Raw genomic sequence first — 46,186 nt, forward strand, 5'->3', positions numbered from 1 at the left:
ACACGGTCACGGACGTACTGAGTGTCGACAGTGCTATGTTATTGATAGTAAAAACTTACTCGGTGACTTTTCAAAGTAGAAAGGGCTAAAAAATATCGTTATGGTTGAAAGTTGTCGCCTTGAGAAAGGAAAACCAATCGAACTTGAGTATCGTTATTACATTAGTTCTAAGGAGTTAAGTGCTGAGCAAGCAGCGATAGCTGTCCGAGAACATTGGGGCATAGAATCGATGCACTGGGTGCTTGATGTCAGTATGAGTGAGGATGCATGTCAAATATACAACGCACACGGGGCGGAAAATCTATCATGTCTGCGTCATATGAGCTTGAATATGTTACGAGCAGAGCCGACGAAGATAAGCATTGTTGGAAAGCAAAAGCGATGCATGATGAATCCATCGATGCTTGAAGCAGTATTAAAGGCTGGATTCAGTGGTTAGGTTAAAAATTAAACACTCATGCGGTAGCCCTGACACTTATACAACCTTTACTATTTATAGCGGCAAATTAAAGTCACCCATTATTCTCTCGCCAATCGTTAACTTTAGCCTTTGTTTTTTCAGTAAACCCACTTCTAACATTGTTTAAAATTATATTTTCGGACCCGTGTGATGAACGAAGCTCCCAGTATTGAGATGAGCGACACATAATCAATAGAATCTGGTCACTCTTAGCTTTTGGAATTAACACATTTCGTAGGTAATTCTGAGCAGCCCAAACACTAGGTATGCTGTTGGCTACAGACTGGATTAACATGTCAAGGTAATGAAGCTCAAGTTGAAAGGGCTTATCGATTGATCCGTAACGACACAATTTCTCCAGAAGTGATTTGAGCTTCTGGTTTTCAGCATACAGCAGAGCTTGCCCAGCCCTATGCTGAGATATTAACCATTGATGACACCACTTCGTTGAGTTACAAACATCAAGTAGCACAAGAGCTTGATAAACTGGGGACGACGACAGATAAATCACGTGGTTGGTGGGTTCATTCAACCCTGCTATTAGACAGCTTCACTACTCAGACAATCGGGCTCATTCATCAAGAATACTGGCTTCGTCCTAATATCCTTGAAGATGCTGACGAAAATGAAAGTGGTAAGTGGTCCGCAGCGTCCTATTTCTGCCATCAACGCTTGGGAGATATCATGTCACGAGTCATTTCAGTGTGTGACAGAGAAGCAAATATATTGAGCTATATTCAAGAAAAACAGAAGCATAATGAGCGTTTCGTTGTTCGAGCGAAACATTCTAGAGTGCTGATAGAGACTGACTCTACGTTATTTGAATATCTTGAGTCACAAGCCGAACTGGGTGAATACAACATAGATATCGCCCAGAAAGGGACAAAAAATAGTAAAGGGAAGCCTGTAAACCGAGTCGCAATAAAAGCCAAGCTAACCATTAAAGTGGCACAGGTTACGTTCAAAACAAAAGGTGAGACTAAGCCAGTAAACGTGGTATACGCTCAAGAAAAAACATTAAAAAACATGACCGAGCCGCTACGCTGGGTGTTATTAACAACAGAGCCAATCGATACGTTAACTCAAGCACTTCATATTATTGATATTTACACAGCAAGATGGCAATTGAGGATTTTCATAAAGCATGGAAAACGGGAGCGACAAAGAATGACAGAGCCTAATAGCTTAGAAAGAGCGGTTTCAATCTGAGCTTTTATCGGCGTCCGTTTACTGCAACTCAGAAAAGCCATCACCATCCCTTATTATTTACGTAAAAAAGGGCTGGTTGGGGAGGCCAAAGCAGTGGAGACTCAACGTTGTTACACGGTACTCGAAGAAAATGAATGGAAGGTGTTAATGCGATTTAATAAGCCTAGAGGACATAAAGATAAAGGAGTACCGATTCTGAAATGGGCTTATCAATCAATCGCAAAACTGGGCGGTTTTACCGATATCAAACGAGCAGATATCGCAAGCTGGAGGTGGTTTGGGAAGGTTGCAGTACATTACAGTCTCATGTTGTAGGCTACCGAGTCACTAAAGAAATGATTGCTGATGGCGAGAGCTTATAAGATCTGATCAAGAGACAGTTTGATCACCCGTAATACTAATAGCATTTTGTTCTAACAGAGATTCAATTGTCGGAAGAATACAATGAAATTCATTTAATATCCTTGTATAAGAAGATCGTTTGTAGTTTACTTAACAATATTACTAGTCTCAACAAAGCCTTACATTATAAATGTCTTATTTTAAATAAGGGAGTTATTTACGATGACAAACAAAAAAGTATCATTTAAAGAAGCTACAAAGGACATGAATCCAGAAGAAATTAACATTTACAGACAAGGGTTGTCTAATAAATCATTTGCTGATATAAAACCTAAAAATGATGCTTATGATTTACACGCAACATTATTTCCAGAAGAATATGACTTTATTTATGACAGTAATGTCGATGCTAAAGAGCGTAAAAAAGGCATCAACCCAATGAATCAGGAATATACAGATAGAATGAATCAAAAACGTATTGAACTCGGGATTTCTCCTTTAGGGAGTGGCGGCAAGGAAGAAGATTCTAGTTCGATTGAACTGTGTCATTCTATTGTGAATAACTTATCCGATAGTGACGCTGAGCAACTTATTAGTGTATTAACAAATAAAAATACCAATGAAATGGTCGCCATTATTAATAAACTGTTAAATCGTTAAACGAATAAAATAAGAGTATTTTTAACAAACTCGTTATAGATATTGAATTTATAGCGTATGAGGAATATCAAACAGAGCTCATTATTTACAACGAGGTATAAGTAAAATGTATCAATGTGACCAAGGAAATTATGATGTTATTGGGGATATCCATGGGCATGTAACAAAGTTAGAAAGTCTTTTAATAAAACTAGAATATACAAAATCAGATCAAGGTTATTATTCACACTTAAGTCGAAAAGTTATTTTTTTAGGTGACTTTATTGATGGCGGTTCAGAACACCAGCAAGTTATTGATATTGTGAAGCCTATGGTCGAAAATAAAGCAGCTTATGCCATTATGGGTAATCACGAATTTAACGCTATTTCCTTCCACACAAAACACCCAGACACAGGACTTCCTTTGAGGGAACGTTCTATAAAAAATATAGGGCAACATATCGAATTTTTGTCTGAATATAAAAAACATAACGATAAAATGTTCATCGCTATCGAATGGTTCAAAACCTTACCATTATTTTTAGAATTGTCAGAGATTAGGGCTGTACATGCTTGCTGGTCTGATTATGAAATTAATAAAATCAAACACTACTTAATGCCCGACAACACCGTTAAAGCAGAGTTATCTGACGCATTTTATGTGAATGCAAACACCAAAGGGACAAATGAGTTTGATGCCGTTGAGGTTCTATTAAAAGGTGTAGAAGTCACCTTGCCCAATGGTGAAAAATTTAAAGACAAAAGTGGAGCGGAAAGGCACGAAATAAGAGTTAAGTGGTGGTTGCAAGATGGCGAGACCTATAAAGACTATGCATTAGTGCCCGCTTCAGCAAAAGTACCATCAATTCCATTTCCTCAAGACAAAATTAAACACTATTTATACGGCCAAAATCAAAAGCCCGTTTTTATCGGACATTATTGGCTAATGGGAAAACCAGAAGTACAACATAGAAACGTAGCCTGTTTAGATTACAGCGTGGCTAAAAATGGCCATCAAGTCGCATACCAGTGGACTAAAGGAGATGGCTACTTATTCGATAGTCATTTCGTTACAAGCGAATAAATTTGTATTCAGTACAATTTAGCATTTACGAGAACTTGTAAATAATTTTGTGTAACTAACTTTTAAAATAAAAAACCTCTTCCCATAAATGTAAAAAGAGGTTTTGCTGCCTATACGGCAGATACTAAAGCATGATTAATTGGGAGAACTTCACTAACATCTTTAGCTGCCTATTCGGCAGGTCACGCAAGCATTGCAAAAGCAAGACGATACATCGAATCTTTAGCTGCCTATTCGGCAGGTCACAATGAACATACCAAAAATAACTACATAAAATCAATAATTAAAAATGAAACATCATCAAATACCATCAAAAAATACAAAAAATAATACATTTAAATTTCAATACGTTACAAACCCTACTTATTAATAAGGTTAAAGCTATCGATTAACGCAGATAAGTCAGGAACCGTGCCATTCAACTTCTGATTAGTTGCAAAACCATAACGATTAAACACTGCCTTAACTTGTTTATCTACGCTACATTTTTGAATATGAAGTATGTAATCTTGATTATTACTTTGGCTGCTTATTGCGATTCGATGAAAAGCATCAAATTCTCGAGGTTCGCTATTCTTTTTGGGTTCAAAAAGTTCCCCTCTTGCAAACGCCCTTTGTTCCAATCGTTTTAACCGCCGTCTAGCCTCACCAACAAACATTTTTGCAATGCCTTGGTTACGCTTAAATCTGATTTCACCGCAATCACTTGGAACGGTTTCAACGTCTCCAATCATAAAAAAGCCACATTCTTTCATATCGTTAAAATAAGACTGTTGCCTCAAAGTTTTTAAAACATCAGCATCCTTATGAACAAAAGCGATGACATTTCCAATCGATTCGTCAGACCAAGCAGGAAAGCTTACTCCAAGACCTTCAATTTCATACTTACAGATATAACCATGCATGATTGAAATGCAGCGTCCGGTTAATAAAGCCAGGTTTGCTTCTTTTGGTACAAAGCGCAACATAAAGTAATACCGTTCCATGCTATACCTTCTTCTTAGCTTCAGCTTTTTTCTGGAACATCCCGCCCTTTATCAAAACAGCAAATAAATAATAAATATCATCACTTATAGCGTTTTCGGTGCTGTGTATCTGCTTAGCAAGCTCACTCTGATAAAGTTCAGCATTAACGAATAAAGAATAAAAACTCCGTTTAGACTCAGGGGTTCGTCGCGCTATACCTACCTCATTGTCTGCACCGTATTCATGAACACGTAATCGCTTGTCGACATCATCGTCCCACCAATCATCAATCAATTGCAGTGCTGCACCGATTTTTACCGAATTAAAACTTACAGCTAATCGACCATCAATGCATTTAACCTTAGAAAATTGCTTAGATGCTTCCCCATTTGCAGCCTTTTCGCTAAGAACTTGACTTGGATAGACCTCCTGGCAAAAAGCAGTTTGAATTCTGGCTGTTATATCTGCATTCCAAAATATGGCGCTATCAGATAAAGCATGATAAATCTCTTCACTTAATTCATCTAAAACTTGCTGTGCATCAGAAGGCCAAGCGCTTTCCCATGCAAGCTGTCGAGTGTTTACTATTTGATAACATTTCCCCGAGCTCGTTTTAATTTCAATCTGAGTATCACCTGTATTTTGGTTACGCCATAACCAAGTACCCAATAACAAATTTTTGCAGTATCTCGTCGCAAGCTCTTTATAACCACCACACTCTTTGAATTTTTTGGCCAAATCCGTTAGCAAATTAAAGATCTCAGGTTCACTACACCCAGCAGGCTTTAGTGAATTAGCCTGAATTCTCAAAGAGAAACGGCAATAAAGATATTCAACATTCGGAGGAACATAGCAATCTTCTATTACCAAGGGATTAGAATAAGCCAAGTCCTGAGGTGCCAAGTTTTTAGGTTTAAATTGAGGTGTAAACGCTTCAGTAAAACCAGCCTTCTGACCACGAATCCGGCTTATTTCAGCCTCAAGGGGAATAAAATCATTATCGTTTGTTTTATAGAAAAAAACGGCCTTACCTGGGTATAAAGAACGGTCATATTTTAAAACATTGCATAACTCCATAAAACTCCCTTAAATCCGTTTCATCAGCATTGAGGTCTCTTTTATATCAAGCATCCAAAATGCCCGTCTAAAAAAATTATGCATTCCTTGCAACCTAATATCAATTGCCGTGGTGCAATCTACGACACCGATAGCTGATTCAGCATAGCAATGCTGTAACTCAATTGACCGCTTCCTGGCTTGCGGTGCTTCGAGCAAAAGATAGCCCATCATCACCGGACATAACGAGACATTTTGCTTCAATAGCACTAACAACTCATCGAGGCTATTTATTGAATGCCTTGTCGGCATAATCCACTTTCCTGATGCAGGTAATCTTCTCAGCTTAGAATACAGAAAAGCTTCAGAGCGATATAACGCGCACCAATCAATGGTCTTATCAATTTCAGGAGGATGCATCACCCCTCCAGCAAAATTAGCAGGGAAGCTTGCTTGAATTATACCGATAGAAGAATCAAGTTCAGTTAACTCTTCTTCATAGCCATCAATATGTATAACGAGATCGAACACTAAGTCGCAATAACGATTATCTAAAATACCAGCTCTTCTAAATTGATTTTCTTTCGGCCCTTGCATGCCATATTCGGGTAGTTTCTTGCCTGTAACAGATGAGCACTGACGGATAAACCATGAGAATGATGTCATTCGTAGCGTTGTGCCCAACCTTTCATTTAAACGTCGTTGATAGTTATGCATCATCCCCCAAACTGCCGTTAATGATGGAATACCAACGCAGTATGGGTTCGATAGAGCTTGAGCATCAAATACGCGTATGCCCTTCAAATATAAATAACGATGCTGAAGATCTTCATCAAGATCAACAGATAAAATATTAGACTCTTGAGATATATTAACTAACAGCCATTTTAAAGACTCTTTTAGTGGCTTCATCAACTTTTGATTAAAAGCATACTTACTTGTAACAACAGAATGAGATAACACTGAATTTAACAAGCTAAACAAAAGTGGTAATAACTCAAGTAACTGCTCATTTTCTGCTATTAGAAATCGGTACTCTAAAGAGCCTTTAATTTCTGACAATTCAGCTAGAGATACATTATTTTCGATAATAGTTAAGCGCAGTTCTAACAATGGGACTAACCAAGCTGATAAAGTAGATCGTATTTGTTTAATACTTGCCACCTTCTGCTGTCGACGTTGCTTTAGCGCTAAGGCTAATCCAACCGACGACAAACCAGCCAGAGCTCCAGTAAAGTCTTTTTGAAATAACACCTTATTATTCAATACTGACTCACCACGAAGCACTCTAACCAACCATGAAGTATTTTGTTCGGCCTCTGATTGAGAAATTCTTGGCGGGTAATTTAATACTTTAATATTGCCGCCAAGCGAGGCGGCTAAGTCGCCAACCGACGCTGGTCGGGTAAACCCGATGCTGGTATAGCGACATTGCTTTGCAATTGCCACTTTTTGTATCTCAGATTGCAAAACATGACTAACCACAGGTGTTATCGATAAATAACTATCTCGATAAGGCATACGGACTTGAATAGAGAACTTATCAACACTATCAGGGCTTTCTATTTTAGGAAGTAATCCCTTAATCCTGCCACACAAATTATTGAAATTTTTAACAGCTAAACCAAGCGCTTGAAAAGCAACTTTCCACTCTGCCGGAGCCACTGCTAATATGGTCGCGAGGCAACATAGTTGTCCCTGCCAAACAAACTGGCTACCAAATAGCTTTGCAAAATTCACTTTCGCACTATCATGAGACCACCCCAAAGTCTGCTCATAATTAGCACTACTCAATATTGCCGCATTTAAACTCGGTGATGGCAAAATCAATCTTTGCTTGCTGACTCTTATCTCTGGATATTTAAGATTATGAGTGTGCAACCATAAAACTTCATTTAAACATTGATCTAGGTGAAACTCACTTTGCAGGGTTTTCTTTGCTAAAACTTTATCAAGCAAGTCGTCTACTAATTTCCTCGAATAAGTCAGGTTAAGTAAAATAACAAGCGCAATACTTTCATATCCAGTGATATCTAATGGTTCTGTATAGGCTGTAAATCCACGTCGCAGAGCATTATCACGATCCTGAATATCGTCAATTTCCAGTAACTGTTTGAAATGAGTAATATCTACCATGCTGATAAGTACATTCCTTGTCTATCTGAGCCAAAACTACTTTTGTACTCAATAACTTGTCTTAAATAAAACACCCCAATATGAGGGGCAACACGCTGCTTTAATTTTTGCCGATAGCCCGAAGTCAAAACCCCATCTTGATAGAGTCGATACACTTGTTCGTGGGTGGTTGATAGTAGCACCGCCGTTTCAGCCACTGACACCAACATATCAGCCACATTAGGCTTTTTAGACTTAGGATGCGACTCAACTAACTTGCAAATGTATTTCATTAAGCCAATATAGATAAAATGTGGCTCTTTACCCTCAGGCAATAAACACTGGGAGTCTAAAATCAGATCACCAAAAATAAACTTAAATGCTGTGCGATTAAAAAGGTCAATTAGTCCCAACTCGGCACCTTTACTTATCTCATCTAATTCTTGATCAAATCCAATAGGCCAGTTTTCAAAATAACTTATAGACGCATGTGCTAGATCTTCAAAATAGACTTCATGACGCTTATAAAACCAAAGCAAAGCAGCAAATCGATGAGTCGCTGATGTGCCCATAAATAACAGAGGGTTGTTAGATAAAGCATCACCTTCAAATAAGCTACGTGACAATAAAACCGCCTGGTTATCAGCTTTCGCGCTAAGAGCAGTAGCAAACTCAAAGCCACAAGCACAGTGAGTAATGGACTCGTTCTCAATGTAATTGATAGGCAACTGACACTCAGGGCATTGATGAAGAAGTTCACACTCATGCTTGGCACATGCATTAATAGGTTTCAAATGCCAAATCTGGCGAATATAAGGATCTTCTTTAATGCATTGAGGACAAATCGGCACACTTTCAATACCCTCCTCATCTGCGTAACGAATAAAGCTCAACGGAATATCAACACCATTACGGTGCACTGCCGACATACCGCCAACGAACGTTCTATTCGAGCGTAGTAAGGCCAGTTTTTGTAGTTCGTGTGGAGGTAGATCAAGAAGGGTTTCTAGCAAGCTCAACGCTCGCATTCTAAAGTGGCTATTGTGTTTGGCGTGGTAAACATTAAGGCGTTTTAAATCGACAGGGAACGCACCATGGGCCTCAAAATCAAGCTCATGAAGTTCTTCACGTATTGCTAGACTGAGCTGCTCATAAGCATCAAAAAAGTTCTCTGCCACAACACGTAGCAAGTAACTTTCCAGCGATTCATCTTTAAACGCACGAGATTTAGGTGAAAATAGAAAAGCCATACCACACCAAAACTAAGGAATTCTTAGCTTAATTTATAGGCCTTTTTCTAAAATTACAAGAAACTCTTAAGATATGTTTATATCACTAAAGATAGTATGACTAATTCAACCGAAAACTTGACTTAAAACGATAACTTACTGCACATTAGCTGATAAGATAAAACCAAATTTTAAGGGCTCAAGCTAGATATATAGCAAAGCTCATGTACACATTACCGCTAAAAGCTTGATGTGTACTATTTAATACCCAAGAGAGATTAAATGTTAACAGGTAAAATACGTAATCAAATCGACCAAGTGTGGACTATGTTTTGGACCGGCGGCGTCGCCAATCCTATCTCGGTTATTGAGCAGATATCTTATCTGTTATTTATTCGCCGTTTAGACGAGCTACAACGTACCGCTGAGCGTCGTTCGCAAGCCACGGGTATTCCTATCGCCAATCCGACCTTTGGCCCTGATGAGCAAGCGCTGCGCTGGAATAGCTTTAAAGACAAAGACCCTGACGTGATGATGGATATAGTCCAAAATCAGGTGTTTCCTAAAATCAAAACCCTGCATAACGAAGGCAGCTTTGCCGAACACATGAAAGACGCCATCTTCATGATCCCGTCACCTAAGTTACTCGACCAAGTAGTGCAATTGCTTAGCGCCATCAATATGGACGACAAAGACACCAAAGGCGACTTGTACGAATACCTGCTCAGTAAATTGCAACAATCGGGTGTCAACGGCCAGTTCCGTACTCCGCGCAACATCATTCAAATGATGGTTGAGCTAATGCAGCCAAAACTGGGTGACACCATTTGTGATCCATCGTCAGGCACTTGCGGATTTTTAATGGCGGCGCTTGAATACGTTGAAAGCCACTATAAGCAAGACGTTAACAAGCCAGAAAACCGTAAACATGTGAATAATGCTATGTTTACGGGGTTCGACTTTGATAAAAGCATGCTGCGTATTGGCGCGATGAACATGCTGCTGCACGGCATTGAAAACCCAAGCGTACTGTATCGCGACAGCTTACAAGACCAAGGCGATGCCAATATCAGTGAAGCCTACAACCTTATATTGGCCAACCCGCCGTTTAAAGGCTCGGTTGATTTTGACATTGTCGCCCCTGATTTACTGCGCGCATTAGGTAAAAACCCTGCTGCCAAAAAAGCTGCGGCAAAATACAAAACCGAAATTGATGAAAACGGTAACGAGACTCAAGTCGAAGTCAAAGTCAAAGGCCCAACCGAAAAGTCTGAGTTACTGTTTTTAGCCCTAATTTTACGCATGCTAAAAGTCGGTGGCCGTGCAGCGGTGATCGTGCCAGACGGAGTTTTGTTTGGCTCAACTAAATCGCACAAAAGCATTCGTGAAAAAATCATCAACGAGCAAAAGCTTGAAGCGGTTATATCATTGCCATCAGGGGTGTTTAAGCCTTATGCCGGTGTTAGCACCGCGATTTTAATCTTCACCAAAACTAACTCAGGCGGCACCGACAAAGTGTGGTTTTACGACATGCTTGCTGATGGTTTCTCGCTGGATGACAAACGTACACCTCTGTTTAAGGATGGCGAAACGGCTACTCATGAGCAAAGCAACATTGCCGATATCATTGCTCGTTTTATCAGCCTGACCAATCCTGATGGTACGCCAAACCTTGCTAGCCCTGAGCACAGCCGCAAAACCACCGAGCAAAGCTTTATGGTGCCAGTGGCGAGCATTACTGCCAACGACTGCGATTTAAGTCTCAATCGATACAAAGAAGTCGTGTACGAAGAAGTGCAATATGACTCACCCAAAGTGATATTAGGGCGGATTAAAACCCTGCAAGCACAAATGGTGAACGGTGTAAGTGAGTTGGAGAAACTGTTGTGATGAATTTGGTTTCTTTAGATTCAATTTTGACTTTTTATCGAGGTATAACTTTTAAACCTGATGATAAAGTGGATGCTGGGACTGATGGGTCTGTTGTTTGTTTACGAACAAAAAACATTCAAAAAGAGCTTGATGAAAGGGACTTGCTAGCAGTACCTTCGAGTTTTGTTAAACGTGATGAATTATATGTGCAAAAGGGCGATATTTTAATATCATCTGCTAATAGTTGGGATTTAGTTGGTAAATGTGTACGAGTAAATAAAACTCGCTACAAATCAACAATCGGTGGTTTCATTTCAATGCTAAGACCTAAAGCTGATTTGGTCGATCCCGATTATCTTTTCCGTTTTTTATCTATGGATAAAACCCAAGATAGTATTAGGCATCTGGGAAAACAGACAACTAACATTTCTAACTTAGATAGAGTTAGATTTCTACAACTTCAAATCCCACTCCCACCACTTGAAACCCAAAAGCAAATTGCGGCGGTGTTAGAAAAATCCGACCAACTGCGTAAAGACTGCCAGCAAATGGAGCAAGAACTAAACCGCCTCACCCAGTCAGTGTTTATTGATATGTTTGGTGACCCGGTGACTAATCCGAAAGGATGGAAGAAACTACCTTTAAAAACAATCGTTAAAGATTTTTTTGGTGGAAAAAGTCTAGTTGCTGCAGATGATCAATTTAGTAAATACAGACATAAAGTATTGAAAATAAGTGCTGTAACTTCAGGCACCTTTAAGCCTGAAGAAGTAAAACCTTTACCAAATGATTATGAACCGCCAGAAGATCATTTCGTGAAAATTAACGACCTTTTATTCAGTCGGGCAAATACAACGGATTTAGTTGGTGCAACAACGATGGTTTTTGATAAGCACGATGGGTTAGTTTTACCAGATAAATTGTGGCGTTTTATCTGGAATGATAATAATGACATATCCCCGGTGTTCATTTGGCAACTTTTGAGCGAAAAAGGTATGCGTAAGGAAATCAGCAAGCTTTCATCGGGCTCAGGTGGTTCTATGAAAAATATATCAAAAGGTAAACTTAAAACATTACCGGTTATATTGCCGCCTCTAAATCTTCAACTGAAATTTGAACGGATCTATTTAAAATTAAGAGATGAAACTGAGCGTAATAAACAAATTAGTTTATTTACTCAAGACGCCTTCAACGCCCTAATGCAAAAAGCGTTCAACGGCGAACTAAACCTCGATAACGCTAAAACTCAATAAGATGTAAAAGGAACTTACATGTCAAATACTGCTAACGTTTCAACAGACGCTCAAGGCTGCCCAACAGACGAACAGGGTTTTGCTCATGGCGGCAGCACTTTTGGCGTTAGCAATTTCGACTTTATGGATGTGGCGATTGCAAGCGGGTCATCTAATGACTTGTATTCAGCAAATTGTGCTGAAATACAATTACGCGCTAAAAACGCTGAGGCTAACATCAAAAGTGACCCACGTATTGCAGGTTTTTATGCCCGTAATGCATTGGAGTTAATGGTTGAAACCGTATTTGACATCGACAACTGGCTAACACGCCCACGGCATGACGCGACGTTAATGTCGTTGATTCATGAGCAAGGCTTTAAGCAAAACCTCAGCAGTAATTTATTCCCTAAGCTGAAACTGATTATTAAAATCGGTAACGAAGCCGTACACGGCAGAAGTGCCCCGCCACAGCGTGATGCATTACAAACGGTAAAAGAGCTGCACCATGTATTGTACTGGCTGGTGCGCACCTACACCCCAGAGTTAGATAGACAAACATTTAGCGTAAAACCGTTTGATGAAGCGTTAATTCCGCAAAAACTCGCCATTGATGCCACGCTAGTAGCCAAAGCGATGAGTAGCATTAAGCGGGTACAAGAGCTAGAAAAACAGCTGGCTGAAACGGACAATGTTAAACGCCAAGAATACCAGCAACAGTTAAATGATAACGCCGCATTAAAAGCGGCTAATACTGCCTTACTTGAGCAAATTGCTAAGGCGAAGCAAAGCGCCGAGGTTCAGCTAGACCCCCATGATTACAATGAGACTGAAACCCGTGATTACCTTATCGATACCTTGTTGCATGAGGCTGGTTGGCCATTAAGCCATGAACGTGACCGAGAATATAAGGTCACCACCATGCCAGTATCGAGTGCTAACCCGAATGGTAATGGCTATGTTGATTATGTGCTGTGGGGCGATGATGGTACTGCGCTGGCAGTAGTAGAGGCTAAGCGCACTAGCCGCCGCCCAGAAGATGGCCAACAGCAAGCCAAACTGTATGCAGATTGCTTACAAAAACAATGTGGCGTGCGCCCTGTAATATTTTACAGCAACGGTTACGAAACCCGCCTGTGGGATGATTATTTTTATCCTCCACGTAAGGTACAAGGTTTTTATACCAAGGCAGAACTTGAGTTAATGATAAAGCGACGTAAAGATCGCAAAGCATTTTTTACCACGAGCAATGGCACTGACCATGTTGAAACAACAAACCTCGACATCGATAACAACATCACTAACCGCCATTATCAAAAAGCGGCTATAACCCATATTTTGCAAGATTTTGAATTAGAGCATCAGCGCAAAGCGCTGTTAGTGATGGCTACTGGCACAGGTAAAACCCGTACAGTAATTAGCTTGGTGGATTTACTGGTTAAAAACGATTGGATTAAAAACATCGTGTTTTTAGCCGACCGCAACGCCTTATTAACCCAAGCGAAAAAGAACTTTGTTAAACAGTTGCCGCGTGTAAGCTGCTCTATTTTAAGCTCAGGCCAGAGTAAAGACAGCATTGAAAGCCGCTTGTATTTTGCCACTTACCCCACAATGAAAAACCTACTCGACCGTGGTGCCGATGAGCGACCATTCGGTGTAGGGCATTTTGATTTAATTATTGTCGATGAGGCGCATCGCTCTGTGTATTCAAAGTATCGTCAAATTTTTGAATACTTCGATGGTTTATTAGTTGGCTTAACCGCTACCCCAAAAGATGAAGTTGAAAAAGACACTTATAGCATTTTTGACTTACAAAAAGGCATGCCGACTTACGCTTATGAAGATGTCAGCGCCTATGCCGAAAAGTACCTAGTACCACCGACTAAGATAACCGTTAAAACTAAATTCTTGCGCGATGGCATTAAATACAAAGAGTTGTCGAAAGATGAGCAATTAGAGTGGGAAAGCAAAACAGAGCTTGAGGATCGTGAAGAGGTTTTATCGTCAGAGTTAAATAAATTCTTGTTCAACGAAGATACCGCAGAAAAAATGTTCGCCCAGCTAATGAGTAAAGATTTACTTGGCGGCATTCATGTTGAAGGCGGCGATGTGATTGGTAAAACCATTATATTTGCGACTAACAACGACCATGCAGTATTTTTAGAAACCGTGTTTAACAAGAACTACCCCAAGTGGGCAGGTAAGCTGGCTCGGGTTATTACCTTTAAAGAAACCTATGCCCAAAGTTTAATTGATGAATTTGGCGGTGATGAAAACGATCGTAAAGACTTTGACCCGAAAAACCCGACTTGCCGCATTGCGATATCGGTAGACATGCTCGACACCGGTATTGACGTGCCAGAAGTGGTGAACCTGGTGTTTTTTAAGGTTATCCGCTCTAAGGTAAAATTTACCCAAATGATTGGCCGTGGTACTCGCTTATGCCCCGATTTATTTGGCCCGAATGACCATAAAACCACCTTTAAAGTATTCGATTATTGCCAGAACTTTGAATACTTTGACGCCAATCCCGAAGGTTTACCCGTAAGTGTTGCTCAACCGGTGACTCAACAAGTGTTCGAAAAGCGGGTAAAGCTGAGTACCTTGCTTAACCATCGCCTGCAAGATGAAAGTTACCAAGACAAATACCCAGAAGATTGTGATTTATTACGTGGGTTAAATACCTATCAGCTTGATATGTTGCATCATCAAGTGACCGGTATGAACCTAGATAACTTTATTGTTCGCCCCAAGCGCCAAGCGGTTGAACCGTTTTTAGAGCGCACTTATTGGAACAATATTGATGACACTAAGTTTACTGAGCTAGAAAGCCATGTATCTGTATTACCCACGGAGGCAGAAGCCTTTAATCAAGATGAGCAACCCAATAACTTATCTAACCGTTTTGATAATATTATTTTGACCATGCAACTGGCTTTGCTTGAAAAAGGTATGGTGCCTGAGCAATCTCGATTACGGGTGATGGAGTTTGCTCAGCAGCTTGAAGCCAAATCAACCATTCCAGCGATACAAGCTCAATTACAGCTTATTCAAGACATACAAACCCATGAGTTTTGGCAAGACATCCATCTAGTCACACTAGAAGACATTCGTAAGCGTTTACGCAATTTAATGTTCGCCTTAGACAAAGACAAAAAAGAAGTGGTTTACACCAATTTTATTGATGATGTGCAAGGCGTTGATGATGTGACCAGCGTTTATCAAAGCCCAACCATGGACTTAGCTCAGTATCGTAAAAAAATTGAGCTGTACATTAAAGATCATCAAGACCAGTTAACCATTCAAAAGCTCAAACGTAATATGCCCATTACTCAATCGGACTTAGACGTACTCGATGGTTTATTGCTTGAAGCCAGTGGAATGAGTGACATTGATGTTTATCATGCCCAAATACTGCAAGAGAAGCCCTTAGGCACGTTTATTCGTCAGTTAGTAGGACTTGACTTAAATGCAGCTAAAAAAGCCTTCAGCAGCTTTTTAGACGCTGGCGTATACAACGCGGAACAAATTAACTTTGTGAACCAAGTCATCGATTATCTTGCACACAACGGCATACTTGATATGGCACAAATATTTGAACCACCATTTACCGATTTTCACGGCGAAAGCGCCTACGGCTTTTTTGACGAAGGTAAAGTGGTCGAGCTGTTTGGGGTGATCAGGAAAGTGAATGCCAATGCAAGTGTTACTGATGAGCCGATGACGGCTTAGAACTTAATAAATTATTTAATTAAATCAATTAGACTAGTTTGGTTTGATTGTAGACAAGGAAGAGATCTCACTATATTTACTAGTAATATTTCAATGCAGTTTAATGCGATTAATTTAAAACAAGGAACGAATGGTGCATCGACATAATTTTGAATTGTTACAAAAAGAAGCTATTAGGCTTATCAATATTGAATCCAATTTTTTAGCTGAGCTGGATCATGTTCCAGGTTTGATAATGCCACAGCAAGCAGAGAAACAGACTTTTGATCAAACGTCTGTTAAGCATCGGGTTGAAGTATTACAAGGAGAAAAAATTAAGCTAGAAAATCAAGAATTAGTAATTGCGGTAGTGGGAACGATGAAAGCAGGTAAATCCACCACTATTAACGCAATCGTAGGTACAGAGATTTTGCCCAATCGAAATAGACCGATGACGGCACTACCAACATTAATTCGACATGTTGTTGGCCAGAAAGAGCCTATTTTACATCTTCAAAATAACCAGCCATTAAATGCATATTTACAGACACTTCAGTCAGGCTTGGGTAAGTCAAAATTTGGCATAGAAAATCAAGAAGATATGGAGCCCGTGATACGCCATATTGAAAGTGGAAAGCCTTTTGAAAAGGAATATATTGGTAAAGAAAATATTTATGAGTTTCTGAAAATGTTGAACGACTTAGTTCGTTTCAGTGTTGTATCGAATACCGATTTTCCCTTCGCACATTATAACAAAATTGATGAGCTACCTGTTATTGAGATTGAGTTCTCTCATTTAAGCAATTACACCGAGCAGGTTGGTAAATTAACATTGCTAGACACACCAGGTCCAAATGAGGCTGGTCAGGAACATTTAAAACCAATGTTACGTGACCAACTTAAAAAAGCTTCCGCGATCCTCGCGGTGTTGGACTATACCCAGTTAAAATCAGATGCTGATGGTGTTGTAAGGAAAGAACTTCAAGATATTGCTGAAACTTGTGGCGATCGCTTATTTGTTTTAGTTAACAAATTTGATCAGCGAGACCGCAATGCTGATTCTGCAGAACAAATTCAACACTATGTGGCTGAGAATTTAATGGCGGGAGCAGTCGCACACGAAGCTGTATATCCAGTATCAGCAAGTCGTGCTTATTTAGCATCACGAGCAAAGATGGAGGTTAAACTAAACCAGAGCTTAGATATCAAGCAATCTTGGGTAGAGGATTTTGGTAAAATCGCGTTTGGTGAAGATTGGCTAGACGATATAGTTGATAGCGATAGTGTACTAAAAAAGGCTGATGGGATATGGAAAAAAGCAGGCTTTGAATTGCCTTTACAACATGTGATTCAGAACTCCTACAAAAAAGCAGGAGTGCTGTCGTTAACAGCTGCAGCAAGTAAGCTTGATCATACTGCTCGAGATTTGGAAAACTTTTTAGAGCTTCGTAATACTGGTTTAAGAACAAGTACAGATGAGCTGAATGGGCTTATTAGTAACCTGAATCATGATATAGAACGTTTAACCTACTTAACAAAGCAGACAAATCAGAAGTTACAAAGCTCTGCCGACGATCTTGAACAGTCTTATATCGATGTATTTTCAAATATTGAAAAAAAGGTTATGAGCAATATTAGCTTTTACTTTAAAGAAGGAAAAGAAAAAGAAAAGACTCAGGCTGAAGCTAAAAAATCGAAAACTAAAGCTAAAAAAACTACAGGTATATTCCAGCATTTGTTTGTTCAGGCAGAAGGCAATACTGGAAATAAGGACTTTGATCCAAACAGCCCAAAGATACAGTTTGATAGTGCAGATGATGCTAAAGAATTACTTAACAAAATACGTAAAAGTTTGGATACGATTGCAAGTGATTCAACAGCAAACCAATTGCCGATCCTGAAAAACGCAATTAGTGCCTTTGAACTTTATCTGAACAATCAAGTTAAAAGTGACTGCGAAAAGTTACTTAATAGTATTCAACACAACCTAGAGAGTAATAACTTCAAGCTTGATATCCGCATGCCTGATATCCACATCCTTCGCTCAATAGATTTGCTTAGTAATGCAGATTTAAGTGATGTACAAGAAAAATCAAAAACGGTTACTAGACAGCGCCGACAAAGTGGTGGTTGGGGGACAGTATGTCGCTGGTTCAATACCGATGATTGGGGGTGGGAGAGCTATCAAAGAGAAGAAAAATACTTTGAAATCGATATTGAAAAAATTCGCAAAAATATTAGCAAGGTATTGAAAAAAAATCTAAAAGAAACGTCAGAAAATGTGGTTCAGGAGATTATTTCTCCCCTCAAGCTAGAAGTCAAAAAGCTATTCAGTGAATTAAGTCACATCATAGAGAGCATTCGTCAGGATTTACTGCAAAGTGTTGCCGATCATCAAAAATCAAAGAATGAACAGGAAGAGTTAATGTCTTGGCTAGACAAACATAGCAAGCAAGCTCACCTTATACATATAGATAGTGAAGGACTAGTTGAAGATGTGGGGGGATTACTTGTCCACTCCCAAAGCAAGGAAGGCAATGATGGAAGATAACATAAAACTGAATAGTGATGTTTGTCAGATATTATCTGCCGTACCAGAAAAGTTTGTGGTCGATTTTGCCAATAACATTACGGTGGCCCAGGATCATGAACGTATCCAGCGCACTCAAAAAAGCTTTTTTCAACGCTTATATAGTGGAGCAACAGGGCAAAACTGGCAACGCCAACATGAAGTGAACTCAAGTATCATCAAAATAGCTGAGTCTCAGTTAATCATGTTGACTGATTTAAACAATAGTGTGGCACTGGGCTTTAAAGCTATTAGCAAAGTTACTAATAGATTGAACGATCTGTCCACTAATGTTGCAGATATAGCTGATTTTGCAGTTAATACACGAACAACTCTGGAGCAATTAAACAGCCAGTTTTCAGAACGTTTTTTCCAATTAGAGCAACGGCTAGCTAGAGTAGAGTTAGAAGCATCCGCAGCACAACAGGTTAGCTATGTATTTAATCAATGGGCTGCAGGGCACTTCCAGCATCTACCTGTTGCAGGACGAGCTTATGCAGCTTTAGAAGAACTGAATTGGGGCGACTATGGCAGATTAATCCGAACAGCTGAACATCATCAGTTGGATAGAATGTTGGATGGTTTAAGTAATCGCCTGATGATTCAGATGCGTGAGGATACAGAGCTCTGCAAAAATACTCGGGTTGATTATCGGAGTTGGCTACGTCCAGAGAGTTTATTAACCCAAGATTATCAATATGCGATTGAATATTTAGCCGAGGATTACCAAAATACCTCAGCACCATTCATTAATAGTTTGTTTGTGGGGAGCCAAGAATTGCCTATGGCCGTTCCAAGGATCTGTACTGCAGAGCGACTTTCTGATGCTTTAGTGGATGAAGTATTTCGGGAGGCGTCATGAGCCCGATGAAAGTAGGTTTAGTTCTTTCTGGTGGGGGGGCAAAAGGAGCCTATCAGGTTGGTGTATTGAAGGCACTAAAAGAACTAAAAATAGAAGTACATGCTATTTCTAGTGCAAGCATTGGTGCATTAAATGGTGCGATTTTAGCTTCAGCCGATACTTTCGATGATGGAATAGCTAATTTGGAAGAAATTTGGCGATACCTCGCTGATAACTCACCAGTTGAGATGAAGTATTCGGTCTATCCTTATTTCCTGGCTTCTGCAGGAGTTCGTTTCAATCCAATGTTTGCAGGACTGCTTGCTGGATTGCCGAAAGCAACCAGATGCCTTTTCCCTGAGCAAGACTGCTGGCAGCCTTCAATATTAAGCAATGAACCGCTTAAAAAACTTTTAGATAAACACCTCTGTTTAGATAAATTAAGCACAGGTGTACCATTTTATGTGTCTGTATTCAAAAGTCGCGGCTTGCTAATGGACATTAGTGGTATTCTTGGCGCTGAGTTTGGAATTATTGAAAATCCTGACTCAGAGTATTTTCACCTTCAAAGTTTACCACTTGCGCAGCAGCACAAAATGTTAATGGCATCAGCGTCTATTCCTATTTTATTTAGTAAGCAAGGAATTGATGATGCTGTTTACACCGATGGAGGCCAGGGATCATGGAGCAAACAACATGGTAATACGCCTATTCAACCACTAATAGATGCCGGTTGTAATATGTTGATTGTAAATCACTTAAATGATGGCTCGTTGTGGAGTCGTCATGATTTCCCAGATACAACCATTTTGGAAATTCGCCCTCAAACTTCACTTGGCCGAGATAAAGGAACTACAGGGGCCGTGAAAGATATTCTTGGCTTTAACTGTGAGAAAATAAACTCATGGATGGAGCAAGGTTATGTTGATGCTAAAGCTTGTGTGACAAAAGTGTTGGAACTAAGCGAATCTAGGCATAATCTAAAGTCTTCGAAACAGTTGCTTATAGAAAGCGATAAAGCTAGTGAAGCTGTCGATAGACGACTCTCTGACTCAATGTCGGCTTTAAACACAATGAAAAGCAAATGTTGATAGAGAATTATCAAAGACCAATCTAATAGATATAAACAGCCATAGTTTCTTTATTTCTAAATCAATCTGTCTTAATTTTCTGTAATAATAAAGCCCTTTCTTCTTCACTCATCTTTTCAAGTAAGCACAGCAACTCAGCTGTGCTTTCTGATTCACAAAAAAAGTAAGCCACAGGTACACCTAGCTCATCGGCCATGGCCTTTAAGGTGGTGTAGTCAGGGGTGTGCTTGCCCTTTTCATAATGATTCATGCGCGCGCTTGCCGTACCGGGTTCCATACCCAATTGGATACCAAGTTGCTTTTGGCTAATACCCTTAGCCTTTCTTGCCTGCTTAAGCCTATGCGGCAATGGGTTAATCTGTTTTTCTGACACGAGTTCATTTTTATTATTAATTCCAGATAACTTAGATTGTCTTAGTTTTTTGCCTTGAGGTATACTAAGGAATCCTTAGCTTTTTGTATCTAATTGTCAAGTTTTTAGATTCAAACAAAAAGTTAAGCTATTGCCATGAAGAAGTAACAATGGAATGTCACAAAAAAACACCTTGGATGAACTCTTTACTTATTGAAATTATTATAAATTGGTAGTTAACGTGACAGTATCTGTTATCAGCATAAATGAAGTTATCCTTAACATTTTGATGGATAAAAAATTACAACAAATTAGTGCAGTTGAGCTAAAAAATTTGTTTCTGGATGCTTGTCCGGCCTCAAAAAACAAACAAGCTGCTCAATTAGTTCATAGAACACTCAATAAATTGTGTCGGTATCAGTTTTTCGAAAAAGTAGCTGTAGGTAAAAAAGTAATGTTTTCAAAAACAGCACAATTTGATGAAAGCCGCCTTAGTGACAGTAAATCTAAGTCTGAAGTTATTTATCCGAGCGAAGTAAAAACAAGCATGACAAATTCAAATGAACTAAAAGCAACACTTAATCAATACCAGATAGATCTACTTGGGCTGATTGGTGAAGCTGAAGAGTTTAAAAGGCTTATTAATGATTATCCGGAAGCTAAAACGACACTTTACCCTCGCTATATGCAGGCTAAAAACCAAAGTTCAACGATGTTTGGCAAGATCAATGCTATTGAAGTTTTTATAAACAGTTTAGAGGCCAGTTAACATGATAAAGCTCAGAGATTGGCAAACGCGATGTGTTAAACATGCTCTTAATATCTATCAATCACAAAGTCATTTTTTATGTTTAGCGACACCAGGTGCAGGCAAAACTGTGATGGCATCTGAGCTTGCGATGAGATTATATGAACAAAACAAAATTGATTTTATTTTGTGTTTTTCACCATCAACAGAAGTAAATGAAAGTATTCAGCAGACATTCTCAAATAGATTTAAACGTCAATTTAACGGGCTAATTGGCGCTATAGGCGGGGTATATACCTACCAATCAATGCCTTCCTTATCTGATGAGGTCTGGAAATTAATACGCAGTCATAATGTGTTTGTGATAATGGATGAGATACATCATCTTAAAGGCACTGAAGTTGGTAATGCCAATGCTTGGGGAGAAGAGGTATTGATCAATATTCAAAAGCAAGCTCGCTACACTCTTGCCCTTTCAGGTACGCCATGGCGCTCTGATAATGCCCCTATTGTATTATCGACATTTACTGAACCTGATAACACAATTCATTGTGATTTTATCTACGGCTTAAAGGAGGCAATTGCTGATGGAGTATGCAGAGAACCTAAAATAGTGCTGATTGATAACAATAAAATAAACTTGGAAAGTAACAATCTTCAAGAGTCATTTTCTTCAATTGAGCAATTACTGAGTAAGTCTAAGGTGAGCTTTCAAGGACTCATTACACACCCAAAGATAATGGAATATATGCTGGGTGAAGGTGTTAACAAACTAAATGAAATCCGCGAGCATAATCCAAAAGCAGGTGGATTAGTTATTGCTACATCGATTCAGCACGCAAAGCAGTTACATCACATTTTAGTCGATAAACTCAAGCAAACTGCGAGTATTGTTACTTCAAAAGTACAACGCCCATCCTTAATTATTGATAATTTTCGACGCAGTAAAGTACAGTGGATTGTTAGTGTGGGAATGGTAAGTGAAGGGACGGATATACCGAGACTACAAGTTTGTTGTCATTTGAGTAGGATAAAGACTGAAATGCATTATCGGCAAGTTTTAGGTCGAATACTAAGAGTGACTGACGATAAAGATCAGCAAGCTTGGTTGTTTACGTTAGCTGAAAAAAACCTTACCGAATTTGCATATCGCATTAATGAAGACTTACCAGAAAAAACAGTTGTGTTTGAAAAATCAATTTCTGATGAGTTAGATTTAACATCTGAAGCGTCATATGACGCAGAGCCAGAAACGACTTTTGACTTTAATATAGACTTGAATTTAACTCAGGATAAAAAGCCTGTAAATCCGCCACAGAATTTATCAGATCTTGATGAAGAAAACCTTTATAACTTGACGCTACTTGGTGGTTTCAAGGAAAAAATAGTGAAGATGTTTGATGCTCATTTTCTGAGTAACTGAGCTAAAGTTTTTGATTCTGAAAACTCACGAGAAACAAGCATATCCTCAGGGCTCATTGCATTCGAGTTATATCTAGAAGGTTTGATCACTTCAGATATTCCTATTTCGAGAACTGGCTGCTTAAAAGGATTTAGAGATTCTTTATCTTTAATGTCAATATTGAAGATCTGGCTATACGCTTCAGACAAGTGCTCACAATTTAAAGTGTCGGAATTGTTGCTAAGAGCTATTTTCAGCGCTTCTAAAAGTAAATGCTTTAGAATCCTATTTTCACCTCGGCTTGCCGCAAACAATGGTATAGAAATTTGTTGGCTCTCGAGTTTTGGTGGCTCACTGAATGGCATATGTTTGGCCAACCCACCCAAATATTCTAGAAAGTACTTCCTGTCATTTTTAAGGCTAAAATACTCTAGTTTTCTTCTTCTCACTAAGCGAGATGACCACTGTGGTTCTTCAGCAATTTGTTCGGCCCAAGGCATACCGACTAACACAATTGGGACTTTTGCTTCTTCACTTATATACTTCAACGCATTTGCAATTAATTGTCGCTCTTGAATTGTTTTGAACTCGATTAATTCTTGAAACTCATTAATGATAAGTAGCTCAACTTTGGCCTTAACCAAACTATCGACCAGTTTTTTCCTCATGTCAGTGGCATAGCCGCGCTTCTTTCTTTGATGGCTACCAAAAAGTTCAAGGTCCATCAACATCTGAGTTAATGTGGCATCCAACCCCTTACCACTAGATATACGACTCACTAGGACAGGCATAGATTCACGACCGTAACTCTGGCTAGCGAAGACACGTTTTATGTAGTGATTAATCAGATGGCTTTTGCCTACACCGGTATCACCCGTTAATAGCATGCATTGTTGATCAGATTGAAAATGACGATTTAACCTTAACTCATCAAAATCGTTAAAAATGATTTTAACTTGTGGATGAAGGACCATACAGTCACTAAATATTTGTAATTGCTCGATCTGAACAGAGCTTAAATTCTTCATTCAAAATCCTCTAAATCATCATCCCAGCTATCGAGAATATCTTTGATATTCTGTTCCGGTTCATTGGAGATTAAAGGCAACAATTCATTTTTTTCAAGCTTAATTGTACCTTGCCCAGTATTACTAATATCAGCCAGTTGAGCCTGTTTCTTAACAGCAGTAATTTTAGCTTTTGTTTTGAATGTAATAAATGATTCTTGCTCTTGCTTAACTCGCGCATGAATTGCCATTCGGGCTTTAGCTAGCCCCAAATTATCTTTACCTTCCCTAATCACCTCGCGATTAATTTGCTTAATCACTTTATGCTCGTGGAGGCTCAATCCCTTGGTATAACCACTATTATCTGTGCAGGGTACTTTGATGTAACCGCCTAACTCTTCAAGATACACGTGAATATTAGATAGATCATCAGGGTCTACTTTTATGATTTTTTTGATAGTCTCTTTGCTTTGTGGGTAATGTTTTCTGTAATCAGCCAAAGCAGTAGAGTCATACATTAGTTCTTCGTATTTAAAGCCATTTCTGGTTAAAGTACGCTCATCTGAAATACCCATCAACACAGTAAATCGTTGTTCGTCCTCTTTACTCATCTTTAATGGAGGGTAAATATCAAAACCACGCTGCCACTGTTTTACTGGAATACGTGTTTCACGTGAATTTGAATCTTGGTGATAAACATCAACAATCCAACGATGAAACTCTTCAACAAAAACAGAGAAGCGCATAATGGCGTCTTTTTCAGGTTTATAGTCTTCTTTTGCTAGAATATTAGAGAAAGTTTTACCTGGTAACTCAGTTAAAAAGCATTCATTTATCATCCCGAAAAAACGTTCTACAAATGGCTTTAACCAAGGTTTACGAACAGGATTATATTGGATGTTTATACCTGTTTCTTTGCAAGCATGCTCTAAGCTTTTAGACCAAAATTCTGCGCCATTATCCACAACTAGATTTTCAAATTTACCAAAACAAGGCCAATCATTCTGAAGCTTGATATCAAGCCCTTCAAATGATTTGGGTTTTATTGCATGTACGATTGCCTTGGCAGCTGAAACATATGAAGGTGACCGGTAACTTAAGTGAAACCCCAAAACACAACCACTAAAAACATCGACGATTAAAGTTAAATATGGCCTGCCTAGCGGGATAGATAACTCATCATCAAGCAGGATTAGATCAAGTGGTGTGTGATCGATTTCCACACGTTCTAATATTCGAGTCGGGGGTATATGTGATGAGCAATAAGCAAACCACTGATCAGCTTTAAATTTACCATGCCGCGCCACTGCAACAGGATAAGGAGGCAGTGACTTTATTCTTTGGTTAAAGCTTTTGTAAGAAATGATAGGAATTTGTCCATCAACAATGTTTTCATTCTCAATGGTTATGGCGTCTTTATAGTATTGATATGCTGTAGATACTCTGGGTCTTTTAGCATCTAAAAAACGAGTTAGGGCTTGCTCAAAAAAGGCTTCATCTCCCTGAGCTCGACTTGTTCTGTTGCCCATTCTATGTCGCTTAGCGACTAATGATGCAAGATCGCCGTTACTGTCAATGTAGCTTTTACGCCAACGAACTAATGTTCGCCAATTAGGGCGTTTTTCCATAGAAGTAGCAAAAATTGTATCAAGAATAGGATCTAGACTTTTTTGAGTCCATCCTGTTATATTTTTTCTCTCTATAAAAGCAATAAGTTGATATTTATCGAGAGCTTTATTTTTTAAATAATCAGAAAAGGTATCTAAATCTCGTTTCACTAAAGCTACATCGTCTAATTTCACATATTGAATAGGTGTATCGGGTTTCCTAACTAATTCAGAATCACTGAACTCATCCTCAAAGTCTATCATTCAATACACCATACTGAAGGGTTACAAGTAAGATCATCCTGGTTTAAGTTGGTCTTGATTAATCCTTTATGTATCAGAGAATAAAGATATGACCTAGCCTCACCTAATGATAATGACTGTTTTATTGCGACATCATTTACACTTATTTTTCCTGATCTTTTTATAAGCTTCAGCAATTCAATTTGAATAGTATTTAAGCCATATATTCCCGAATAACGGTGCAATATTTTAAGGTTGTTTAGAATAGGATTTACGCGGATTTGACGTTCTGTTACCAAAATAAGATCTGCTCCCAAGGACTGGACTGCCACTTTCTTAGCTACAAATTTAGCTCTAAAGATTGGATCGAATGTTTTACTATAAGGTTTGTATTCATGGAACTTAACTGTCCCATCGATAAAGTGAACTATCGCATCAGGTGTATAGGGCAGTTTTTTGCCCTCAAAATCGTAATAAAACCCTTCAGGCTGACTACCAAACACCTTTATAAAGTCATTGTATTCATGATGAAAACACGCATCAAACTCCAATGAACTTTCACACATTATTGTTTCACTAACTTTTGCGCTAGCGAATTTAAATACGTTTTTGTTCGGTGATGGTTTACGTAAGCTTCTTATATACATGAGTTAAATTCGCAAAAATACAGTACACTTAGTGTACTATCATACGAGAATTTGTCAACGTATGAGTTATTAACATCTCAAGATACTGATTTTAAAAATAATGGATTTTGTAATATAATTACAAAATCCATTTTTATGTCAAACTATGGGTTAATTATGTCAAGCTATGGGTGTATTATGTCAACGTATGGGTTCAGCGACAACATTGTTGTTAGTAATCAAAACCCAACTGAGCTTTAATCCCATCATTAAACGCGTGTTTTATCGGTTGCACTTCGCTGACGGTGTCGGCTAATTCAATGATGTCACGATGACAAGCGCGGCCAGTAATAATCACATGTTGCATCGCAGGGCGATTTTTTAATGCCGTTAATACCCGCTCAAGCTCGATATAGTGATAACTGACCATGTAAGTCAGCTCATCAAGTAATACCATGTTAATCGATTCATCTTTAAGCAATTTTTCTGCTTCTAGCCAAGCTTCCATTGCCGCTTGGGTGTCTTTTGCTTTGTCTTGGGTGTCCCAGGTGAAACCCGTGCCCATCACATGAAACGGCACCCCTGCGCCTGCTAATAAATTACGTTCGCCACAAGCCCAAGAACCTTTAATAAATTGCACTACCGCCGCTTTATGGCCATGGCCTACAGCACGAGCAACGGAGCCAAAACCTGATGTCGATTTACCTTTTCCGTTACCGGTTAGTACCAGCAAAATACCTTTTTCTTCTTGGGCTGCGGCAATTTTAGCGTCAACACCCACTTTGACTTTCTGTTGGCGGGCTTTATGACGTTCAGCTTTGCTTGCATCAATAGCGCTAGCTTGTTCGTTGTCGTGGTGATCAGTTGTCATGAGATTATTCCTTTCAATGTATTCATATCCAAATGCGCTTCTAATACATCGGCAAGACGATTTAGTTGCTGCTCGCGAATTTGGTTAATATCAATAGCATGGTGACTCGCTAAGCCTGCCCATTGCAAAATAAGTTGGCATGCAGCGGGATGATCGAATAATCCATGCACATAGGTCGCTAAAATTTGTTGGTCATTGCTCACCATGCCATCGAGCTTGGTGATCGGCATTGTCTGCTGTGCATCTTGTTCAATCGATAGCGGCTGCGTTACATCACTTTGAGTGAGTGAAGACTCACCACAATGGATCTCATACCCACTAAACTCTGCCTGCTGGTGTTGTAAGCGTAAGTGACCCCTTACTTGAGTTAAGGTTTTACTAACCGTTAATACGGTAGTAATAGGTAATAAGCCCAATCCTTTGCTGCAACCGGCAATGTCTTCAATGCCTAAAGGGTCATCAATTAGCTCACCGAGCATTTGATAACCGCCACAAATCCCGATGACTTTACCGCCGTAACGTAAATGGGTTTTGAGTTTAATATCCCAACCTTGTTGACGCATAAAAGCCAAATCTGCGCGGACATTTTTACTGCCTGGTAAAATAATGACATCGGCGTTAGGCCATACCGTCGAGCTTGCATCGCTTTGCATAGTCACATAATGAAAATCAATATGCGGGTGTAAACGCAGCGGATCAAAGTCGGTATGATTACTGATCCTTGGATACACTAACACCAATACTGACAAGCGCTGCGTAGTAGGCAATGTTGCCGATAACGGATTTTGGGGACTATCAATTAACGCATCTTCAGCGTCTAAATGTAGGTCGTGTAAATAAGGTAATACGCCTAATACGGGTTTTTGGGTATAGGCTTCAAGCCAATCAATACCCGGTTGCAATAAGCTGATGTCACCGCGAAAACGGTTAATCACAAAGCCTTTTACCCGTGCTTGTTCAGACGGACTTAACAGTGCCAACGTGCCCACCAAATGGGCAAATACGCCGCCTTTATCAATATCGGCAATAATAATCACTGGGCAGTCGGCCACTTCTGCAAAACCCATATTAGCAATATCGCCATCACGTAAATTGATTTCTGCGGGACTGCCCGCCCCTTCTATGACCACCAGCGAGTATTGTTGCTGTAAGCGTCGGTATGATTGCATCACGGCCGCTAAGGCCAAGGTTTTATAACCTCGACTCTCAGGGCCGAAAAAAGCCTTCGCTTCTAATGTGGTTAACGCTTTACCGTGAATAATCACTTGCGCGCCAGTATCAGAGCTGGGTTTTAACAGCACGGGATTAAAATCGGTATGAGGGGGTAATTGACATGCGATGGCTTGCAGTGCTTGAGCGCGACCTATTTCACCCCCATCAATGGTTACCGCACTGTTTAATGCCATATTTTGTGGCTTAAAAGGCGCAACATTGACTCCTTGGCGGGCAAATAAGCGACATAGCCCTGCAACAAGAGTGCTTTTACCGGCATCAGATGTGGTGCCTTGCACCATTAATGCCCCGGACAATAGGTCAGCGGTTGGCAGGGTAAAATGCGGCAATGACATTATGCTTTTAAGGTCAAAGGCAGGCCCGCAACCACCAAAGTGACTTGGTCTGATATTGCCGCTATCGATTGGTTAAGCCAACCGGCTTCATCAACAAAACGGCGATTTAACTCGCCCATGGGAACAATACCCGAGCCCACTTCATTGCTGACTAATACCACTTCACTTTGCAACGCGGGCAGACTGTCGATGAGTAATGATTTTTGAGAAGCCCACGAGGCACCATCATCTAACAATAAATGATTGGTTAATAATAACGTCAAACAATCAAGCAATATCACTTGCTGGGGTTTATCGATTGCCACCAAGGTTTGTGCAATATCGTAAGCTTGTTCATGCAGTGTCCAGCCATGGGCGCTAGACACTCTATATTGCTGATGTTGCTCAATACGCTGCGACATTTCATTGTCTAGCGCCGTTGCCGTGGCTAAATACACGCATTGGTAACCAATAGCAGCGTATTCGGCTACACATTGCTCTGCAAATTGACTCTTACCGCTGCGCGCACCGCCCAACACCAAATGGATCATCAGCTTAATCCCACCGCTAAAATGACAAGATAACAACACACTTCGCTAATTTGCTGTGCTGCGCCTAATGTGTCACCAGTATAGCCTCCAATCTGTTTACGGAAGAATCCGCCTAACAAAATACGCACCAGCCATAAGGTAATAAACAGTACAAATGCCACTAGGCCATTAAGCCATAACAACACAAAAATACCGCTAGCAATTAATATAAGCAAGTCATTGAGCTGCTGATTTTGTGCTACAGGCATTGACTTACTGGTCTGTTCATTTCGGACATATTGTTCACTGAAAATTAAGCTCGCCGACACGACTCGACTTAAGGTGTGACCCACGACAAGTGCGCTGACCGCCGCCAGTGGGCTGTATAAAGCTAACTCTACCAACAATTGCCATTTAAGTAGTAACACCAATCCCAGAGATAATGCCCCATAACTGCCCAAGCGCGAATCTTTCATAATCCGCAGCTTATCTTCAATCGTTCTACCACCACCAAACCCATCGGCGGTGTCGGCTAAACCGTCTTCATGAAATGCGCCAGTGACTAGCACACCCGCCACCATCGCCAGTAAAATAGCGATACTCGCGGGTAAAATGAGTTGTGCTAACCAAAACAACAGCGCACAAATTAAGCCAATCACTAAGCCGACCACACCAAAATATCGGCTGGCCTTGCTCTGCTTATCATTGTCGATAACCACCCAAGGCGGCACCGGGATCCGAGTAAAAAAACTCATTGCCACAAAAAATAGATTCAACTGCCGCAACCACTTTATCTCGCCAGACATCTTGTACCCTTAAACCGCATTATTAACACCAGCACCATAGAAACTGGCCATTTGATTGTAAAAATTCACCGTAGCTTGAATTAACGCCAATGCAGCGCCAGTACCCTCTCCAAGCCTTAATCCCAGCGACAACAATAGTGTAGCTTGTAGCTGTTGTAATAGAAGCTTATTTCCTTGCTCTTGCCACTGATGAGCAAAGACTCAATAATCTCTTGATGGTGGAAATAATGTTACCGCAACTCATGCTGCAGCAGTAGCGATAAAACCATCAATCATCACTCATATTTTTGTTCCCTAGCCACTAAAATCGCCCCAATCATTGACACGATTCTAACGCCAGCTAAAGGGCTAAAATGGCCCATGAACAGACTTACTCATGACGATGTAAGTCTAACGCTTGGTTAATTAATCGGGGGTTAGTGTCCTAGGTTGCATCATCAATTCCCGTGCATCGACCAATACACGGCTCAATACACTGCTCAACACATTACTCAATACATTGCTTAATACACTGCTCAACACATTACTCAATACATTGCTTAATACACTGCTCAACATATTGCTAATACACTGCTTAACACATTACTCAATACACTGCTTAACACATTACTCAATACACTGCTCAACACATTGCTCAATACACTGCTCAACATATTGTTCAACACACAGCACATTACGCAATAATGATATTCAGCATAGCTGACATTACCGCAGTTGCGGCACAAGTATTGCCTATAACCATTTTACCCAAAGCAATGACATTGCAACCAGCACCAACAAGACGTGCACCCGCTGACGAGTATGCTCTACGCCTTAGGCGACTTTTTCAAGCCCATTGCCGGCGCTAAATGTATCGCCTGAGCACCTGCGCCTAAACGTTGAACAATAACATTGGCTTAGCCCGTTAGCGGCTATAATATCGGGCAATCAATTATCTCAAGCTCAAAACCGACTTAACGACACTTGTCAGTCAATAAGATCTGTTAACGGCGTTGACGCAAAATAAACAAGAAAAATACACTGCCCAAAGCGGCAGTGATAATACCGACAGGCAATTCTTGGTTCGATAAAATACATCGCGCTATCACGTCAATCCACACCATAAATAATCCCCCCAACATCGCGGTTAAGATCAGCGGCTGACGTCCGGAAAACAATAGCCTAACCGTGTGCGGGATCATCAACCCCACAAAACCAATGCCCCCACACGTCGCCACCAACATCGCGGTGATCAGTGAACACAGTAACAACATACTTAAACGCAATTTAGCGACATTAATGCCTAAGGTGTGAGCGGTTTCATCACCCGCTTTTAGCGCCATAATTTGCCGTCTAAACGCCAACATAATTAACAAACTAATACCAACCGTCACACTGGGTAATAGTAAATTAGACCAACTGGCTTTGGCAAAACTGCCTAAGCTCCAAAATAACACTGATGCCGCAGCCTGTGGGCTAGAGAAATACAACAGCAAACTAGTTAGTGCGCCGAACAGAAACGAGGTCGCCACACCAGACAACAACATACGTTCAACTTGACTACTTTGACCAGAAGCCGACAATATAAACACAATCAATACCGATAAACTGGCGCCAATAAATGCCCCAATCGGGATGCTTAATGTCGACCAAGACCACCAAGGTTGTGCCGTAAAGCTTGGTTTTATCGACAATGCGCCTGAAAATATCTCCGCAAACAAGCCTGTTTGGCTGAATAATGACACCACCAACACAGCACCAAATGACGCCCCAGAGCTAATGCCAAATAAGTAAGGGTCGGCTAGCGGATTACGGGTCACGGTTTGCAATACGCTGCCCGCGATAGACAAGCCAGCACCAGCCACAAAGGCTAACAAAATCCGCGGCAAGCGTAATTCAAGCACAATACGTTGGCTCAACTCGATAGCATGCTCACTGCCATCAATAGAACTCGGTATGTCACCCCCCCATAAAGTATTGAAAATGATCAATACGTCATTAAGATCAATATTGGCTGCACCAAAACTGGCCGCAAAAATAGGGGTAAGTAGCGTGGCAAATACCAACAAACTGAAACACACATAATACCGACGTTGCGATGCATCAATCATGATCAGAGCATCCTTTCTTGCTTGCCTGGTAACCATAGAAATAACTGATGAGGGGGTTACCATGTTGTGGATGATCATTGACGTGGCAGCAAACGCCAAACACCTCACTAATTTGCCGCTCGGTGAGTACTTCTGTTGGGGTACCTTTAGCAATTAACCGCCCTTGGTCGAGTAGCAGTAATTTATCGCACATCGCACTGGCTAAATTCAGGTCATGTATAGAAGCAATGACACTGATCCCTAGTGATACGACGAGTTCAAGGATTTGAATTTGATAACGAATATCTAAATGATTGGTAGGTTCATCTAATATAAGAATATGTGGCTGTTGCACAATGGCTCGGGCAATTAGTGCACGTTGTTTTTCACCACCAGATAATAGCTCATACTGTTGCTGCGCTTTTTGCTGCAATCCCACTTTGGTTAATGCACTTAAAATACGTTCTCGGTCTTGCGCTGTGTTGGGGTCAAACAAGTTTTTATGCGGTGTTAGCCCCATTGTCACTAACTGCTCAGTAGTCATATCAAAATAATGCGGGGTATCTTGTTGCACCACAGCAATACTCTGCGCTAACGATTTAGAGGAAAAACCACTGATGGGTTTGGAAAAAATTTCAATATCGCCGCTAGTTGGCTCAATATAACGATACAAGCAACGTAACAGACTCGACTTACCCGCACCATTGGGGCCAATGAGCCCTAGCATTTGGCCTCTAGGCAAACTGAAATCAATATCAGCTAGAATGGTTTTATTATCGACTTGCCAAAAGAGATGATTGACATCCAATACTGATTCAGACATGTAAATGACCTCGCCATGTCCAATTAATTAACACATACATCTATTTAAAAACTCCCCTAAGTCACCCGCTTAGGCATGGATATTGAGGCAATTCAAAGCTGGTATCTGACTTATGCACCAATGGTTAATTGGTCCATCTACAGTTGCGGGTACAGTTTGGGCTTATCCCAATTCCCAATACCTTGAAAGGCACTATGATTATGGCGCTATGGTTCTGATGAGTCGATTATAACGCTATGAATATAAAACTATGATTATAACAATATGATTATTAAGCTATTAATATAACGTTATGGTGATAATTCTATGACTATCAATATGACGCGTTAAGCCTATGTAATGCTCACTTTAGCTACCTTGCTATCCATTACAACAGATTGAAAACAGTCAAGCTTATCAATATCGTCAAGCCAATAGACATCAAGCCAATAGACATCAAGCCAATAGACATCAAGCCAATAGATATCGAGCACCATAATAGCAGCATAGGGGATCGCTAGGTTAGCGAATAATCCGCTACATTGGCCAGCCTTAAGCACATATTCCATTAAGCAGCGCATCATGCCACCGTGAGTCACCAATAACGCACCGGGGCAATTGCCAACGTGAGCAGCTTATTTCATCTCAAACGGGTCATTTGTTTGACTAACAAGGCGCATTGACCCGTCAATAGCGAGCCTATTGCAAGTTAATGCAACGCAGTTAGCGGGATAAAGGTCTGTTGGATAAGCCGTTATCTCCTGCGCTGAGGTTAACGAGTACGGCTATGTTACCAAGACCACCACAGAAGATGGCAATCTCGTTTATGCAGGAGTAATTAACGACCTTGAACGCAGTCACTTCTCGACATGCTGGCTCCTGCATGTCGAGGTCGTTTGGGTATCTGACCACTGCCATTACAAGATAATGGCAGTAATTTACTCCCTCTCGCTAAATTTTTTGATGTTTCTTCACCAAGCCAAAGTCAGCCAAAATCGCGTAGGCACAAGGAATAATAAATAACACCATCAAGGTAGAGGCAAAGATCCCGAATACGATTGAGACAACCAAGGGCTGTACTACTTGCGCCTGAAGACTCGTTTCGAGCAATAGGGGTAACAGACCTGCTGCCGTCGTCAGCGACGTTAAAAATACCGCCCTAAATCGTTCCCGACTGGCACTTACAACGGCTTCATGAACGCTATCACCTTCATCGACATGATGACGTATATATTGCACCAGCAAGATAGAGTCATTGACGACTATGCCTGCAAGGGAGATAAAGCCCATAATCGATGGCATAGATAGGTTATAGCCAAGTAGCACATGCCCCCAAAGCACGCCTATCAAAGACAAGGGTATTGCCAACATCACCACCACAGGCTCGAGGTAACTCCTGAATTGAAAACTGAGTATGACAAAAAGTCCAAATATTCCGATAAGGAATCCCTTACCAAGAGAGGCGCCCGTCTTCGCAGTCTCTTTTGCCGAGCCTTCGAAGTCGACCTTAACCCCAGGATAATCTTCAGTGGCTTGCGGCAGCCAATCGGATTTTATCTTAGCTAATGTTTCGGTGGAATTACCCTTGCGGTTGTCAACATCGGCCATCACGGTAACCGAACGTTGGCTATTGATCCGCTGAATACGGACATAAGATCGTTGATGCTCTAATTTGGCGATCGCCGACAGAGGCAACTGCTCCCCATTGGCTAACATAATGGGAAAGTTAGCCAATGCATGAAGATCGCCTGCTTGCTCCTTATTCAGCCTAACTTCAATTTCGATATTCTCGGGCCCAATTTGGATCTCATCGGCCCGTTGGCCAAAGAAAGCACTGCGCAGTTGATTGGCGACCAACTGACCATCGATGCCGAAGACTTCCGCTCCGGGCCTCAGACTGACCTTAATTTCCTCTTTCCCCGGACGCATATCATCGAGAATACCGTTGATACCATCGAACCTGACAAGATAAGATTGCAGCGACACCGAGGCCTGCTTTAGCATATCCAGATCATCACCTAGCAGGCGAACCTCGATATCACGACCCGCAGGCCCCATCGTTGGCTGCTTAAAGACCATAGACAAGGGGGCTGCCAGCTCAACCGTACCGTCGCGCCAATCTTCGATAAAATCTTCTATTAGCGTATTTCGAGTTTCGGCCGACAAGAGATCTAACCTAACCGTCGCCACATGAGGCCCTTTCTCGCCCGCATCGGCATTAAAATTAAACTGTGCGGTAATATCTTCAATAAGCTCAACGCCCTCTTCCACGTCTTGGGTATAGCGAGCAGCCGTCTCTTTAGCACTGAGGATCACTTGTTCGACAACCTCCTGAGTCGAACTCAATGGGCTGCCAGGTGGCAGGATAATTCTCACTTCGGCGATATCACCATCAAGTTCCGGAAAGGGCAAGAATTTCAACACGCCACCGGCAACCAGCGCCACAGATGAGAGCAAGATACCTAAGGTTATGCCAACGCTGGCGTAGCGCCAATGCACCACAAACCTAACCGCATTAACGAGTGTCGTATTACGAAACGTTTCGAATGCGGCTAAGAAATCTCGCTTAAATTTAAGCTCAGGCCTAGGCGCTTTCTTGGGGACATGGCTTAATGAATGGTTTAAATGGTTGGGCAAGATTAAAAATGCCTCAATCAAACTGATACTGAGCACCATAATCAGCACCGTCGGGATAGCTGAGAGTACGGCGCCCATCTGACCATCGAGCCCAAGTAAGCTACTGAAGATTAAAATGGTGGTTAGAAATGAGGAGACCACTCCTGGGGCAACCTTTTTAACCCCTTGAACCACGGCATCATGTGGCGCTAAGCCCCGGTCGACATGGGAGGCGATAGACTCGGCGATAACGATGGCATCATCCATCATGATCCCGATGGCCATAAGCAAACCGACTAAACTCATGATGTTAATAGAGACGCCAAAGAGACTCATCAAATAGATGCCGCCTAAAAAGGCAACCGGAAGACCTGCCGATACCCAAAAAGAGTAACGCAAAGAGAAAAATAACCACATGCTAAAGAAGACTAGGATGATCCCTTGCCAGCCATTGGTTAACATCATATCCAGACGATCTTTAAGCAGCGACGAGAGATCGTTGGTCAAGGTCAAATTCACGCCATCGGGCACACGTAAACGCTCTTGCTCGATAAAACGGCTTACTTTCTGTTTTATTCTTAAGGCATCATCGGCTTTGTTCTTCTTCACCTTGAGTATGGCGGCGTGCTGCCCGTTGAAAAAGATGTGCTCTTCATCGAGTTCAAATCGGTCAGTCACGGTGGCAATATCGCCGAGTCGGACCACGCTGCCGTCGCTGGTAGAGGCCACGATGGTTTGCTTTAACGCCGCTGGCGTGACTTTGCGCTCATCGAATCTCAGCAGCAGATTTTTATCTGTTAACTCAATATTACCGGCAGGGATCTTCACATTTTGCCGACCCACTTCATCGGCAATGTCGGTTGCAGTCAGCCCCAAACGGCGCATATCGATTTGATTAAGCTCAACCCGCAGTTGATGATCGGAAAAGCCAACAACGGATACCAGACTCACTCCGGCATCGATTTTCAAGCGACGTTTGAGATCCTCGGCATAATGCTTCAGATGGGGCCAGCTGGCATCGGCCGAAATAGCGATATCAACAACAGGTTCGGCCCAATCGAGCTCTTTAACGATCGGCGGTTCAATTTGTGATGGAAAGTTTTTAATCCCATTGATCTGGGTTTGCACATCCACAATAGCGCGCCCAATATCGGCTTTGCCGTCCAGCTTGATAGTCATGGACGCGACGCCTTCTTGTGCGTCACATTTTACTTCTTCGACATTGCCTAGCCCATCGACCGCATCTTCCATACGCAGACATAGACTTTCTTCCACTTCTATCGGCGACGCGCCGGGATAAACCACGGTAGCGGTAACATAGGGAGGCGCAAACTCTGGAAAAGTCTCACGTTTTATTGATCCCAAACTCAATAATCCGAGCAAGAGTAGGCTGAGCATCAACAAATTAGCTAAGGTCGGATGACGGGTGATATAAGCGATCACTGACCGGCCTCCTCTCGGTTCACCTGAGATTGCTCAGCAGCATTAACGTCGAGGTCTGATGAGATATCTCTTAAAGACATGCCTGGGATAGCGGGAATAAGATCGTTGAGCACAATGTTATCACCAACGATAACGTCTGCTTTAATCGCCACTTGATCTTGATTACGGAACAAAATGGTCACCGGTTTTATCATCAGTTTATTATCCGAGCTCATCAGATATAGCTTGTCACCGTGAAGCGCCTTCTCGGGGACGATAAAATGTGGCTTTGCCTGGCCGTATATCCGCGCTGAAACAAACATTCCCTTGGTCAAAGGAGGCCGACTGAATGGCTTAAGCTGACGAATATCCTGCTCAACCTCAAGATATAAGCCGATGGTAGCCTGATTCGGATTAACCGTTTCAGCCACCCGGGTGACTTTAGCTGGCCAAGTAAAACGATTGCTTCCTACCTGAAACTCTACATCGGCTTGTAATGCTAAGAGCTCAAAAGAAGGTAGACTATTTTGTTCAGGGATCATTTCAATACTGCTGACTAAAGTGCGCATGTCCTGCAGCGATATTTCAGCCATTATCTCCGCAGTACCGAGTTGGTGAGCGATCAACATAGTTGAGCCCATGGCAACCACCTGATCTTGCTCAATGTTGATATCGGCCACTCTGGCATCGAAAGGCAGCACAACCTTGGTTTGTTTCAGTCTTCTGCGGGCATCTTCTAACTGTGCAACATCGACGCTTTGCTGTGCTTGGCTCACTTTTCTATCGTCGGGAAGGAGCTTAATTGAGTTTTGCAGATCTTCTACCAACTTGGTTTGTACCAACAAGGACTGATGCTGACTTTCAAGTTCAGAAATCGACACCAAATTACGCTTTTTGAGGGTGAGCTTACGTTGATATTCCTGCTTAGCCAGATCCAGTTTCTGGTTCTCTATCTGCAGGCTGGTATTGAGGTTTCGCTCCTGCTGATCGAGCCTTGTCAGTTGTGCCGACGTAGCATTGAGACTCGCTTGTGCCTGTGCCAGCTTCAACTCATATTCCAGAGGGTCTATCTCTAGCACCAAGGTATCCTTTGGTAACATTCGGCCCGTTTCAAGCTGAGGGTGGCGGTAGATAACTTTGCCACTCACTTCGGCGACGGCTTGCCATATATGCTTAGGTGTCACGCGACCAAACCCCTGTATTCTTGGGGCCAGCAAGGTTTTGTCCAGGGTGAGAATGTCAACCGCCCTGGCTTTATCATAACTCTGGACAACCGAGGGTGATGGTTTTAGGGCTATAGCTAAAAATAATATCAGCATTCCGCCTAGGACACCGGGGAGCAGAAAACGTTTCTTATTACTGGTCATTATTTTTGTCCTTTGTCGGCATCAAGCCTCTTGCAAGCAGATTGGTATTTTGCTGTGCAAGTTTCATTAAAAATTCTGGGGTGATTTGTATACCGAGTCGACTCAAGAACCCTTCGGGCACAATAAATGGAAAGATCATCATCGAAAAAAAACTCAGTTGAGCGCAATGGATATCAACATCATCGTGCAACAGTCCCTTAGCTTCGAGTTTATCAAACATCATGATGTCATCCACATTGACAATTTCGTTAAACACCTTGGTTATCTCTTTATTTTCGGGAATACTTTGATCTAGGCCTGCCAGACGGAAAATTAATCTTGGGAAATGGGGATGCGCTGACATCACTTGATAGTAGGTCTGCATCAAGCTTGCCGGGCCATGGGCTTGTTTTTCTTTATTCACCTTGTAGAGCTCTTGTTTCACTGGCGCCGCAGTCTCTCGCAACATCGCGATAAACAGATTTTGTTTAGAGCCAAAGTAATAGCGAATAAGCCCAGGATCAGTGCCTGCAAGCGCCGCGACATCACGAACGGTAACCTGAGAGTAGTCACGTTCGACAAAAAGAGATCTTGCCGCCTGAATAAGCTTATCGCGATTTTGGGTCTCTCCACTGGGGCGTCCCACTTTATTCTTGCTATCAGGCATACAGAATTCCTCAGTTAAAGAATTATTTTAAGAGCAGAGCACATTAATTGGCAGTGAAATAATTCCACAAAATCAGCGATAACGAAGAATACAGCTATTAACAAGTTGTTAAATATGAATAAAAAACTATAACAGCATGAGTATAACCCTTTATGTTTAGCGGGGAGGTGATTTGGTTAATGCTTTAGAACCTTTGTATAACCATGTAGGGTTTTTATCTCAGTTTTTTATCTAGTGCCTTCTGGCAGAAGACGGTATCTGTCATTAAACGTTTCTCCCTATGCTGCAATATTGGCTACATCGTAGACTTTGCCGCTTTCCAAGCTTGTGATAAAAATTGGCAATATGTTGCTGAAACAGCTTGAGTTACGCCCTATAACTCAACTCGGTTTTAAAGCCATAGTATGTTGTCATTTGGATGCTCAAGTGTTCGGCCTCATTGGGCTTGTCATCCTCAACCTGTTTGACGACAAGCAGCCTGAAGCAATCGAATAAGATAATAAACATATATTGATAATAAATTTCTATTAAACATAGGCTTAGATCAATAAAAAACACCTACTATTATGTTGATTGGTTGAACATTTCTGCGGCTAACTGACGTCCCCCATCGCTTAACCCAAGTAGAAGTTAAATCAGCCTTGCTCTGGCGGTGAAAACTCGCGTAGTATAGACGTCTATACGTTTATATGTCCAAAAGGCTATCTTAAAAGGTAATCATTTAGAAGATGCGCATTGTAAGCAGCAATTGTAATCAACAGTTGTACACAGAAATGATGTTATCGCCCTATTATTGTAAAAATAAGGGTATGCTTATCTCAATCAAGGTATCAAGCAACATAGTGATAAAAAGGTAACTGTTATGGCTAAATCGACTTCTTACAGTCAAACACTTGAACAACTTAATGCATTGTTAGCGCAGCGAATTGTGATTTTAGATGGCGCCATGGGCACCATGATCCAAGACCATAAGTTGGAAGAAGAAGATTATCGTGGTGAGCGCTTTAAAGATTGGCATTGCGATGTTAAAGGCAACAATGACTTATTAGTACTCAGCCAAGCGCAAATCATTAAAGATATTCATACTCAGTACCTATTGAACGGTGCCGACATTATTGAAACCAATACCTTTAACGCTACCACCATTGCTATGGCCGACTACGACATGCAGTCACTGGCCGCCGAAATTAACTTAGCCGGTGCCAGAATTGCCCGCCAAGCTGCCGACGAAGTAGCTGCGCAAACAGGCTTGCCACGTTACGTTGCCGGCGTATTAGGGCCAACTAACCGCACCTGTTCTATCAGCCCAGACGTGAACGACCCAGGGTTTCGTAATGTCAGCTTTGATCAACTCGTCGAAGCCTATGTCGAATCGACCAGCGCCTTAATCGAAGGCGGCGCCGATATCATTATGGTTGAAACCATTTTTGATACCTTAAACGCCAAAGCCGCCCTATTTGCGATTGAAAAAGTATTTGATCAACTTGGCGATCGCTTACCCGTTATGATCTCCGGCACCATCACCGACGCATCGGGCCGCACCTTAACCGGCCAAACTACCGAAGCGTTTTATAACTCACTGCGCCACATTAAGCCGTTATCCATTGGCCTTAACTGCGCCCTTGGGCCAAAAGAGCTGCGTCCTTACGTTGAAGAATTGTCACGTATTGCCGAGTGTTATGTTTCCGCCCATCCAAATGCGGGCTTACCCAACGAGTTTGGCGGCTACGATGAAACCCCAGAAGAGATGGCTGAAGTCATCAACCAATGGGCCCAAGAAGGCATGCTCAATATTGTCGGCGGTTGTTGCGGTAGCACCCCCGCCCACATTAATGCCATTCGTGAAGCAGTACTCAGACATGAACCAAGACACATTCCAGACATTCCTGTGGCGTGTCGGTTGTCGGGGTTAGAGCCACTGACCATCGATAAAAACTCGCTATTCGTCAACGTCGGCGAGCGCGCCAACGTGACAGGCTCAGCCAAGTTTTTACGCTTAATTAAGCAAGAAAAGTTTGAAGAAGCCCTCGATGTGGTGCGCGAGCAAGTCGAAAACGGCGCCCAAATTATCGACGTCAACATGGACGAAGGCATGCTCGATGGCGTGGCTTCCATGGCGAAGTTTTTAAACTTAATTGCCTCTGAGCCAGATATCTCCCGCGTGCCGATCATGATCGACTCGTCTAAATGGGAAGTGATTGAAGCGGGCCTTAAATGCGTCCAAGGCAAGTCCATTGTTAACTCGATTTCGATGAAAGAAGGTGAAGCCAAATTTATCGAGCAAGCCACCTTAGTGAAACGCTATGGCGCCGCCGCCATTATAATGGCCTTTGACGAAGACGGCCAAGCCGACACGCGTGAACGTAAAACCCAAATCTGTACCCGTGCTTACCGTATTTTGGTTGATGTGGTCGGCTTTCCACCAGAAGATATTATTTTCGACCCCAACATCTTCGCCATTGCCACCGGTATTGATGAACACGACAACTATGCTGTCGACTTTATCGAAGCCATTAAAGACATCAAAACCACCTTGCCACATGCAATGATCTCCGGTGGTGTGTCTAACGTGTCATTCTCGTTTAGGGGTAACAACCCAGTACGTGAAGCGATTCATGCGGTATTTTTATACCATGCTATTCAAGCCGGCATGGACATGGGCATTGTCAACGCGGGTCAGTTAACCATATACGATGATATAGATCCCGAGCTTAAAAAACGGGTTGAAAACGTAGTACAAAACTTACCTTGCCCGGTTGCCGACTCAAGCAACACCGAACAGCTACTCGACATCGCCGAAACCTTTCGCGGCGATGGCTCCCAAGTGGCCAAAAAAGAAGATTTAGCCTGGCGTAGCTGGCCGGTGTCCAAGCGGTTGTCGCACGCCTTGGTCAAAGGCATTACTGAATTTATTGACCAAGACACCGAGGCTGCACGCCAAGAAGCCACCCGCCCACTTGATGTGATAGAAGGGGCATTAATGGACGGCATGAACGTAGTCGGTGACTTATTTGGCGCGGGCAAAATGTTCTTACCGCAAGTGGTTAAATCGGCTCGAGTGATGAAAAAAGCCGTTGCTTACCTTAATCCTTATATCGAACTAGAGAAGGTTGCGGGTCAGTCAAACGGACGAATTTTAATGGTCACCGTAAAAGGTGATGTGCACGACATCGGTAAAAATATCGTCGGCGTCGTGCTCGCTTGTAACGGCTACGAAGTGGTCGATCTTGGGGTGATGGTATCGGTTGATAAAATTCTCGATGCCGTTAAAGAGCATAATATCGACATCATCGGCATGTCAGGGCTCATTACCCCAAGCCTTGATGAAATGGTCCACAACGTGAAAACCTTCCACCGTGAAGGCTTAACCATTCCGGCCATTATCGGCGGGGCGACTTGCTCTAAAATTCATACGGCTGTGAAAATAGCGCCGCATTATCCACACGGCGCCATTTATATTGCCGATGCATCCCGCGCCGTGCCTATGGTGTCGAAACTGATTAACAATACCACCCGCCAAGCCACCATCGACGAAGCCTATGCTGAATACGACATGATGCGTGAAAAACGCTTATCGCAAACCAAGCGTAAAACCTTAGTGTCGATTGAAGCGGCGCGTGAAAACCGTTGCCAACATGACTGGGAAAACTACCGCCCATTTACGCCTAACGTGTTAGGTCGCCAAGTATTTGATGACTACCCGCTAGATGATTTAGTTGAACGTATTGACTGGACACCGTTCTTTAGAAGCTGGGAACTGCACGGTCATTACCCTGAAATTTTAAAAGACAAAGTGGTCGGTGAAGAAGCGGTTAAATTATTCGCCGATGGCCAAGCCATGCTGAAGCAAATTATTGCTGAAAAGTGGCTTACCGCCAAAGCCGTCATCGGTTTATTCCCAGCCAATACCGTTAATCACGACGACATTGAACTGTATACCGATGACACTCGCACCACATTGGAAATGACCACCCATCATCTGCGCATGCAACTTGAACGCGTGGGTAACGACAACTTCTGTTTATCAGACTTTGTGGCACCTAAAGACAGCGGCGTTGCCGATTACATGGGCGGGTTTGCGGTGACAACAGGTCACGGTATTGATCAACATGTAGCCCGTTTTGAAGCCAACCATGATGACTACAATGCGATTATGCTCAAATGTTTAGCCGACCGTTTAGCCGAAGCCTTGGCCGAGCGTATGCACGAGCGCGTCCGTAAAGAGTTTTGGGGGTATGCCGCCGATGAAATACTCGATAACGAAGCGTTAATTCGCGAACGTTATAAAGGTATTCGTCCAGCACCAGGTTACCCAGCGTGTCCGGATCATACTGAAAAAGGTTTGTTGTGGGATTTACTCAAACCCGATGAAACGATTGATTTAAACATTACCGAAAGCTTCGCCATGTACCCAACCGCTGCAGTGTCTGGCTGGTACTTTGCCCACCCAAAATCACGCTATTTTGGCGTGACCAATATTGGTAAAGATCAAGTTGAAGATTATGCTAAACGTAAGGGCATGACCTTAGCAGAGACAGAGCGATGGTTGTCACCGATATTGGACTATGACCCAGAATAGAGAGTGATCCTGAGCAGAGAGTGACCCAGAGTAGAGAGTGACCCAGAGTAGAGAGTGCTCCCGAATAAAGAGTAACCTTGAGTAATCGCGGTTACTCTTTTTTATGTCCAAACTTCGTTTGGATATAGGTCGAAAGGTTTATAAGTAAACTGTTTTGTTATATTTAGCTTTAACCCAATTTGCAACTAAAGTCGCTAATGCACCACCTAAACTATGACCAACACAATGGATAATACCTGTACTCTTTAACACTTCAGGTTTATCTAAATAGTCAGCTAACCCATCTCTAAAAGATTCAAATGTTGTTTGAAAACCTGTATGAACTAAGCTACCCGCATCATTACTTTTTGAATGAGCAGTAATATCGGTTACCGCATCAGCTAAAGTATTTGTACCCCGTATTGCAATCACGTGATCGCCCTTATGTTGCTGACTATGTCCTTGGCCAATGAGCAAAAAGCCTGTCGTTTCGCACCAAAAGAAACCACCAGAAGTCCCCTGTTGGACATCTTCTGCGTTGAACTTAAAGTGTTGTTTTACCTTATTATGGATAGGTAATCTTTTGGGTTTTTTTTCAATTTGGTAAGATAGCAATGCGATTCTAGCTGCAACATTAGGGGATATAACACTCATTATTTCATCCTTAAAATAAACTTTTAAATATTTTTTATCTAATTAATTTTTTAAATCATTAAAATTTGTAACAACATCCATAGATTCACCGTAATAAGTCGTAATTAATTCATCTTCCCAGTAACATATTGAAATTATAGGATGATCACGTATTAAACCAAACTGCGTTAAATCAACTTCATATTGTAATTCTTTATTTTGTAAGTCTGCATTTAACTGCAGCAAAAATTTGTTTAAATAAGGAACAGAAATCCAATTCTTACTGATCAACCAAAGCCAGTAATACTTATCTTCACCATCTTTTATCTCATCAGGTTCTTTCTTAATATAAATTTCCTGCCTAAGACGTGCATCTTGCCCAAAAATATTACCGGGGGCATTTGACTTAACTTTAACTTCTTTAAATGAAAACTCACCATTTGTATCGGTTAATGCATAGTCAATAATAGGGTCACCCTTGTCATAACCACCATATGACAGTTCTCTAACAACTTCCGCCCCCGAAATTGGAATGCCATTATTGGTGATTCGCCCTTGTACAGGAGCCGATAATTCAACTTCATATCGCTTCAAAAATCCAAACACTGCATCATCTCCTTCGGGGTAAGCATATGAAAAAAAATAATCACAAATAGAAATAATGAAACCGTAAGCAATAAAAGGTAACGATATTTATCAAGAATACTATTTAACACCCTCTCCCCCAACTCATTGATATAGATAAAAAATAAAAGCTACAGATTCATGGTTAAAAAGAGACGTAACATAGTGCTTTTAATACTCATTAACAGCCTAATTTTAGCCAAAAAAAACTCTTTATCTATAGCCCTAAAGAGTGTCAAAAAGGCACTAAAAACATTAATTGTGATAGTTTTATCTTTGCCTCTAGAACCAACAATATTGAATCCATACGCAAAAAACACTTACTTCAACGACTCTACCCATTGGTTGGATGATGAAATTAGACCAGACCAGAACACCTCAATCAAACATACACTTTTCATCATTACACCTTTAAAGTAGCTATTTATGATGATAGACCCTCTTAACAAATCACTCTACAATAACTTCAGTAAGTTAATCATATCAACATCAAAACAAGGCGTTACCTCATCAATGAGCTACATAGCATATATTAGTTTGTTTCTCGTTCTGTCTGTCACTTCGGCCAACTACTTTTTGGAGGGAGCAATATTTCGCATGTTTAAAAAAGTCGATGTCGAAGTGTTTCCTGAAGTGATTGGTAGCCTAACCAATGAGGGAGAACCTCTAGCCGATATTAAGCTAAAAAGAGGTTACCAATACTCTGGTGTTATGGAAGAAATTGAGTGGGACTACACCACTACTGATGATGAAGGCAAATTTAGCTTTCCTGAAATCATTCACAGAACAAGTCACCCTAATAAACCGTTTGCTGAAACGCGCGTTGCGCAAGCAATTAAAGTCGCAGAGGGAGTTTATACAGACACTTTTCTTTGGTCTGCTGTAACTAAAGGTGAAAAACATCTTTCCCTATTAGCTGAAAGATTGGCGCAATTACATTGCAACCTCGCCAATGAAGAGATTAGACAAGAGATAATAGAAGAAGAAATTAGCAATGGAGTTTCACGACTACAGGTGTTTAGTATTTGCCGCTGGCCAGAACTACAACTATTGGAAGTACAGAAAAGAGAAAAATACGGATGATATTCAGACTGGCCAATCTAGATGAATTTTTGCTGATGGGATATCTAGTCAATAAGCAATAACGAATGTGTACCTATTGGCCCAATCGAACATACCCTTTTCATCATTACACCATAAAAAATAGTCCTTTATAAGTATGCGTCCGGGCAAGTACGTCTTCAACTGCGCTCATTGAGCCTTTATCTTAACGACTGATTATGACATCAGGAGT

The 46,186-nt window shown here is 41.4% G+C and carries 33 protein-coding genes, 3 pseudogenes and 1 riboswitch; of the genes and pseudogenes, 14 read left to right on the plus strand and 22 right to left on the minus strand.

Features of this window, described 5'->3' with window-relative positions:
* The 4 genes and pseudogenes from AAEZ00_RS16685 to AAEZ00_RS16700 all read left to right on the plus strand — a co-directional run.
* Positions 1-439 (plus strand): annotated as a pseudogene (locus AAEZ00_RS16685) (ISAs1 family transposase); the annotation flags it as partial.
* 408 nt (positions 440-847) lie between these two features.
* Positions 848-1,669, plus strand: a pseudogene (locus AAEZ00_RS16690) (IS4 family transposase); the annotation flags it as partial.
* Between the two features lie 564 nt (positions 1,670-2,233).
* Positions 2,234-2,671, plus strand: a complete 438-nt coding sequence (locus AAEZ00_RS16695) for a hypothetical protein (RefSeq protein ID WP_351089138.1) — start codon at positions 2,234-2,236, stop codon at positions 2,669-2,671.
* Positions 2,672-2,777: 106 nt separating this feature from the next.
* A complete protein-coding gene (locus AAEZ00_RS16700; protein WP_351089140.1) occupies positions 2,778-3,734 on the plus strand; it encodes a metallophosphoesterase in 957 nt (318 codons plus the stop codon).
* Between the two features lie 359 nt (positions 3,735-4,093).
* Here the strand turns inward: AAEZ00_RS16700 and cas6f are convergent, their stop codons facing one another.
* From cas6f to AAEZ00_RS16720, 4 genes are read right to left on the minus strand one after another with little or no spacing between them, the layout of a single operon-like run.
* The gene (cas6f, locus tag AAEZ00_RS16705; protein WP_351089142.1) at positions 4,094-4,720 is read right to left on the minus strand and encodes a type I-F CRISPR-associated endoribonuclease Cas6/Csy4; all 627 of its coding nucleotides are present in this window, start codon (positions 4,718-4,720) and stop codon (positions 4,094-4,096) included.
* 1 nt (position 4,721) lies between these two features.
* On the minus strand, positions 4,722-5,777 hold the full coding sequence (csy3, locus tag AAEZ00_RS16710) for a type I-F CRISPR-associated protein Csy3 (protein ID WP_351089144.1): 1,056 nt from the start codon (positions 5,775-5,777) through the stop codon (positions 4,722-4,724).
* Between the two features lie 9 nt (positions 5,778-5,786).
* The gene (locus tag AAEZ00_RS16715; RefSeq protein ID WP_351089146.1) at positions 5,787-7,892 is read right to left on the minus strand and encodes a type I-F CRISPR-associated protein Csy2; all 2,106 of its coding nucleotides are present in this window, start codon (positions 7,890-7,892) and stop codon (positions 5,787-5,789) included.
* Complete coding sequence (locus tag AAEZ00_RS16720) at positions 7,886-9,121, minus strand: TniQ family protein (protein ID WP_351089148.1); 1,236 nt, start codon at positions 9,119-9,121, stop codon at positions 7,886-7,888. The genes AAEZ00_RS16715 and AAEZ00_RS16720 overlap by 7 nt, the downstream gene beginning before the upstream one ends.
* A gap of 261 nt (positions 9,122-9,382) precedes the next feature.
* Here AAEZ00_RS16720 and AAEZ00_RS16725 point away from each other — a divergent pair, with 261 nt between their 5' ends.
* The 6 genes from AAEZ00_RS16725 to AAEZ00_RS16750 all read left to right on the plus strand — a co-directional run bounded on the left by AAEZ00_RS16725 (position 9,383) and on the right by AAEZ00_RS16750 (position 20,416).
* Positions 9,383-10,990, plus strand: coding sequence for a type I restriction-modification system subunit M (locus AAEZ00_RS16725; protein WP_351089150.1), 1,608 nt, complete (start codon positions 9,383-9,385; stop codon positions 10,988-10,990).
* A complete protein-coding gene (locus AAEZ00_RS16730; RefSeq protein WP_351089152.1) occupies positions 10,990-12,225 on the plus strand; it encodes a restriction endonuclease subunit S in 1,236 nt (411 codons plus the stop codon). Before AAEZ00_RS16725 ends, AAEZ00_RS16730 begins: the two co-directional genes overlap by 1 nt.
* An 18-nt stretch (positions 12,226-12,243) precedes the next feature.
* Entirely contained in the window at positions 12,244-15,936 is a 3,693-nt protein-coding gene (locus AAEZ00_RS16735; RefSeq protein ID WP_351089154.1) for a DEAD/DEAH box helicase family protein, read from the plus strand.
* Positions 15,937-16,066: 130 nt separating this feature from the next.
* Positions 16,067-18,466 (plus strand): dynamin family protein, encoded by a 2,400-nt coding sequence (locus AAEZ00_RS16740; RefSeq protein ID WP_351089156.1) that lies wholly within the window; start codon positions 16,067-16,069, stop codon positions 18,464-18,466.
* Positions 18,453-19,346 carry a diguanylate cyclase regulator RdcB family protein gene (locus tag AAEZ00_RS16745; protein ID WP_351089158.1) on the plus strand — a complete coding sequence of 298 codons (894 nt, stop codon included), beginning with the start codon at positions 18,453-18,455 and terminating at the stop codon, positions 19,344-19,346. Before AAEZ00_RS16740 ends, AAEZ00_RS16745 begins: the two co-directional genes overlap by 14 nt.
* Positions 19,343-20,416: a patatin-like phospholipase family protein gene (locus tag AAEZ00_RS16750; RefSeq protein ID WP_351089160.1), complete on the plus strand. Its 1,074-nt coding sequence runs from the start codon at positions 19,343-19,345 to the stop codon at positions 20,414-20,416. Before AAEZ00_RS16745 ends, AAEZ00_RS16750 begins: the two co-directional genes overlap by 4 nt.
* 61 nt (positions 20,417-20,477) lie before the next feature.
* Here AAEZ00_RS16750 and AAEZ00_RS16755 read toward each other — a convergent pair whose 3' ends face one another.
* Positions 20,478-20,789, minus strand: coding sequence for a helix-turn-helix domain-containing protein (locus tag AAEZ00_RS16755; RefSeq protein ID WP_351089162.1), 312 nt, complete (start codon positions 20,787-20,789; stop codon positions 20,478-20,480).
* Positions 20,790-21,009: 220 nt separating this feature from the next.
* Here AAEZ00_RS16755 and AAEZ00_RS16760 point away from each other — a divergent pair, with 220 nt between their 5' ends.
* Positions 21,010-21,537 carry a VspR family transcription factor gene (locus tag AAEZ00_RS16760; RefSeq protein WP_351089164.1) on the plus strand — a complete coding sequence of 176 codons (528 nt, stop codon included), beginning with the start codon at positions 21,010-21,012 and terminating at the stop codon, positions 21,535-21,537.
* Between the two features lies 1 nt (position 21,538).
* Positions 21,539-22,939: a DEAD/DEAH box helicase gene (locus AAEZ00_RS16765; protein WP_351089166.1), complete on the plus strand. Its 1,401-nt coding sequence runs from the start codon at positions 21,539-21,541 to the stop codon at positions 22,937-22,939.
* Here AAEZ00_RS16765 and AAEZ00_RS16770 read toward each other — a convergent pair.
* From AAEZ00_RS16770 to AAEZ00_RS16840, 15 genes and pseudogenes are all read right to left on the minus strand, one after another.
* Complete coding sequence (locus AAEZ00_RS16770) at positions 22,921-23,946, minus strand: TniB family NTP-binding protein (protein ID WP_351089168.1); 1,026 nt, start codon at positions 23,944-23,946, stop codon at positions 22,921-22,923. The two genes, AAEZ00_RS16765 and AAEZ00_RS16770, sit on opposite strands and share 19 nt — an antisense overlap.
* Positions 23,943-25,796 (minus strand): TnsB C-terminal domain-containing protein, encoded by a 1,854-nt coding sequence (locus tag AAEZ00_RS16775; protein ID WP_351089170.1) that lies wholly within the window; start codon positions 25,794-25,796, stop codon positions 23,943-23,945. Before AAEZ00_RS16775 ends, AAEZ00_RS16770 begins: the two co-directional genes overlap by 4 nt.
* Positions 25,793-26,341: a TnsA endonuclease N-terminal domain-containing protein gene (locus AAEZ00_RS16780; protein WP_351089172.1), complete on the minus strand. Its 549-nt coding sequence runs from the start codon at positions 26,339-26,341 to the stop codon at positions 25,793-25,795. Before AAEZ00_RS16780 ends, AAEZ00_RS16775 begins: the two co-directional genes overlap by 4 nt.
* A 292-nt stretch (positions 26,342-26,633) precedes the next feature.
* A complete protein-coding gene (gene cobO, locus AAEZ00_RS16785) occupies positions 26,634-27,272 on the minus strand; it encodes a cob(I)yrinic acid a,c-diamide adenosyltransferase (RefSeq protein ID WP_124013691.1) in 639 nt (212 codons plus the stop codon).
* Positions 27,269-28,840, minus strand: a complete 1,572-nt coding sequence (locus AAEZ00_RS16790) for a cobyric acid synthase (RefSeq protein WP_124013690.1) — start codon at positions 28,838-28,840, stop codon at positions 27,269-27,271. Before AAEZ00_RS16790 ends, cobO begins: the two co-directional genes overlap by 4 nt.
* Positions 28,840-29,370 carry a bifunctional adenosylcobinamide kinase/adenosylcobinamide-phosphate guanylyltransferase gene (cobU, locus tag AAEZ00_RS16795; protein ID WP_124013689.1) on the minus strand — a complete coding sequence of 177 codons (531 nt, stop codon included), beginning with the start codon at positions 29,368-29,370 and terminating at the stop codon, positions 28,840-28,842. The genes AAEZ00_RS16790 and cobU overlap by 1 nt, the downstream gene beginning before the upstream one ends.
* Positions 29,370-30,155, minus strand: coding sequence for an adenosylcobinamide-GDP ribazoletransferase (locus tag AAEZ00_RS16800; protein ID WP_101032618.1), 786 nt, complete (start codon positions 30,153-30,155; stop codon positions 29,370-29,372). Before AAEZ00_RS16800 ends, cobU begins: the two co-directional genes overlap by 1 nt.
* A gap of 9 nt (positions 30,156-30,164) precedes the next feature.
* Positions 30,165-30,499, minus strand: a pseudogene (locus tag AAEZ00_RS16805) (nicotinate-nucleotide--dimethylbenzimidazole phosphoribosyltransferase); the annotation flags it as partial.
* A gap of 329 nt (positions 30,500-30,828) precedes the next feature.
* Positions 30,829-30,897 (minus strand): hypothetical protein, encoded by a 69-nt coding sequence (locus tag AAEZ00_RS16810; RefSeq protein ID WP_233768685.1) that lies wholly within the window; start codon positions 30,895-30,897, stop codon positions 30,829-30,831.
* Between the two features lie 241 nt (positions 30,898-31,138).
* Positions 31,139-32,245 (minus strand): FecCD family ABC transporter permease, encoded by a 1,107-nt coding sequence (locus AAEZ00_RS16815; RefSeq protein WP_335688498.1) that lies wholly within the window; start codon positions 32,243-32,245, stop codon positions 31,139-31,141.
* Complete coding sequence (locus tag AAEZ00_RS16820; protein WP_124013687.1) at positions 32,238-33,047, minus strand: ABC transporter ATP-binding protein; 810 nt, start codon at positions 33,045-33,047, stop codon at positions 32,238-32,240. Before AAEZ00_RS16820 ends, AAEZ00_RS16815 begins: the two co-directional genes overlap by 8 nt.
* 79 nt (positions 33,048-33,126) lie before the next feature.
* Positions 33,127-33,247: riboswitch (cobalamin riboswitch) on the minus strand.
* A 132-nt stretch (positions 33,248-33,379) separates the two neighbouring features.
* Positions 33,380-33,628 (minus strand): hypothetical protein, encoded by a 249-nt coding sequence (locus AAEZ00_RS16825; RefSeq protein WP_351089176.1) that lies wholly within the window; start codon positions 33,626-33,628, stop codon positions 33,380-33,382.
* 349 nt (positions 33,629-33,977) lie between these two features.
* Positions 33,978-37,085 (minus strand): efflux RND transporter permease subunit, encoded by a 3,108-nt coding sequence (locus AAEZ00_RS16830; protein WP_351077993.1) that lies wholly within the window; start codon positions 37,083-37,085, stop codon positions 33,978-33,980.
* Complete coding sequence (locus AAEZ00_RS16835; protein ID WP_351077990.1) at positions 37,082-38,431, minus strand: efflux RND transporter periplasmic adaptor subunit; 1,350 nt, start codon at positions 38,429-38,431, stop codon at positions 37,082-37,084. The genes AAEZ00_RS16830 and AAEZ00_RS16835 overlap by 4 nt, the downstream gene beginning before the upstream one ends.
* Entirely contained in the window at positions 38,421-39,077 is a 657-nt protein-coding gene (locus AAEZ00_RS16840) for a TetR/AcrR family transcriptional regulator (RefSeq protein ID WP_124013684.1), read from the minus strand. The genes AAEZ00_RS16835 and AAEZ00_RS16840 overlap by 11 nt, the downstream gene beginning before the upstream one ends.
* Positions 39,078-39,939: 862 nt before the next feature.
* On the opposite strand from AAEZ00_RS16840, the gene metH reads away from it, so the two are divergent.
* Positions 39,940-43,656 (plus strand): methionine synthase, encoded by a 3,717-nt coding sequence (gene metH / locus AAEZ00_RS16845; protein WP_351077986.1) that lies wholly within the window; start codon positions 39,940-39,942, stop codon positions 43,654-43,656.
* 138 nt (positions 43,657-43,794) lie between these two features.
* Here metH and AAEZ00_RS16850 read toward each other — a convergent pair whose 3' ends face one another.
* Entirely contained in the window at positions 43,795-44,289 is a 495-nt protein-coding gene (locus tag AAEZ00_RS16850; protein ID WP_351089178.1) for a lipase family protein, read from the minus strand.
* Positions 44,290-44,331: 42 nt separating this feature from the next.
* Positions 44,332-44,874 carry a DUF6795 domain-containing protein gene (locus AAEZ00_RS16855; RefSeq protein ID WP_351079402.1) on the minus strand — a complete coding sequence of 181 codons (543 nt, stop codon included), beginning with the start codon at positions 44,872-44,874 and terminating at the stop codon, positions 44,332-44,334.
* Positions 44,875-45,318: 444 nt separating this feature from the next.
* Between AAEZ00_RS16855 and AAEZ00_RS16860 the strand changes: the two genes are divergently transcribed.
* A complete protein-coding gene (locus AAEZ00_RS16860; protein ID WP_351079399.1) occupies positions 45,319-45,975 on the plus strand; it encodes a DUF6795 domain-containing protein in 657 nt (218 codons plus the stop codon).
* Positions 45,976-46,186 lie beyond the last annotated feature (211 nt).

It is taken from the genome of Shewanella sp. S1-49-MNA-CIBAN-0167 (assembly GCF_040310145.1).
Taxonomy (GTDB): Bacteria; Pseudomonadota; Gammaproteobacteria; order Enterobacterales; family Shewanellaceae; genus Shewanella; species Shewanella psychromarinicola.

What these genes read in the sequence shown, in the direction of transcription:
- AAEZ00_RS16850 (WP_351089178.1), bottom strand. Translation starts at nt 44,289, where the DNA reads ATGAGTGTTATATCCCCTAATGTTGCAGCTAGAATCGCATTGCTATCT.
- AAEZ00_RS16765 (WP_351089166.1), top strand. Translation starts at nt 21,539, where the DNA reads ATGATAAAGCTCAGAGATTGGCAAACGCGATGTGTTAAACATGCTCTT.
- AAEZ00_RS16800 (WP_101032618.1), bottom strand. Translation starts at nt 30,155, where the DNA reads ATGTCTGGCGAGATAAAGTGGTTGCGGCAGTTGAATCTATTTTTTGTG.
- AAEZ00_RS16860 (WP_351079399.1), top strand. Translation starts at nt 45,319, where the DNA reads ATGATGATAGACCCTCTTAACAAATCACTCTACAATAACTTCAGTAAG.
- AAEZ00_RS16840 (WP_124013684.1), bottom strand. Translation starts at nt 39,077, where the DNA reads ATGCCTGATAGCAAGAATAAAGTGGGACGCCCCAGTGGAGAGACCCAA.
- AAEZ00_RS16815 (WP_335688498.1), bottom strand. Translation starts at nt 32,245, where the DNA reads ATGATTGATGCATCGCAACGTCGGTATTATGTGTGTTTCAGTTTGTTG.
- AAEZ00_RS16725 (WP_351089150.1), top strand. Translation starts at nt 9,383, where the DNA reads ATGTTAACAGGTAAAATACGTAATCAAATCGACCAAGTGTGGACTATG.
- AAEZ00_RS16835 (WP_351077990.1), bottom strand. Translation starts at nt 38,431, where the DNA reads ATGACCAGTAATAAGAAACGTTTTCTGCTCCCCGGTGTCCTAGGCGGA.
- AAEZ00_RS16695 (WP_351089138.1), top strand. Translation starts at nt 2,234, where the DNA reads ATGACAAACAAAAAAGTATCATTTAAAGAAGCTACAAAGGACATGAAT.
- cas6f (WP_351089142.1), bottom strand. Translation starts at nt 4,720, where the DNA reads ATGGAACGGTATTACTTTATGTTGCGCTTTGTACCAAAAGAAGCAAAC.
- cobO (WP_124013691.1), bottom strand. Translation starts at nt 27,272, where the DNA reads ATGACAACTGATCACCACGACAACGAACAAGCTAGCGCTATTGATGCA.
- AAEZ00_RS16790 (WP_124013690.1), bottom strand. Translation starts at nt 28,840, where the DNA reads ATGTCATTGCCGCATTTTACCCTGCCAACCGCTGACCTATTGTCCGGG.
- AAEZ00_RS16720 (WP_351089148.1), bottom strand. Translation starts at nt 9,121, where the DNA reads ATGGCTTTTCTATTTTCACCTAAATCTCGTGCGTTTAAAGATGAATCG.
- AAEZ00_RS16735 (WP_351089154.1), top strand. Translation starts at nt 12,244, where the DNA reads ATGTCAAATACTGCTAACGTTTCAACAGACGCTCAAGGCTGCCCAACA.
- AAEZ00_RS16740 (WP_351089156.1), top strand. Translation starts at nt 16,067, where the DNA reads ATGGTGCATCGACATAATTTTGAATTGTTACAAAAAGAAGCTATTAGG.
- AAEZ00_RS16730 (WP_351089152.1), top strand. Translation starts at nt 10,990, where the DNA reads ATGAATTTGGTTTCTTTAGATTCAATTTTGACTTTTTATCGAGGTATA.
- AAEZ00_RS16820 (WP_124013687.1), bottom strand. Translation starts at nt 33,047, where the DNA reads ATGTCTGAATCAGTATTGGATGTCAATCATCTCTTTTGGCAAGTCGAT.
- AAEZ00_RS16745 (WP_351089158.1), top strand. Translation starts at nt 18,453, where the DNA reads ATGATGGAAGATAACATAAAACTGAATAGTGATGTTTGTCAGATATTA.
- AAEZ00_RS16780 (WP_351089172.1), bottom strand. Translation starts at nt 26,341, where the DNA reads ATGTGTGAAAGTTCATTGGAGTTTGATGCGTGTTTTCATCATGAATAC.
- csy3 (WP_351089144.1), bottom strand. Translation starts at nt 5,777, where the DNA reads ATGGAGTTATGCAATGTTTTAAAATATGACCGTTCTTTATACCCAGGT.
- metH (WP_351077986.1), top strand. Translation starts at nt 39,940, where the DNA reads ATGGCTAAATCGACTTCTTACAGTCAAACACTTGAACAACTTAATGCA.
- cobU (WP_124013689.1), bottom strand. Translation starts at nt 29,370, where the DNA reads ATGATCCATTTGGTGTTGGGCGGTGCGCGCAGCGGTAAGAGTCAATTT.
- AAEZ00_RS16775 (WP_351089170.1), bottom strand. Translation starts at nt 25,796, where the DNA reads ATGATAGACTTTGAGGATGAGTTCAGTGATTCTGAATTAGTTAGGAAA.
- AAEZ00_RS16700 (WP_351089140.1), top strand. Translation starts at nt 2,778, where the DNA reads ATGTATCAATGTGACCAAGGAAATTATGATGTTATTGGGGATATCCAT.
- AAEZ00_RS16750 (WP_351089160.1), top strand. Translation starts at nt 19,343, where the DNA reads ATGAGCCCGATGAAAGTAGGTTTAGTTCTTTCTGGTGGGGGGGCAAAA.
- AAEZ00_RS16770 (WP_351089168.1), bottom strand. Translation starts at nt 23,946, where the DNA reads ATGAAGAATTTAAGCTCTGTTCAGATCGAGCAATTACAAATATTTAGT.
- AAEZ00_RS16715 (WP_351089146.1), bottom strand. Translation starts at nt 7,892, where the DNA reads ATGGTAGATATTACTCATTTCAAACAGTTACTGGAAATTGACGATATT.